Source organism: Mesorhizobium sp. M0815, from assembly GCF_040319995.1.
Classification (GTDB): domain Bacteria; phylum Pseudomonadota; class Alphaproteobacteria; order Rhizobiales; family Rhizobiaceae; genus Mesorhizobium.
On the sequence record NZ_JAMYOU010000022.1, the window covers coordinates 55,034 to 100,200 of the forward strand.

The 45,167-nt window shown below is 61.2% G+C and carries 34 protein-coding genes and 2 pseudogenes; 20 read left to right on the plus strand and 16 right to left on the minus strand.

The window, feature by feature from the left end:
• Window positions 1–204: 204 nt before the first annotated feature.
• The 3 genes from NKI01_RS22515 (at window position 205) to NKI01_RS22525 (ending at window position 3,221) form a co-directional block, all read left to right on the plus strand.
• The gene (locus NKI01_RS22515; RefSeq protein WP_352482324.1) at window positions 205–1,029 is read left to right on the plus strand and encodes a hypothetical protein; all 825 of its coding nucleotides are present in this window, start codon (window positions 205–207) and stop codon (window positions 1,027–1,029) included.
• Between the two features lie 74 nt (window positions 1,030–1,103).
• Window positions 1,104–1,628 carry a GNAT family N-acetyltransferase gene (locus tag NKI01_RS22520; RefSeq protein WP_023716519.1) on the plus strand — a complete coding sequence of 175 codons (525 nt, stop codon included), beginning with the start codon at window positions 1,104–1,106 and terminating at the stop codon, window positions 1,626–1,628.
• A 207-nt stretch (window positions 1,629–1,835) separates the two neighbouring features.
• Window positions 1,836–3,221, plus strand: a complete 1,386-nt coding sequence (locus NKI01_RS22525) for a hypothetical protein (protein ID WP_352482325.1) — start codon at window positions 1,836–1,838, stop codon at window positions 3,219–3,221.
• Window positions 3,222–3,770: 549 nt separating this feature from the next.
• Here NKI01_RS22525 and NKI01_RS22530 read toward each other — a convergent pair.
• Window positions 3,771–6,242 (minus strand): adenylate/guanylate cyclase domain-containing protein, encoded by a 2,472-nt coding sequence (locus NKI01_RS22530; RefSeq protein ID WP_352964632.1) that lies wholly within the window; start codon window positions 6,240–6,242, stop codon window positions 3,771–3,773.
• 80 nt (window positions 6,243–6,322) lie between these two features.
• Window positions 6,323–7,417, minus strand: a complete 1,095-nt coding sequence (locus NKI01_RS22535; protein ID WP_352964633.1) for a branched-chain amino acid ABC transporter substrate-binding protein — start codon at window positions 7,415–7,417, stop codon at window positions 6,323–6,325.
• A gap of 279 nt (window positions 7,418–7,696) precedes the next feature.
• Here NKI01_RS22535 and NKI01_RS22540 point away from each other — a divergent pair, with 279 nt between their 5' ends.
• Complete coding sequence (locus tag NKI01_RS22540) at window positions 7,697–10,996, plus strand: ATP-binding protein (protein WP_352590481.1); 3,300 nt, start codon at window positions 7,697–7,699, stop codon at window positions 10,994–10,996.
• A gap of 19 nt (window positions 10,997–11,015) precedes the next feature.
• Window positions 11,016–11,696 (plus strand): redoxin domain-containing protein, encoded by a 681-nt coding sequence (locus tag NKI01_RS22545; RefSeq protein WP_023716514.1) that lies wholly within the window; start codon window positions 11,016–11,018, stop codon window positions 11,694–11,696.
• A gap of 304 nt (window positions 11,697–12,000) precedes the next feature.
• Here NKI01_RS22545 and NKI01_RS22550 read toward each other — a convergent pair whose 3' ends face one another.
• Together NKI01_RS22550 and NKI01_RS22555 are read right to left on the minus strand one after the other, a co-directional pair.
• The gene (locus NKI01_RS22550; protein WP_352964634.1) at window positions 12,001–14,973 is read right to left on the minus strand and encodes a trifunctional glycosyltransferase/class I SAM-dependent methyltransferase/polysaccharide deacetylase; all 2,973 of its coding nucleotides are present in this window, start codon (window positions 14,971–14,973) and stop codon (window positions 12,001–12,003) included.
• Window positions 14,974–15,054: 81 nt separating this feature from the next.
• Entirely contained in the window at window positions 15,055–15,186 is a 132-nt protein-coding gene (locus tag NKI01_RS22555) for a glycosyltransferase (RefSeq protein WP_084642351.1), read from the minus strand.
• Between the two features lie 409 nt (window positions 15,187–15,595).
• On the opposite strand from NKI01_RS22555, the gene NKI01_RS22560 reads away from it, so the two are divergent.
• From NKI01_RS22560 to NKI01_RS22580, 5 genes are all read left to right on the plus strand, one after another.
• On the plus strand, window positions 15,596–16,261 hold the full coding sequence (locus NKI01_RS22560) for a DUF3450 domain-containing protein (protein WP_031193285.1): 666 nt from the start codon (window positions 15,596–15,598) through the stop codon (window positions 16,259–16,261).
• A 7-nt stretch (window positions 16,262–16,268) separates the two neighbouring features.
• Window positions 16,269–18,926 carry an OmpA family protein gene (locus tag NKI01_RS22565; protein WP_352964635.1) on the plus strand — a complete coding sequence of 886 codons (2,658 nt, stop codon included), beginning with the start codon at window positions 16,269–16,271 and terminating at the stop codon, window positions 18,924–18,926.
• 16 nt (window positions 18,927–18,942) lie between these two features.
• The gene (locus tag NKI01_RS22570) at window positions 18,943–19,434 is read left to right on the plus strand and encodes a Rab family GTPase (protein WP_023716509.1); all 492 of its coding nucleotides are present in this window, start codon (window positions 18,943–18,945) and stop codon (window positions 19,432–19,434) included.
• A gap of 3 nt (window positions 19,435–19,437) precedes the next feature.
• On the plus strand, window positions 19,438–20,520 hold the full coding sequence (locus NKI01_RS22575; RefSeq protein WP_352964637.1) for an adenylate/guanylate cyclase domain-containing protein: 1,083 nt from the start codon (window positions 19,438–19,440) through the stop codon (window positions 20,518–20,520).
• A 422-nt stretch (window positions 20,521–20,942) separates the two neighbouring features.
• Window positions 20,943–23,168 (plus strand): mechanosensitive ion channel family protein, encoded by a 2,226-nt coding sequence (locus NKI01_RS22580; protein WP_352810415.1) that lies wholly within the window; start codon window positions 20,943–20,945, stop codon window positions 23,166–23,168.
• A gap of 202 nt (window positions 23,169–23,370) precedes the next feature.
• On the opposite strand, the gene NKI01_RS22585 is transcribed toward NKI01_RS22580, so the two are convergent.
• Window positions 23,371–24,267 (minus strand): LysR family transcriptional regulator, encoded by an 897-nt coding sequence (locus NKI01_RS22585; protein ID WP_023716506.1) that lies wholly within the window; start codon window positions 24,265–24,267, stop codon window positions 23,371–23,373.
• Window positions 24,268–24,535: 268 nt separating this feature from the next.
• On the opposite strand from NKI01_RS22585, the gene NKI01_RS22590 reads away from it, so the two are divergent.
• The 4 genes from NKI01_RS22590 to NKI01_RS22605 all read left to right on the plus strand — a co-directional run bounded on the left by NKI01_RS22590 (window position 24,536) and on the right by NKI01_RS22605 (window position 27,512).
• A complete protein-coding gene (locus NKI01_RS22590) occupies window positions 24,536–25,270 on the plus strand; it encodes an SDR family NAD(P)-dependent oxidoreductase (protein WP_292208972.1) in 735 nt (244 codons plus the stop codon).
• 158 nt (window positions 25,271–25,428) lie between these two features.
• The gene (locus NKI01_RS22595; RefSeq protein ID WP_502895877.1) at window positions 25,429–26,028 is read left to right on the plus strand and encodes an NADPH-dependent F420 reductase; all 600 of its coding nucleotides are present in this window, start codon (window positions 25,429–25,431) and stop codon (window positions 26,026–26,028) included.
• Window positions 26,029–26,031: 3 nt separating this feature from the next.
• Complete coding sequence (locus NKI01_RS22600; RefSeq protein ID WP_352547369.1) at window positions 26,032–26,535, plus strand: SRPBCC domain-containing protein; 504 nt, start codon at window positions 26,032–26,034, stop codon at window positions 26,533–26,535.
• Between the two features lie 164 nt (window positions 26,536–26,699).
• The gene (locus NKI01_RS22605) at window positions 26,700–27,512 is read left to right on the plus strand and encodes an SDR family NAD(P)-dependent oxidoreductase (protein ID WP_023716502.1); all 813 of its coding nucleotides are present in this window, start codon (window positions 26,700–26,702) and stop codon (window positions 27,510–27,512) included.
• A gap of 106 nt (window positions 27,513–27,618) precedes the next feature.
• Here NKI01_RS22605 and NKI01_RS22610 read toward each other — a convergent pair.
• The 3 genes and pseudogenes from NKI01_RS22610 to NKI01_RS22620 all read right to left on the minus strand — a co-directional run.
• Window positions 27,619–27,744: pseudogene (locus NKI01_RS22610) on the minus strand (LysR family transcriptional regulator); the annotation flags it as partial.
• 1,143 nt (window positions 27,745–28,887) lie between these two features.
• On the minus strand, window positions 28,888–29,400 hold the full coding sequence (locus tag NKI01_RS22615) for an OmpA family protein (protein WP_352482338.1): 513 nt from the start codon (window positions 29,398–29,400) through the stop codon (window positions 28,888–28,890).
• A 10-nt stretch (window positions 29,401–29,410) separates the two neighbouring features.
• Window positions 29,411–30,067 carry a L,D-transpeptidase gene (locus NKI01_RS22620; protein ID WP_352964639.1) on the minus strand — a complete coding sequence of 219 codons (657 nt, stop codon included), beginning with the start codon at window positions 30,065–30,067 and terminating at the stop codon, window positions 29,411–29,413.
• Window positions 30,068–30,331: 264 nt separating this feature from the next.
• Between NKI01_RS22620 and NKI01_RS22625 the strand changes: the two genes are divergently transcribed.
• A complete protein-coding gene (locus NKI01_RS22625) occupies window positions 30,332–31,462 on the plus strand; it encodes an aminopeptidase (protein ID WP_352855335.1) in 1,131 nt (376 codons plus the stop codon).
• 158 nt (window positions 31,463–31,620) lie between these two features.
• Here the strand turns inward: NKI01_RS22625 and NKI01_RS22630 are convergent, their stop codons facing one another.
• Window positions 31,621–31,854 carry a hypothetical protein gene (locus NKI01_RS22630; protein WP_352964641.1) on the minus strand — a complete coding sequence of 78 codons (234 nt, stop codon included), beginning with the start codon at window positions 31,852–31,854 and terminating at the stop codon, window positions 31,621–31,623.
• 407 nt (window positions 31,855–32,261) lie between these two features.
• On the opposite strand from NKI01_RS22630, the gene NKI01_RS22635 reads away from it, so the two are divergent.
• Window positions 32,262–32,861: an NADPH-dependent F420 reductase gene (locus NKI01_RS22635; RefSeq protein WP_352964643.1), complete on the plus strand. Its 600-nt coding sequence runs from the start codon at window positions 32,262–32,264 to the stop codon at window positions 32,859–32,861.
• A 262-nt stretch (window positions 32,862–33,123) separates the two neighbouring features.
• Here the strand turns inward: NKI01_RS22635 and guaA are convergent, their stop codons facing one another.
• From guaA to NKI01_RS22655, 4 genes are all read right to left on the minus strand, one after another.
• Entirely contained in the window at window positions 33,124–34,686 is a 1,563-nt protein-coding gene (guaA, locus tag NKI01_RS22640; RefSeq protein WP_352482341.1) for a glutamine-hydrolyzing GMP synthase, read from the minus strand.
• An 86-nt stretch (window positions 34,687–34,772) separates the two neighbouring features.
• The gene (locus NKI01_RS22645; protein WP_352895493.1) at window positions 34,773–35,423 is read right to left on the minus strand and encodes a 5'-methylthioadenosine/S-adenosylhomocysteine nucleosidase; all 651 of its coding nucleotides are present in this window, start codon (window positions 35,421–35,423) and stop codon (window positions 34,773–34,775) included.
• Window positions 35,424–35,450: 27 nt separating this feature from the next.
• Window positions 35,451–35,909: a PaaI family thioesterase gene (locus NKI01_RS22650; RefSeq protein ID WP_023716493.1), complete on the minus strand. Its 459-nt coding sequence runs from the start codon at window positions 35,907–35,909 to the stop codon at window positions 35,451–35,453.
• A gap of 145 nt (window positions 35,910–36,054) precedes the next feature.
• Window positions 36,055–37,344: an RsmB/NOP family class I SAM-dependent RNA methyltransferase gene (locus NKI01_RS22655; RefSeq protein ID WP_352493859.1), complete on the minus strand. Its 1,290-nt coding sequence runs from the start codon at window positions 37,342–37,344 to the stop codon at window positions 36,055–36,057.
• A 348-nt stretch (window positions 37,345–37,692) separates the two neighbouring features.
• Here NKI01_RS22655 and NKI01_RS22660 point away from each other — a divergent pair, with 348 nt between their 5' ends.
• Window positions 37,693–38,370, plus strand: a complete 678-nt coding sequence (locus NKI01_RS22660; RefSeq protein ID WP_023677138.1) for an MIP/aquaporin family protein — start codon at window positions 37,693–37,695, stop codon at window positions 38,368–38,370.
• Window positions 38,371–38,447: 77 nt separating this feature from the next.
• Here NKI01_RS22660 and katG read toward each other — a convergent pair whose 3' ends face one another.
• Window positions 38,448–40,646: a catalase/peroxidase HPI gene (gene katG / locus NKI01_RS22665; RefSeq protein ID WP_352964646.1), complete on the minus strand. Its 2,199-nt coding sequence runs from the start codon at window positions 40,644–40,646 to the stop codon at window positions 38,448–38,450.
• A gap of 148 nt (window positions 40,647–40,794) precedes the next feature.
• On the opposite strand from katG, the gene NKI01_RS22670 reads away from it, so the two are divergent.
• The 3 genes from NKI01_RS22670 (at window position 40,795) to NKI01_RS22680 (ending at window position 43,987) form a co-directional block, all read left to right on the plus strand.
• Window positions 40,795–41,703, plus strand: a complete 909-nt coding sequence (locus NKI01_RS22670; protein ID WP_352964649.1) for a hydrogen peroxide-inducible genes activator — start codon at window positions 40,795–40,797, stop codon at window positions 41,701–41,703.
• A 288-nt stretch (window positions 41,704–41,991) separates the two neighbouring features.
• Window positions 41,992–43,248: a coiled-coil domain-containing protein gene (locus tag NKI01_RS22675; protein ID WP_352964652.1), complete on the plus strand. Its 1,257-nt coding sequence runs from the start codon at window positions 41,992–41,994 to the stop codon at window positions 43,246–43,248.
• A gap of 34 nt (window positions 43,249–43,282) precedes the next feature.
• Window positions 43,283–43,987 carry a hypothetical protein gene (locus tag NKI01_RS22680; RefSeq protein WP_352493856.1) on the plus strand — a complete coding sequence of 235 codons (705 nt, stop codon included), beginning with the start codon at window positions 43,283–43,285 and terminating at the stop codon, window positions 43,985–43,987.
• Between the two features lie 159 nt (window positions 43,988–44,146).
• Here the strand turns inward: NKI01_RS22680 and NKI01_RS22685 are convergent, their stop codons facing one another.
• Window positions 44,147–44,749, minus strand: coding sequence for a cupin domain-containing protein (locus NKI01_RS22685; RefSeq protein WP_352482348.1), 603 nt, complete (start codon window positions 44,747–44,749; stop codon window positions 44,147–44,149).
• 321 nt (window positions 44,750–45,070) lie between these two features.
• A pseudogene (locus NKI01_RS22690) lies at window positions 45,071–45,167 on the minus strand (TetR/AcrR family transcriptional regulator); the annotation flags it as partial.

The window sequence follows — 45,167 nt, forward strand, 5'->3', positions numbered from 1 at the left end:
CGTGCAGGTTCCGGAAAATGCGCCCCGAGGCGTGTTGACCGGACCGGTCTTTGGTCCGAGTGCTCCATCTTACTTCGAAACAGATCGTACGGCCATTCGAATGGATAAGCCTGGTGACCGTCCAATTTCCATTCGGCGGATTTTCACCGGCCGCAAGCAGCACTATGATGGTCCATGGAGCATTCATCTTTGGGATTTTCTCCCATGCCGACATCCAACAACCCGCCATTTCCCGCGGCCCTGCGCCTTTTCTCTGCGGTGGTCATCATCGTCCTGATCGTAGGCGCCGGCCTGTTTTTCGTGCCTGTTCTGGTCAAACCGGGCTGGCCTTGGGCCGTCACGCCGTTCAATGCGCGCTTCCTCGGTGGCTTCTACACCGCCGAAATGGTCGTGATGGCGGCGCTGCTGGTCTGGAATCGCTGGTCGCCCGGCAGGCTCGTGCTCGTCATGGCCTTCATCTTCACCGTCATCGTGTCGGTGGCTTCGTTCATCAATCTCGGTTATTTCAACTTCGAGCGCAAAGCGCCCTGGCTGTGGTTTTTGGTCTATCTTGCTTCGGTCGCGGTATCCGGGCTGTTCCTGTGGCGGGCCAGGGCCCGTCCTTCTGCAAAAGGCGTGACCTTAAATCCCGCATGGCGCGGCTACATGCCGGCGGAATCCGCGATCCTTGGGCTCTATGGCGTCGGCCTGTTGCTGTTTCCCCTGACATTCAGTGGCATCTGGCCATGGCCGATCGATGCCTTCCACGCTCAGGTCTACAGCGCCATCTTCCTCGCCGGTGCGGGCGGTATATATCTGGTCTGGAGAAGCGCGCCGCGCGAGGAACTGCTGGTACTCGGCTTGGCGCAGTTTCTGGTTGGCCTGCTTGCCATCCTCGGCGTCGCCATCACCGACGCTGCGGTACACCGGATCGACTGGACGGCGACCGGGACATTGTGCTGGCTCGTCCTTTTCGGCTGGATCGGCATCAGCGGCGTCTTCAAACTCTACGCCGCCTCCCGGTATTTTAGCTCGCAATCGGCATCATAGGTTGCAGAGACGGCTGGATTTTCAGGTAACGTCCGGTGCATCGTACCGGGCCGATTGCCTTCGCCGGGAACGCCATGACCAGCACGACCTCGCCACCCTCCGAGAAAATCCAGCCGCAGCTCCGGTCCGTACGGCCAAGCGATGCGGAGGCGCTTTGCGCTATCTTCAACATGCCGGGCTTCCGCTGGGGCACGCTCAGGATGCCTTTCGAGATGGTGGAGCAGGTGGCGCGGCGTATCGCCAAGTCCGGCCAGGAAACCACCTGGATCGTTGCCGAGCTGGACGGCAAGGTCGTCGGCCATGGCAGCCTGGTCGTGCAGGGTTCGCCGCGCCGTTCGCATATCGGCGAGATCAATATCGGCCTTGACGATGCCTTTGTCGGCAAAGGTATCGGCTCCGCCATACTTGGCGCGCTGCTTGACGTAGCCGACAACTGGCGCGCCCTGAAGCGGGTCGAATTGACCGTCTATGCCGACAACGAACCCGCCCTCCGTCTCTACAAAAGCCACGGCTTTGAGGTCGAAGGCCGGCATGTGAAGGCCGGCTTTACCGACGGGCAGTACCACGACCTCCTGAGCATGGCCCGCCTGCGGTTTTAAGATCCGCTGGTTTGGCCTTAACTGTTTAGCAACCTAACAATTCGTGCCGAGTCGGCGAACAGGCGGTTGCTTATGGAGAACTCCGTAGGAGACGGTCATTTCGGCTCACACCATCTTGATCGAGTTGACGATCTATGTGTGGGCCGGCCGCATCCAGCAAGTCTGGTCTCCCTTGGCGTTTGCACCGCAAGCGGCTAGACGGGACCAATGACCGCCGTCCTTGACCCAACGCCTACGCCTCCGGCGGAAATTCTGGCTGTGCTGTCGCTGCTCTGCCCGGAGGTCGTGCGCGACATCGAGCAGAACTGGAATGCACCGGTTTCCGATTACGCCCGCCATCTGTGGCGGCCGGTGGCAAGGCCTGCATCGGCCCCGGCGATCGCTGCCCGATCGATCCTGCGCGAAGTCTTGCATCAGCGCCTTGGTGTGATGATGCAGCCTGACGAGATCGGCAAGACCCTCGACGAGTTCGAGTACAGACCGGTGATTCAGTCCGGCCTGCACTGCCTGCTTCTGATGGACCGGATCACCTTCGATGCCCTCCTGCTTGCCTGGCTCGGCGCGGTCGAAAACGGGCTGTCGGCCTTCTTCGGCTTCATGGGAACGACGATGACCATGGAGACAATTGGCCGGGAGGGGCCGGGATGGCTCGATGTCGGCGACGACAAGGTCAACCTGTTTGGCATCGGGCGCCACAAACTGTGCCGCAAAAGCGCCTGCGTGGCCGGTCCCGTTTCCCTCAACAAGCGCGCGCTTGAGGCGGTGGGCGATGAAACGGATGCCAGCCGCTGGCTGGGCACACTGCTTGCCAGCCAGGACAAGGTGTTTGGAACCGCCGCCGATGCGCTGACAGCCCTCAACGAGGATCTGGTCGCCAATTGGGATCGTGCCGGCATGGCCCTGCCGGTTTTCATCGATGATCGGCTCGCCGCGGCTGCCATGGCACGGCATCTAGAACATGACGGCAGCCTTCTTTCCAGGCTGCTCATTGAACCCGCAAGACGCCAGCGTCTCGAACATGCCTTGCAAGAGGCCGCATCGAGCCCGTTTGGCAGATTCCTGCCCAATGCCACGGACTATTTCTGGGGCATCCGCGAGGAGCGCGTGCGCAAGCTCGTCCTCGAGAACGGGCACCTGATCGAGCCTGACAGGCCGCATGGTCTTTTAATCCCGTTCGAGCGGCTGCATCTCAAGCAGGGGCTGCTGGACGGCGTGCTGCTGCCGAACTTGTTCCTGACGTTCCTCGTCCTTGCCATATTGCCGCGCGTGCGGGTCGTGGGCGGCCTGAGACAGATTGGCTATGTAGCGCTTTTCCACTCGATCCTTCTGGCCGTGCTAGACGAAAACGCGCCGGAAGAGCGCGATCTGGCCGCTGAGCTGCAGGTTCGGGAAAATGCCTGGGGCATGCGGGTCATCGATGAAAAGATCTCGGTCCGGGAGCAGCTTGCCGGCCTGCCGGAAGGGGCGCTCTTCCCGGACCTGCTCCGACAATACCGTTTGCGGACATTTGCCGAGACGACCGACGACCTGAAACTGGTTCGCGAAAACGCCCGATGGCGCAAGATCGGCCGGGCAGAGATCAAGCCGACCTGAGCCTCACTTCAAGCCTTATTTCAGGTTGATTTTCTGGTGAGCAACCGCAAGCGACGGCGACTATCGGTGAGCCTCTGGCGTCTGGTCCGGCCGCTTTCCTTGACGCTGATGCGTTTTGGGATTTCGACGACGGCTTCCGCCTCGACAGTCATATGGCTTGCCTGAGAGCCGTCTGCAGTTCAAGGCCTGACCTGACATGGCCTCACCTGTCATTGCACGACACCGGCCTTGCGGAACCCGTCCACAGCGAGTTCGAAATCGGCAATGACTGCTCTATCATGCTTTCGGACGTTCGACACTGTCACGCCGAGCGGCCGCTCTGGGTCAAACTTTGCCGTTTAAGGCGGCGCCCCGGAACGGGCAACTTGCGCCATATCCGGACCTTGCCAGTGATGCCGTGAATGTTAAGTCTCGGCTCCGATGCGGACGTTCCGCCCGAGTTCAAAGACTGACCGCGACCGTTCTGTGGCCTTCGCATCGACAGCGCCAATAAGCTGCGTCCCACATCCTACTCCTTGCGTCCATGGGAGGGTCGTTGTGAACCAAGCCCTACTGCCCGGGCTTGTGGGAAAGCCGATCCAGCGCGTCTCGAAGCGCAGTGGCGGCATCGTCACGCTCGTCAGCGGACATCAGCTCCAGTTCAAGTTCCAGCCTGAAGTGCGGCAGCTCGGTTCGAACGGCGCGACAAGCGCCGGCTAGATTGGCCTTCAGATCGATGACGCGGTAGGTGGCGACGGGATAGGCGATCCCCTTGACCTGGACATGCCCCATCTCCTCACAGTCGATCGTGTTCTTCACTTGCGCAAACGTCTCGTAGGAAATGAGGACGGTCCCCGGTGGCGCCTCCTGTTCCAGGCGCGAGGCGAGATTCACGGCGCCGCCGATTATCGTGTAATCCATCCGGTCCTCGCTGCCGAAGTTACCGACAGTGCAGTAGTCGGTATGGATGCCGATGCGGCAGCGCAGCGGTGTCTCAATTCCAATGTCACGCCAGATTTCGGCAAGTTCGCTCATCCGCTTTTGCATGGTGAGAGCCATCTGCACACACGCCAGCGCGTCCTCCTTGACGCCGCGCGTCTCAGGGTCGCCGAAAAACATCAGGATCGCGTCGCCGACATATTTGTCGATCGTCGCGCCGTGATCCGAAGCAATTTTCGACATTTCCGTCAGATAGTGATTGAGGAGCTGGGTGAGATCCTCGGATTCCATTTTGTCAGTGGTCTCGGTAAAGCCGGCGATATCGGAGAAGCATATTGTCAGTTTCTTCCGCTGGCTGGCGATTCTAACGTCTTGGCGGCCGGCGAATATCGAGCTGTACACTTGCGGCGCCAGGTATTTGGCCAGCTTGTTGGAAAGCGCCTCGAGAGCCGTGGATTTCTCTGCGAGGTTCTCCTCTCGTTGCTTCAGCTCAGTGATGTCCGAATAGACCGCGACCGTGCCGCCGGCGGTGATCCGCCGCTCGCTTATCATGATCCATCGCCCGTCGCCTCGCCGCTGCACCCACGGTTCGCCTGGGTTGCGGTGCCGGGAGAGCCGCTCGGCGACCCATTCCTCGAGCCGCCCCTCGGCATCCTTGATGTAGCCGCGCTCAGCGGATCGGCGAATAATGTGCTCGAATGTCGTGCCGGGCATCAGTTCGATCGCAAGGTCGCTGTAGAGCAGTTCGCGGTAGCGGCTATTGCTGAGGACAAGCCGGTCCTCCCCGTCGTACAGCGCGAATCCCTCGGAGATACTCTCGATCGCATCGATGAGCCGTTGGCGCGCCTCAGCGACATCGCGCAGGTTCTTTTCCTCGACCTCGACTGCGGTGTCCCGGAAGAGCCTAAGCGCTTCGGCCATCCGGCCGATCTCGTCGCGGCCCGCGGCAGGCAGCGGCGCACGAAGATCGCCGCCGGCGATTGCGAACATGCTTTGGCTCACCTCTCCCAGACGGGCGAGAAGGCTACGGTCGACATAGAGCCAGACAACCAGAACGGAACTCAAGAGGGTGAGAAAGGCGGAGCCAAGGACAACTCCGGTACCGTAGCGCTGGACCGTCGCGGCTTCGAGACCGGACGCGGTGATCTCGCGGTCTGCCGCGGCGACCAGGCGATCGACGGCAGCGGTGAGACTGCGCGACAGCCGATTGTTTTCGGCCAGAAGCTTTTCGCCCTCTGCGAGCACTGCTAGCTCGTCCTTGCGCGCCTTCGGGATGCTGTTCCCGCCGTCGATCAATGCCTTGAACTCGCCGACCCGCTGTTGGAAACGGGTTCGCAGCCTCTCGTCGATCTCGGTGGAAACCGTGTCGAGAACGGCGAGCGACCGGCGCAGCGGAAACAGGATCAACGTCAGATCGTCTGGCGTTGGCGCGTCCGTCGTCTTGACCAGCACGTCATTGACCGCCGATATCTCCTGCTGCGCTTTCTGCTGCGGAATGTAGGCCGCAATTGCCTGGACCAGGTCGGCCGCCGCCGCCGCACCGCGATCCGGCGCGAGCGACGTGTCGGCTGTAACCGCCTGCCATTGCTGGAGCTTGGAATTCATCACGAGGATACCGGGCGCCACAAGACGCTGGCTTGCATTTGTCGTAGCCGACAAGCGGCGTAACAGTTCTTCTTTGCGCGCCACCACTGTGAGGCGGGCGACAACAAGGTCGTCGAGGGCGTTGAGGTTGCGCCGCAGACCAAGAACTGCAGCCTCGATCTCAGCCACCACCGCCGTGCTAAGCGTGGCACCTTTGAGTGCGGCAAGCAGTTCCTCGAGGCGCGTCATCTCGACCCCGACCGCGGCGGAAACCTCGCCGTGCTGAGCTTTGCTGGTCGAAGTAAGTACGGCGGGCGCAGAGGCGGCTACCCGCTCTGCCTGGCGCGACAGCTGGAGAGACGCGAGCGCCAACGGTACCCGATCCTTGGTGATGCGGTCGACGACCTCTCCTACCTGGAGGAAGGCATAGAGAGCGGCCGCTGTCGCGAGTACGGCGAAGGTGCTGATGCCGAAAAAAGCGAGCAACAGACGGCCACGTATGCCGAAGCGTTCAAGCATAACGGCGACACATAGCTCTGAACGGTCCAGCTAACTCGATCTCCATCAGCTGTCTCAAGCGGCGACGGCATCGGCGGTCCTTATTCGACCGGCACGTACTCTCCACCTCGCCAGACGTACCATACCCAGTTTTGGCTCGTGAGATCGCCCTTGTTGTCAAAGTCGATACGGCCCAACACAGTATCAAATCGATTGCCGCGCAGCGCCGCTATCACGGCTTGGAGCTCTAGTGAGCCGGCCTTGTCCACTGCCTGCGACCAGGCCTGGACGGCGGCGTAACTGAGCAGCGTGTAGCCTGCGGGCTCGAAGTTTTCAGCCCGGAACCGCTCGACGACCGAGGCGGCTTCGGGATTTCGGCGAGCGTCCGCGGGGAACGTGAAGAGGGTACCCTCAGCCGCGGGGCCGGCGATCAAAGCAAATTCCTCGGTCGCCATGCCATCGCCTGAGACTAGCTGAACCGTGTAGCCGCGGTCGCGCGCAGCGCGAACCATGAGTGCGACCTCGGCATGATATCCGCCGACATATGCCACGGCGATGTTCGCAGCCTCTAGCGCAGCGATCTCGGCCGAATAGTCGTTCTTCGCGGGTGTGTATTCCTCGTAGATCGCTTCGACTACGCCGCGCTTGTTCAGCTGTTTTCGAGTCTCGTCAGCAAGACCCTTTCCATAAGTGGTGCCGTCATGAAGGATCGCAATCTTGCTGTTGCTCCAATGCTCGGCCAGGTAGTTGCCGGCCACGATCCCCTGCGTGTCGTCGCGACCAATGACTCGAAAAACGTTGGCGCGGCCTTGTTCAGTCAACAGCGGATTGGTTGATCCTGGTGAAATCTGCAAAACGCCCCCCGCCTCGTACACCTTCGATGCTGGGATCGAGGCTCCAGAGCAGTAGTGCCCGACGACGAGCACCACACCATCACCCACCAGTTTCTGGGCTGCGGCGACCGCTTGCTCGGGATCACAGAAGTCGTCGGCCGTGATGAGCCTCATCTGCTGGCCGAGTACGCCACCCGTCGCATTGATGTCGGCCACGGCCATCTCGGCGCCACGCTGCGCCTGCTCGCCGAACCAGGCGAGCCGTCCCGTCATCGCAGATGAAACCCCAATCAGCACCTCCGCCCGCGCGGAGCTGAACGCGGCCGCGAGAACTAAGATCGCCATGGCGATGATGCGGTGCATGTGTGCACCCCCTTAACTGTAGCTTACGCCAATCCCGTCAGAGCCGACAGCCCCTTCGGCAAGCGCGGCTGTCTCGGCGGCGTTCGCGGATCCGACAACTATTGCGCCTTCAACAATGCCTGCCCGCAGCGCCCTGCCACCGGACCCACACTGATCGCTCGATGCCCATTTGCGCTCCCGCTTGCCGGTCGACGACTATCGGTGCATCCTTGCGAATAGCCTGGCCGTGAAGTGCGTGGCGAGGTCACGCCGGGACGGCCTCTAGTGAGGTCTTGTTCGATGGACTGCTCGGGCTGCGGTTTCGAGGTTGAGGGCGGTTACGCCTTCTGTCCGAGGTGTGGCAGGCGCCAGCCCGTGCCATGCGCCAGTTGCGGCTACCCCTGCGCACCTGATTTCGAGTTCTGTCCGAAATGTGGGGCAAACGTCGGTGCGCCCGCAAAAGTCGTCGAACGGCCTGCTCCGACACCAAGCCGGACCATTGTGCCGCCTTCTCGAACTCCATCGATGCTTCCGGACATCGAAAGCGAAGAAGGGCTGCATCCCTTCTCTGACGCCGATCGCCGGACGGTAACGGTCCTGTTCGCCGACCTTTGCGGCTTCACGACGCTCAGCGAGCAGCTCGACCCCGAGGTCATGCAAGCGCTGCAGAACAAACTGTTCAAGGAATTGACGGCGGCCGTGCGAAACTTTGGTGGTTTCGTCGACAAATTCATCGGCGATGCACTGCTCGCGTTGTTCGGTGCGCCGGTCGCGCATGAGGACGATCCCGAACGTGCGCTTCGCGCCGCTCTCGACATGATCGCCCGGACGGCGCGGCTCGGCGAAAGCACCCCCCACTCCGGCTCGCCTCTGTTGCTCCACATCGGCATAAACACTGGTCCGGTCGTTACTGGCGGATTGGGCATCGGCACCGCCAAATCCTATTCGGTGACCGGCGACACAGTGAATACGGCGCAACGCCTGCAATCGCTGGCCGCACCGGGTGAGGTGCTGGTAGGCGAGCTCACTCACAGACTGACCCGGCATGCCTTCTCTTACGAGTCGCTGGGTGATGTCGTGTTTCGCGGCAAGGCTGGCAGTGTGCTCGTCCATCGACTGGATGCACCGCTTGCGACGCCGCGTGCAGCGCGTGGGCTCGAGGCGCTCGGCCTCAGTGCGCCGATAATAGGTCGTGGTGCGGAGCTCAGTAGAATGATGGCGAGCCTTGACCAGGCGTGCAGCGGCTCGGCCCAACTCGTCCGCCTCGTCGGAGAAGCCGGTATCGGGAAATCGCGGCTGGTGAAGGAGTTCGTCGCCCGCGTCGGCGACGAGGATCGTTTTCGCAACGTCGCCGTGCGGCTGGCCACGTGCTCACCGCTGGGCGAACAATCATTTGGCGCCTTGGGCGCAGTGGTGCGCAGCGCTGCCGGGATGATGCAAAACGACAATGGGGACGAAATGCGGGGGAAGCTCGCAGGCTTGCTTACCGATCTCGGCCTGCAGGGCGAGGAGGCGAAGCGGCTGATGCCTTTGCTCTACCATGTGCTCGGCCTTGGCGACCCCGATGCCACCTTGCAGCATGTCGAACCCGAGCAGCTGCGGCGGCAAATTCTCTACGCAGTCCGCACAATCATCGAACGGCGGCTTGCGTTGTCGCCGCTGTTGATTGTCGTCGAAGACCTGCACTGGGCCGACGCCGTGTCGCTTGAGGCACTACGTTTCGTGATGGACAGGTTGGAGCGCACGCGGTTGATGTTGCTGGTCACGCATCGTCCGGCGCCGGATAACGACCAGCTCGACTCAAGTCGGGTCAGTCACACAGCGCTCAGGCTTCCGCCGCTCAGCAGTGATGACGGACGCAGCCTGCTGGCGGCGCTTTTCGGCGAGAGCTGGGTAAACTCCGCAGGAGGGCTTCTCGACCAGATTCTCGAGCGCGCGGGCGGCAACCCCCTTTTTTTAGAGGAGATCGTTCGCGGCCTTATCGATCGCGGTGTACTGATGCGAGAGGGCCAGCGATGGCGGACTGTGGCAGGCGAAGTCGCAACCGGCATCCCCGCCACTATCCAGGCAATGTTGCTTGCCCGCGTCGACCGGCTGCCCCAAGAGGTGCGCCGGTTGGCCCAGGAGGCCGCGGTAATCGGCCCGCGCTTCGATGCCACACTTCTGAAAACTGTGACAACCGACCCCGGCCGGCTCGAAGCCGGCTGCGAACTGCTTTGCGATGCGGAAATCATCGAGGAAGTTGCCGGATCAGGCTCGGTCTCGTCGCAAAGCTACCGCTTTACGCAAACATTGCTGCAGGACGTGATCTACCAGAATCTACTCCTGCAACGGCGGACCGACATCCACGGGCGGGTCGGAGCTGCCTTGGAGCAACTGTGCGGCGACAAGCCGGAGCGGCTCGAGGATTTGACCGTGCTCGGTCATCATTTCGCACAGAGCGCCGAGCGGGAGAAGGGCGCGCATTACCTGCAGGCGGCGGGCGATCGCGCTCGCATGATATACGCCAACGACGACGCCCTTCGTTTCTACGAGCGAGCACTGACTGCGTTGGGCGCGATCGGGCAAACACCGCTCAAACTGGCAATTGCAGAGCGCATTGCCGATTTGAGCGGCCCGGCAGGCCGCCGCGAGATCGCGCACCACCATTACGAAACGGTGTTGCAGGTATACCGCGAGTCGGCCAATCGCGTCGCGTCGGCGCGAGTTTTACGCAAGATCGGTCGGCTGCTCTGGGACGTCGGCAAGCGGGACGACGCAGAATCCCGCTATGCTGAAGCGGCAGCGCTCCTCGATGGAGCGGATGCCCCGATCGAGCAGGCGCATCTCTGGCAAGAACGTGGCCGACAGGCGTTCCGTAGCGGAGATCACGCTCTCGCGGCAAAATGGGCAGACGCGGCGCTGGATTGCGTACGCACTCTGACAACGGAGCATGTCTCCGAGGTAGGGCGTGATGCCACCCTTGTGACCGCCGAGGCACTCAATACCAAGGCTGTTGCGCTGGCTCGCCTTGGGCGAAACCGTGAGGCCGTGCGTCAGGTTGAGCATAGCATTGAATTGGCCGAAGCCGCCGGTCTACTGGGCGCGGCCTGCCGCGGCTACACCAATCTCGGCGTGCTTTACACGACCATCGATCCGGCGCACGCGATGGAGGTCTGTCGGCGCGGTCTTGAAGTGGCGCGCCATATTGGTGATTTGGGTTTCCAGGCGCGCCTCCTCGCCAATCTGGCGGTCGCTTGTTGTACTTTCACGGATCGCTGTCCAACGGAGGGCGTACCTGCTGCCGAGAAGGCCATCGAGATCGACCGGGCGCTCGACCAGCGCGAGCACCTGCCGGTGCCGTTGATCGTGCTTGGGCAGATCCACCAGTGCAACGGGCGTCCGGAGCTGGCGGTTGGCTTGTTCCACGAAGCACTGGACGTAGCCCGCGAAACGGGCGAACCCCAACTGCTGTTTCCGTGCTATGATGGTCTTGCAACGCTTAATCTCGACCTCGACAATCTGGCCGAGGCCGAACGCTACTTTTCCCTGGCGCAGGGTATATGCGCCCAGCACGGGCTCGACCCGGAAGCGCTTGTGGTGCTGCCTTTTCTCGACTAGCCGGGGTTGGAGGTGGAAAATGTCCGCGCGTAGTGACTTGGTACCGCTTCAACCGGGCGACCGTGCGCCGAACTTGATACTCGACGCCATTACCCAGGAAGGCAAGATCGCGCTTGACGACTTTCGCGGCCAAAAGCCGGTGCTGGTCGGCCTGTTTCGAGGTCTGCATTGTGCGTTTTGCCGGCGCCATATCGCCGCCCAGGCGCGGCTTGATCCGGAGCTGCGCGAAAAGGGCGTGGAGAGCCTGACGGTGGTCAACACGCCAATCGAACGGGCGCGTCTCTATTTTCGCTACCATCCGATGCCGAATCTGCTTGCGGCCTCCGACCCTGAACGCGCTTCACATCGTGCTTTTGGACTGCCCAATCTCGAATTCACCCAAAACGAGACGAACTGGCCGTACAAGGTCTCGATGGCAGCGGCAAAGGATATGCGGGTCGATATACCAGGCGAGTTGCCCGGTCCTATGGACCCCATTGCGGCCAGCGAAATCCTTAATAAGAGGGACCATTACGAACTGACCGAAGCCGACGAGCAGATGATGGCAACGGGACACGGACAACTGGTCGGTCAGTTCCTACTGGATCGGCAGGGGATCGTCCGCTGGAGCTTCACGGAGGTTCCAGAGGGCGGGCGATACATGTTTGGGGCGCCAAGCCCGCAGGAGCTGATGTCAGCCGTGTCCCAAGTGGCCCAATAGACTTGCGAACGAGGTAAACGGGCGCGGCACTGAACAAAAGCGGAACCAATTTGTTACAAATCTAACATTGGCCTCGACGAGCCAGAATGTACGGTCCTGGCAATGCTTTCTGTCGCCTCTGGACTAGCGATGTCCTCTGTGGATGGCTCCTGTATCGTGGGGTGGCTGCGACAGCACCCCTTCCAACCGTCAGAACGCTGTCGTCAACAACAACAATCTCGAAAGAGCGCGCAGCTGCGGAGCGTCTCGTCGATTGTATCTTGCGCATTGTGAGCGGGAATGATGACACTGACAAGCTCACCGTTCATTCGAGCACGGCCTCGATACGGGCAACAAAGTAATCGAGCGAGCGATCCCCGCGAATCTCGATCCGCGGAAGGTCGATGGGATCGCAATCGAGGTCCGCCGGCCCGTGTCTGCCGCCGAAGCCGATCCGATAGCCGCACTCCTTGGCCAGCCTGCCAAGCCGTCGGTCGGTGACCGAGAAGGGTGCCGCGAACGCCGTGGTTGGCCGACCGGTCCACCGTTCGATGAACATACGAGAGCGCAGGAGTTCGGCGGCCAAGTCAGAGCTCGACAGACCATCGATCGCGCGATGCGTCGCCAGATGGCTTCCGAAGAACGCACCTTCGCCGGCGAGGCGTCGCACTGTCCTGGCGTCCATAAGCTGCGTCGGCGGGCCACTGTAGGCGTCCCACTGTGCACTTTCACCCACCAGGTCCGTCACCAGGAACACTTCCGCGGTCAGGTCGTTCGCGCGCAAGGTCGGCCAGGCATGGTCGGCAAAGTTCTGGAAGCCGTCATCGAAGGTGATGAGCACTGGGCGGCCAACGAAAGGCTGACGGTTGGCGATGAACCATTCCAGCTGCTCGGACCTAATCGCGTGAAAGCCATTGGCGCGCAGCCATGCCATCTGGCTGGCGAATGCGGCGGGCGTGAGCCGAAAACGGGCGAGCGCGGCTGGACCTTCATCGGAGACGCTGTGATACATGAGGACAGGGATACGCTGTCGCCGCTCGCTACGTGCGACGTCGCGGCGCAAGGCCCGCGCCCCGCCCCAGACGATTTTCCGCGCGACCCCGATTTCGACGGGCGCGCGGATTGGCACGTGATCAATCATCGGTTCCGTCGCCACGTCGCCTGGTGACAGGCGGCGGAAGCGGTCTATGCGGTAGAGCTCGGTCTGGATCGATTGCTCGAGGACGAGGCCGTCGGTCGCTGCCAGCGTCTCTGAGATCGCTTGTGCACCGAATGTGTTCCAGTCGAAGCCCGTCCTTTCGATATTGTCACGTAGCACGAACGCGTGTGCGCTGATGAAACTGCCGCCAGGCGCCAACGCCTCAACGAGTTTTTTGGCGATGCGCCGCAACTCGGCGAGATCATCCAGGTAGTAGAGCACTTCCGAACAGACGATCAGATCCATCTCACCCGGCAGCGTGTCGGCGGAGAAATCCAGTACGCCGAACTCAACGTTCGGCTGATCGCCGCATCGCGCGCGCGCCCGCCCGATGGCTACGGCGGAGATGTCAGTTGCGGTCAAATGGCCCACCCGCGGCGCCAGCTGACGCGTGAAGTGGCCCTCCGCGCAGCCCAGCTCAAGCGCCCGTCCGATGGGACCGACAGGCAAAATTTCGAGCTGCCGCTCATATTTTTCCTGCTCATAGGGCGAGCCGTAGTTCCAGGGATCCTCGGTCGCGAAATGGCGATTCCAGAAAGACGTGCGATCGTTGTCGTGCCCATCCGCGGCCCGTGCACGGCGCGGCGCTGCTAGAGGCTCTGTAGCTTCGGCGCTCGACCCAACCAGCGCCTGCGCTTCCACGGCCAATCCCGCGAGTTTGCCGAAATGGCTGTCCCGATCAGACCGGCGTCCCGCTATGGACAACAATGCCTCGGCTGCAAACACGTTTGACTTGTCGGTACCGGCGCCCTTTTGCGGTGCAGATAAAGGTGATCGCCTCGCAAGCGGCGCGGCACTGTGCATAAGCCGCTCAGGGGGCACGAAATTCAGGATCAACTCAGTCCAATGACGCCTTGTCACTTTCCCGAGTACGCCGAACTGTACGAAAGCCTCGATCTGGCCATCCATCATCAGATAAGCATAAATTTGATCGATTCCTTCTGGAAGCTCGATCGAGGTCGGATTTCGAGCGTCGACGCGAATGCCGAGTGTCCGCGCCAGTCTGCGCGGCGCGGCAAGATCGTCGAAGTCGAGAAGCATTTGCTCAAGGTGATACTGGACGCGGCGACCCGCTACGGGATCGTCCCAGACCTTGCCGAGTTCGATGATCAATTCGGTGAGGGAGCCGCCGAACCTGTCCCACTTGGCAGCCAATTGCGCTGGCACCGATAGGCTTCCTACCATAAGGCCATCGAAGACCACCTTGGCGATCTCACGCGCCCACTTACGTCCTGCCGGGAGCGCGCGCAGGGACTGCGGGTTGATCGAGCGCGAGCCGCAGCCGCAATCCGACGCGGCGTTCCACAACGCGAACCATGCGAGTGCGTCGGAAGCGGTGCGGCCGTTCGCCTCGATCGCTCCATTGGCGTGAGCCGATGCTGGGTGTTTGACCCTGGGATCAGCAGAAAAACCGCGGGCGATCACGATTTCCGCATCTGCCAGCATCTGCGTCGAATTGCGGCTGAGCGAGTTGGGGCTGACCCGATGGAAAGCGAGCGGCTCGTCGACCATCACCCAATTTTTGCCTAGACGTGCGAGGCGCTGCCACAGATCCCAGTCCTCGCAGGTGCGCAGCGACACATCGAAACCGGCCAACTCGACAATTGTCTCCCGGTCGACCAGCAGCGCGTGAATGGCGATGGCACACCGGCGGGCGAATGTCTCGAAGGGCTGGATCGCAACCTCCGTTGCGATGCTCGACGGGGTGAGTTCGCCATCGGGCATCACGCGCCGAGAACCGCAATAGGCGGCGACCGCATCGGGCGCTGCTTCAAGTGCGGCCAGCATTTTCGCAAGGAAGCTGGCATCCACCCAATCGTCCGCATCCAAAAACATGAGCCAGTGGCCGCGCGCTGTCGAAATCCCGCTATTGCGCGCGCCGGCGGCGCTGTACGCGCAAGAGCTTAACGTCCGAAATCGGGCATCGTGCTCCACATAACCGGCGATGATCGCGGGGGTGCGGTCCGTGGAGGCGTCGTCGACGATGATCGCCTCCCAGTCCATTATTTCCTGATCGAGAAGGCAATCGAGTGCGCGCGCCAGCGTTACCTCCGCGTTGTGCGCAGGAACCACGATTGAAACCAAGGGATTAGGCGCCACGCCGTCTTACTCGCGCCCGGTTCGAAGGTAGAACAAGATGCGTCGATCTTTCTCGGCATAGGCCGTCACAATCGACGCCGATCAGTCCATCGACCCATCGTCTACCACGACTATATCCAGTATCTGGTAGGTCTGCCGGCGGATGCCGGCAAGCGTTGCGCCGACGGTTTGCTCGGCATTGAGCATCGGTACCACACCGCCTTGCGGTAGCATTGTCCTGGATCATCGAGCTTTCGTTTTCTTCGGCAGGAGTCGGCGAATGTCAAAACCGGATGACGGCATCGGCTGGCAGCACTGCCCTGTCAAGATCGGGGCGAATTAGAGGCAGGCGAAAAAGACTTGAAGACAGGGCGAATGGCAAGCGCGCATGCCCGACGGCTTAGACTGAGGCCGATGCGCCGCGGCATTTCCTTTCGCGCATTTCATCTGCAAAAAGATGATCGCGGGCGAGACGCGAGCGTAAGCTGATCCGGATCGAGCCGCATGTCCAAATCTACCCGAATGGGGACGCACGAAACGACTTAAGCCGAGAAGATTCCGGCTTGCGGGTCGGCTATTTTGCTGACATGTTTATCAGTTGCTAAATTAGCGCTGTGACAATGTTCAAAAGAAGGGGCATGGGATGGCCAAGGAATCTTCGAGTACCGCTTCTTCGGCAAATAAAGCGGACGCAAATCTGATAAGTAATGCAGACGGAAACGGGCTGACCTTCGTGGCGGGCCAGGCTCGCGAGAGCGGGGCCCCCGGCGACGCTGTAGGTGTCGACAAGATACGTGATCTGCTGTTCGGCAACCAGATGCAGGACTATGACCGCCGCTTTTCCAAGCTTGAAGAACGGGTCTTGCAGCGCTTCAAGGATGTCGAATCCGAGGCCAAGCGCAATCTTGAAATGTACGAGTCAAATGCAAAGAAGCAGGTCGACTCGCTTGCCGCGCAATTGCGGAACGAAAAAGACGCGCGAGCCGACGCCGACAAGGAGATTGACCGGAATCTTCGCGAGCAAAATCAAGCGCTTGAAAAGCAGGTGCGCGCGTTGTCGGATCAGTTGAGCGAGCTTGAGCGCGAAGTTGCGGACCGGATAAATCGAAACGACCATTTGCTGCGTGAGGAAATCAAGCAAAAGAATGAAAGCATTCAGATGCTGATGGAGAAAATGTTTTCCGATCTCGGCAATGTCAAGACCGACCGAAATCTTTTGGCTGGCCTGTTTGTCGAGGTTGCAAAATGTCTAAATCAGGATCCCGTCGGCAGCAAGAGCAACTCGGAGCGTACCTGGAAAGTGAGTTGATCGGAACTTGACGTCGACCGTCGACCCAATCAGCCTTCCTCAAAGAGCAGCTTCGAACGATACAGAGATTGATCGCGAGGCTCTGGCTCGCCTTTTGATCGAAATTGCCCGGAACGTTGATCCGGACTATCGTGCGCGTCTCGACGGAATCCCAACCGCCGATCCTCGCATGGAAACGCTTCGCCAGTTGCTGGTCGGTCGCGAAATTTCGGAGCTTTCACGAGTTACGCACCTGCTCGACGAACCCGAGCAGCTTGCGGCTGCACTGGGGAGCGTTCTCCCCAGTGAGGCCGCACGTGCGCTTCATGCGCAACTCGGAGAGGCCCTTGCGCCGGCTGTCGAGAGGGCTGTGCAACGGTCCATCCAGAAAAGCCCGCGCACGCTGACGGATATATTATACCCGGTGTTTCTGCCGGCTATTCGCAAGTCGATCGGCGAAAAGATCGACCAAACCTTTCAGTCGCTGAATGAAACTTTAAGACATATATTTACTTGGCATGGGCTCAAGTGGAGATTTGAAGCTTGGAGAACGGGGGCAAGCTTCTCAGAAGTTGTTCTCAGGCATTCTCTTGTCTATCGCGTAGAACACGCCTTTCTCATTCACCGCAATTCCGGGCTTTTGATCAAGCATGTAACTGCCGAAAACGCAACCAGCGAAGATCCTCAACTGATCTCTTCGATGCTTAGTGCAATTCAGGATTTTGTAAAAGACTCATTTAACGAGAAAGAACAGAGCGGCCTGGACACTATTCGTTTCGGGGAGCTTCGTCTCTGGTCGGAAGTTGGACCGTTTGCGACCCTGGTTGCGGTGATCCGGGGAAATCCGCCGGAGGAATTACATGAAATAATTCGCGATGTATTGCTTCGCATCCATGATGAATACTCACAGGCTCTAGAGCAGTTTGACGGCGACAGTTCGCAGTTGGCCGGCGTAGAGACGCAGTTGCAGACCTGCGTTGAACTGAAGCAGGAGGAATCAAACCAGGGATTTCCGTGGCTGGTAGTGGCTGCAGTCCTGCTGGTTTTGATTCCCGCAGGCGGTTGGTTCTTTCTTTCCTGGCAATCCGGGCAACGCTGGCAGGCGTATGTGTCGCGCCTGGGGACCCAGCCGGGCATCATCGTTGCCGAACAAAAGGTGCGCGATGGCCAATTCTATATTGCCGGCCTGAGAGACCCGCTTGCCGCCGACCCGCAGTCGCTGTTGGCCGGAACGCAGGTCGATCCAACCCGCGTTCATTCACGCTGGCAATTCTATCAGAGTCTTGATCCGGAGTTCGTGTTGAAGCGGCTAACGGCGTCGCTGGTTCCGCCGGATTCAGTACGACTTTCGATCGTCGATCATCGCATCGTTGCCGAGGGTGAGGCTCCCGACACCTGGATAGATCGCGCACGCGCAGCGGCCCGACAGCTTTCGGCAGGCGGACCGGAATTCGACATCTCCAGAGTTCGTGATGTGAGCCCCGAAGCACGCGCGGCGGAGCACTGGCAGACTTATGTGTCGCGACTGGAGGCCCAACCGGGAATCATCGTCGTCCAACAAACGGCGAGGGGCGGACATTTCTATATTTCCGGCCTGAGAGACCCGCTTGCCGCCGACCCGCAGGCTCTGCTGTCCGGAACGGAGGTCGATCCCGCCCGCGTTCATTCGCAGTGGCAATTCTATCAGAGCCTTGATCCGAAGTTCGTCCTGAAGCGGCTGATGGTGTCGCTGACCCCGCCGAAATCAGTTCGGCTTTCGATCGTCGAGGACCGCATCGTTGCCGAGGGTGAGGCTCCCGACACCTGGATAGATCGGGCGCGCGCAGCGGCCCGACAGCTTTCGGCAGGCGGACCGGAATTCGACATCTCCAAGGTTCGTGATGTGAGCCCCGAAGCACGCGCGGCGGAGCACTGGCAGACTTATGTGTCGCGACTGGAGGCCCAAGCGGGAATCATCGTCGCCCAACAAACGGCGAGGGGCGGACATTTCTATATTTCCGGCCTGAGAGACCCGCAGGCCGCCAACCCGCAGGCTCTGCTGTCCGGAACAGGGGTCGATCCTGCTCGCGTTCATTCACAGTGGCAATTCTATCAAAGCCTTGATCCGAAGTTCGTGCTGAAGCGGCTGATGGCGTCGCTGGCTCCGCCGAAATCGGTTCGGCTTATGATCATCAAGGATCGCATTGTTGCCCAGGGTGAGGCTCCTGCCGCATGGATAGATCGGGCGCGGGTCGCCGCCCAACAGCTGTCCGCGGACGGACTCTCTCTAGAAATCTCCGAGCTGCGTGAGTTGACCCCTCCGCAACTCACTCATTCGAGGGAGGCTATTCAAGCGGTCAACATTTTCTTCGATTCTGGCAAGGCTGTACCGGGACCAGAGCAACTGCCGGTTCTCGACAATTTGGCGAATCAGTTGAAGCAATTGGCCAAGGACGCCCGCAACGCAGGCGTGACAGCACAGTTCATGTTGACCGGCCATTCGGACGAGACGGGCCGTGAAACGGCCAAATTGTCGATCAGCGCCGCGCGCGCGGAAACAGTTCGTGCGCTTCTCAAGAAGCGCGGCGTCGATCCGGAGTTGCTCTTGGTTCGCGGCGCGGGCACCTTTGAGCCAGCGGAGATTGAAAATAGCCGAACGGGGAACTCCGCCAACCGCAGAGTTTCGGTTACGGTAAACTTCCACTAGGGCGGAGCCCAGGAAATTGCAAAAGAAGATCTGCATGTTGGGCGGGTTCGCTGTCGGAAAGACGAGTCTGGTTCGCAGGTTTGTGCAAAGCATCTTTTCAGAAACCTACTTGACCACGGTGGGAGTGAAAATCGACAAGAAGAGTGTCGCATTCCCGGACAAAACCGTGGATCTGATTTTGTGGGATTTGGCCGGCGAAGACGATATCGGCTCATTCCGCGTCAGCTATGTGCGAGGTGCGAGCGGGCTCGTGCTTGTCGTCGATGGAACCCGCGCCGCCACTCTCGCCGTGGCGCTCACGTTGCGCGAGCGGGCCGAGGCTGAATTCGGCGCTATGCCGTTTGTATTGCTGCTCAACAAATCCGATCTGGCCGATCGGTGGGCAATATCGGATAGTGAAATTAACGAACTGAGGCAACTTGGATGGCAAATCTATCTAACAAGTGCGCTTTCTGGTGAACATGTTGATGATGCGTTTCGTCAGCTTGCTTCGATGGTCGCAAAATAGACCATGCATGGATTGCCAAGAGAAGTCAGAAGCTGGATTTACGATTTCTTCTACAACGAGCGCTCCGTCGCATATCTGAAAATCGACGCCCAGCTTTGCATAGCTGCGAAGGGCGGCAACGTTAAACATTACGGACTCTCATCAGTTCGCATAGGTAAGCCTGTTGCCGAGCAGCTTGAATTCATGGAAGGTTTGCTGCCCTGCCCGGAGCTTCCATATCATATGGCCATGGTCGAACTGCCCAGCGGGCGTGTCGCGGACCTCCATCTTTTTGCTGACAATGCCTGCGTGTGGCTGCTCTTTCTTGACGCCACTGCCGAACGCGACAATAGGCAGCGACTTCAACAGAAGGCTTATGAAATGACGCTCCTGCAAGAGAGGGAGCGTCAACTCAACGAGAAATTACAATCGATGAACGAGGCGTTGAGGGCGAGCCAAGAGGGATTGTCGCGTGAATACCAGCGCGCCGAAGCCCTGCTCCTCAACATTCTTCCGGCGTCTATCGCGGAGCGGCTAAAAGCGCACGAAGAAATTGCAGACAACTACGCAGAGGTGAGTGTGCTTTTTGCCGACATCGTCGGTTTTACGGAAAGGGCGCGGAACGTCGGAGCCGTGACGACGCTCGCTATTTTAAATTACTTCTTCAAGGCGGCGGATCTGCTCTCGGAGCGATACGGCTGCGAAAAGATCAAGACAATCGGCGATTGTGTGATGGTGGTCGCTGGCCTGCCCGCCGCGCGATCCGATCATGCGGAAGCCCTTACGCACTATGCACTTGAACTGCGGAAGGCGGTTAAGCTCGAACGCTTCGCAGGAGAACCGATAAGACTCAGAATTGGAATTCACTCAGGACCAATCGTGGCGGGCGTTATAGGCAAAAGGCGGTTTGCCTATGACCTATGGGGCGACACCGTTAATCTCGCCGCACGTATCCAAACGTCCGCGGAGCCCGATGAAATCCGTATTTCGGATGCAACTCATCAACTGCTTGGACCAAATTTTGCTTGCGACCCACTCGCGGAAACGGAATTGCGTGGTACAGGTCGTGTGCGAATGTGGCGGCTCCCGGGGGAAATCGGATCCTGATATCTGACGTCGCCATCGTTCTTCCCTGCACGGTCATGCGCCCAGTTTCCATCACATAGCCTCGGTCGGCGATGCCCACCGCGGCATACGCGTTCTGGCCTGGGGGATCCTGGTGCCGGGTCTTTTACGCCCAGCATCACGGATGCGCAGTTCATATAACGGCTGGAGGCTGGGCCTAGGTCGGAATGCCCTCCCCCGGCGGCTAAGTAGACACCGCGAAGTACCCGGCGTAACGGTCTGGGTCGAAACGATGACGTCTTGCACCGCAACATCGGTTTCTTCAAGGTAGGGCAACAACGGACATAGATGTCGTTGCTAGCCGATCTGACCGGAAGGTTAACAGCACGATGCCACGCATCACTCGACGATTGGGGGCCAGGAACCTGGCGCGCCTGGCACGGCGTCTCGGAGACCTGACTGCGATGTTTGCCCTGATTGCCAGGCCGCTCGTCTTTGGGATCGCCCTTTTGTTGACAGGTCAGGCACAGGCGCAGGCGCCGGCGACCGCCCCGCCTGAAAGGGTCAAACAGCTGCTCGAGCTTCTCGACGATCCATCAGTGAAGGCCTGGGTGGCCGAACAGCGAAATCAGGACGCCGGGTCAACGGGAGCGCCTGCCGAGACAGGAGCTTCGCCGACCGACGCATCGTCCGGCGCCGTGGCCGCACCCGGCCAGATGAATACGATGGCATCCTCGACGCTTGATGGGATCAGGCATCATATCGAAAGAATCGTGCGAACTTTGCCCTTGCTGCCAGGCCAGTTCGCGCGCGTTCGGGCAGAGACGATGGAGGACATGTCCAGCAAGGGGTCAGCCGCCGTATTTGTGCTGATTGCGATGTTCATCGCTGCCGGCCTGGCACTCACTTGGGCAACGTTCAAGTTCACCCGTCCATTTCGTCTTTGGATTATCGCGCAACCGAAGGATACGCCGATTGGGCGAGCCAAGAAGATTGGTGGTCGCATGCTTTATTCCAGCATGCTGATCGTCTCTTTCGCACTGGGCAGCGCCGGCGCGTTCATGTTGTTCGACTGGCCAATGCTTATCCGCGAGATTGTACTGACATTTCTGATGGCGGCAGTCGTTACATGGGGTGTGCGCATGTACGTCATGGCCATGCTCGTCCCTTCCTTCATGAACGTCGAGAACGCCGTCGAGGTTCGTGCTTTGCCGATCACCAACGAAGCGGCTGACCATTGGTCCTATTGGCTACCCCGGATCGTCGGCGTCTTCGCTTTCTTCGGCGCCGCGTTTATCCTCTTGCCAGGTCTCGGCATCGATCAGGACGGAATGATGGTCCTGTCACTGGGCGCCGACTTCGTGCTGCTGGTGCTCCTGCTGCTCGCGATTTGGCGTCGGCCAAGAACGCAGCGAGACGGTGCGCGCCACATCGGTCACACGGAAGCGACATGGCTATTGACTGCTTATTTCGTCGTCCTGTTCCTGCAGCGCATCGCCGGCCTTTATACATACTTCTGGTTTACCTTCGCCGCATTCTTCCTGCCTTTTGCAATCGTGATGACGCAGCGCGGGGTTAATTTCGTTCTGCGACCAGGTTCGGAAGATGTCGGCCGGCCTACGATCCCGGCGGTGACGATCGCTGTCATCGATCGCGCAATCCGAATGATTTTCATCTTGGCGGCGGCTTACTTTCTCGCACGTGTCTGGGGTCTGGACATGCAATCCATGCGGGACAGCGATACGACGACGACGTTCATATTGCGCGGCTTGGTCAATGTCGTGGTCATTGCCCTAGCAGCCGATTTCGGCTGGTCGATCATCAAAGCTTTGATCGAACGAAAGCTGGGCATCGAAACACCGCACCCTGTGATCAGCGACGAGGATGTCCCGGTCCTCGATCCGCAGCAGGCGCGGCTGCACACGCTCTTGCCGATCCTCCAGAACATTCTGCTCGCATCGATCATCGTGATGGCGGTGCTTATGATGCTCGCCTCGCTGGGTATCCAGATCGGCCCGCTGATCGCCGGCGCTGGCGTCGTCGGCGTCGCCGTGGGCTTTGGGGCACAAACCATCGTCAAGGACGTCATTTCAGGCGTGTTTTTCCTGCTCGATGATGCGTTCCGTGTCGGCGAATACATTTCATCGGGCAATTACAAGGGTACTGTGGAAAGCTTTTCGCTGCGCTCGGTGAAGCTGCGCCACCATCGTGGTCCGCTGTTCACGATACCTTTCGGTGAACTCGGGGCAGTCCAGAACCAGAGTCGTGACTGGGTTATCGACAAATTCAACATCACCGTTGGTTATGACACCGATATCGACTTCGCTCGCAAGCTGATCAAGCGGATCGGCCTCGAACTGGCGGAAGATCCCGAGTTCAAACACTGGGTGCTCGACCCGATCAAGATGCAGGGCGTACAGGAGTTCGGCGAATACGGCATCGTATTGAGGGTCAAGGCCACAACCAAACCGGGAGGCGCCTTCGGTATGAAACGCAAATTCTATGTACGCCTCCGCCAAGTCTTCAAAGAGCAGGGCATCGAACTCCCATTTCCGACCGTCCAGGTCCAGGGGCTACAGAACCCACATGGGGCAGAGAATGCGCCGTTGGAGATCACACCCGAGTTGAAAATGGCCGTTGCGCAGTCGCACACTATTCGGCGCAGAAAAAAAGCCAGCACACCGGAGTAGGAAAGCTGTGACACCTGCCGGTCACAGCGTCGCTTTCCGCGCATCGCCCGTGGCAGGGATACTCTTCTATCTTCAACCGTTAAGACGAAAAAGACGGTCACGAGGCAGTCTACAACCAGAGTCCGTCCCGAGATTTACATCGGGCTGCGTAAGTTGATACAGCGGTACGTTCGAGACAGCGCCATCGGCTACCTGCCGCGCGTCAGTCACGCGATAAGGACCGTCCCGCGAGAAGCGGCGCGTACGCGGCGAGCCTGCGGGATACGAACTCGGTGAAGAGCCGCACGCGCTTCGTCTTGCGTGTCTCCCCCTGTGTGAGAAGCCAGAGCGTTCCGTACATGTGCAGGTCGGTGCCCGGCACCCTCACCAGTAGGGGGTCGGCATCTCCGACGAAGCACGGCAGTGTCGTCATCCCGAGCCCTTGCCGTACTGCAACGATCTGCGCCTCGCCGTCCGTGGTCCTGAACGGAACCCCCGTGGTACGAACCTCACCCTCGCTGGCCCAATCCGGGATGCCATGAATGCTTATGACGATCCACCGGATGGGATCAGGCGCGCCCGCACGCCACGCGGCTAGTCGATCGCGAGACATGTAGACGCCGCCGAACAGCTCCGGTCCCTTCAGGCCGTGAAGATTGAGCGGCAGGGTTTTGCGGTCGTAGACGACGCGGATCGCGACGTCGGCCTCCCGGTTGGTCAGATTTGCCAGCTCGCCGGACGACAAGATTTCCATCTCGATGTCCGGATGCAGACGCGCGAAATCGGCGAAATCCGGCATGAGCAGGTGAGTCGCGAGGGGCGGTGCCAGCGTCACCCGCAGAAGCCCGCGCACGCTCTGGTCGCGCCCGAAGACGCGCGTCTCCAGCAGGTGCGACGACACTTCCATCTGGTCCGCGAACTCGAGGACCTCCTCGCCCGCAGCCGTCAGGCGGTAGCCCGAAGGCAGCTTTTCGAACATGTGCACCCCGAGGCGTTCCTCGAGCTGGGCGACGCGTCGCAGCACGGTCGAGTGGTTCACACCGAGGCGCTCGGCGGCAGCCCGCACGGAGCCTCCGCGCGAGACGGCAAGAAAGTAGCGAACGTCATCCCAGTCGATCATGGTGCAATCCGGCACCGCGCGGTGCGCCTTCCAAAGCCCGTATTTAACACATCGAACAGCAGTACGGGCGGTCATCATAGCCTATGTCGACGAGCGCGGCCCAATTTCGAACGGCGGACGCCGATCGTCGCGGCTGGCCTCAGTCGTCCAGCCGGATCGATTTCGCACCACCGATGTGCGCGCTTCCGCACTCAACACCTGACGCCGGCGGACCCATTTCGAGGTTCTCGGAGGCAGATGCTGTCCCGACACCACGAAAGGAGAAGTCATGGGAAAGCTTGAGGGTAAGGTTGCAGTCATCACGGGTGGATCGAGCGGCATGGCGCTGGCGAGCGCCAAGCGGTTCGTTGAAGAAGGCGCCTATGTTTTCATCACGGGCCGGAGACAGGAGGCGCTGGACGAGGCCGTCAAGCTGATCGGCCGGAACGTGACCGGCGTGCGCGGCGATGCGGCCAATCTCGATGACCTCGACCGCCTGTTCGATACAGTCAAGCGGGAAAAGGGCAAGATCGACGTCCTGTATGCGAGCGCCGGCACGGGCGAAGCCGTCCCACTGGGCGAGATTACCGAGCAGCATTTCGATGCGACCTTCGGCCTGAATACGCGCGGCACGCTGTTCACGGTGCAAAAGGCGTTGCCGCTGTTCAACGATGGCGGATCGATCTTCATGACCGGATCAGTTGCTTCGGTGAAAGGTTTTCCTGGTTACAGCGTGTATGCGGCGAGCAAGGCGGCGTTGCACGCATTCGCACGCGGGTGGCTCAACGAGCTGAAGGGAAGGAATATCCGGGTGAACGTGCTGCACCCGGGGCCGATCGCCACACCGATGCAGGACCAAGTTCTCGACGAGGAGGGGAAGCGGATGTTCGAATCCCTGATCCCGCGGGGAAAGATGGGGCGTCCTGAGGAAATTGCGACGGCCGCGCTGTTTCTTGCTTCAGACGATTCGAGCTTCGTGAATGGGCTGGAGTTGTCTGTCGACGGAGGCTTCTCGGCCATCTGAAATCGCGGCGGATCGCGGGAAGCGGCTGACCGGCGGGAACTAGCGTGTCCATGATGGAACGCCGGGACGTCTACGCAAAGGACGCCACACAGTAGAACGGATAACCCAGCGCCGTTGAGGGCCGGGGAATCAAGACCAATACGGATCGGAGAAGCACTATGAGCTACGCTATTGTAGGATTCGGTAAGATAGGCCAGGCCCTCGCCCACGCCTTCGCCCGTAAAAACATCGACGTGACCGTCGCGAGCCGCCGGCCGCCCGAGGCGCTGGCGCCGCAGGCTCGGGCGATTGGACCCACGGTCGTCGCCAAGTCGCTGCGGGATGCACTCGAGGCCGACACAATCATCTTGGCGGTCCCGTTCGGGGAGCATCGCGAGGTTGCGAAGGCCCTGCCGAGCTGGAAAGGCAAGACGGTCATCGACGCGATGAACGCGTTTCCAGTCCCTGAAGAGCTGGACGGTCTCCCGTCCTCCGCCTTCGTCGCGAAGGCGTTCACCGGCGCCAAATTCGTGAAAGGGTTCAATCACCTGATTGCGGCCACCCTGGCTGCCGATCCGATCGTCGAGGGCGTGCACCGGGTCGTCTTTCTGTCGAGCGACGACGAGGACGCGACCGCTCCGGTGGCGGCCTTGGCCAAACAACTCGGGTTCGCACCCGTCAAGCTGGGAAAGCTCAACGAGGGTGGCGCGCTGGTGCACGCACGCGGCCGCACTTGGGGCCAGCTCATCTTCCAGGATTTGTTCAAGAAGGAGCAGTAATCGATGTATGATCATGTGATTTGGCCCGAGCGATATGATCCGAAAACGTCGGCCATCTACGCACTCAACGACATTGACGTGAAGGCGCCGGCTGAAGTGGTCTGGAAGCTGCTCGTCGATGCCGAGAATTGGTCGAGCTACTTTCCCGCCGAAGATCAGGTCAAGATCTTGACCGGCAAGCCGGAACTGGCGCTTCAAACCAGATACAGCCGGGTGACGGTTGGCTTTCCGATGAGTCTGGTCGTGACGGAGTGTGAACCCTTCCGCAGGCTCGCGTGGGCGACGACGGTCGATGGCGACGAGACCGGCTCGAGCGCGTACCACGGCTGGGTCATCACTCCTACGGTCGATGGCTGCCATGTGCTGACCGAAGAAACGCAGCAGGGCCCTTGGTTCCTTGAGGAACTCGGGCGCAAGCATCCCGGTGCACTCTACCGCTATCACCAGGAATGGGTCGAAAGCCTCGCCCGCGCTGCGGAGGCGGAAGTGGCAAGCAGGGCAAGTTGAATGGGCTTGTCTTAAGGCCTGGCCGGTTGCTTGGGCCGCAACGCTTTCGACCGAACAGTACTGGGCCTGCCTTCGTCCCGAATATTGTCGGTACTCAACAGACGACGGGCGCTTCCAGCCTGGATCGGCGGATGATCACCCACCTACCATTGGAGATAAATGACATGAATATTGAACTCAGGGGCCGCAAGGCGATTGTCACCGGATCCACCGCCGGAATCGGCCGCGCGACGGCGGAGGGGTTTGCCCGTGCCGGTGCATCGGTCGTCGTCAACGGCCGTGGGAATACCCGGGTCGACGAGGCGGTGAGGCAGATGCGGCAGGCCTTTCCCGGAAGCGACATCTCGGGCATCGCCGCCGATCTTGCGACAGCGGAGGGTGCCCAGGCCTTGATCGCGCAGGCGCCGGACGCCGATATCCTTGTGAACAATGTTGGTACGGCTCACATCCGGAGCTACAGTGGCGTCGAGGACATCGCGAAGATCCCCGACGAGGACTGGCTTGGCCTCTTCCAGTTGAACGTAATGAGTGGCGTGCGCGTGACCCGTCATTATCTGCCGCGGATGGTGGCGAAAGGCTGGGGCCGCGTCGTGTTTGTAAGTAGCGAGTCCGCAGTCAACATCCCTAAGGAAATGCTCGACTACGGCATGACCAAGACCGCTCAACTCGCGGTGTCGCGCGGGCTCGCCGAGGCGGTCGCGGGCACGGGTGTCACAATCAACGCCGTCCTGCCGGGACCTACCCGCTCTGAGATCCTGGGCGACTTCATGGCGAAGCAGGCTGACGCAAACGGAATCACGCAGCAGGAGGCCGAACAGGGCTTCTTGAAGGCGATGCGTCCGACCACCCTCATCCAACGCTTCGCGACCACCGATGAGGTGGCCAACATGATCATCTACGCATGCTCGGAGCAGGCTTCGGCGACAACCGGCGCGGCTTTGCGGGTGGATGGCGGCGTGGTCCGCTTCGTCGCGTAGCTGCCGAGACGGTTATGGCGCTAATGGCGCCGACCAGCGGACGGTCGACACCTGCGGCTGAGTTTCCCCTGCCCGGTGTCTTCAGGCCAAATGCTGGCCGTGACCTTCACCTGTTTCTCGACACACCCTGCAACAGGTCGAGGAAGGCGCGCACAGCGGGATTGGCGCGCCGGCTTTCCGGCCAGACCGCCGTGATATTGTGCCGCTCGACCGCATGGTTGGAAAGCACCGGGTCCGAAGCATCGACCAGGATCAGCGGCAGATTATAGTGCTGGCGAAACATCTCCACGAACTGATCGCGCGCTAACTTCTTCGAGCAGCGCGCGACCGAAGATTTGAAGGCCACAAAGTCGCGAAGGTTGGGGTAGGCCCGACGGGGTATGGGCGCCGTTCGAAGAGCGGGGAGACGCCCGACAGAGCGGCAGATCTGTCGGTCGCCTAGAATCTATCGACTGCTATCGATGGCCTAGGGTTCGCTCGAGTGTCCTCTGCTATCCGATATTACTCCACAGCACTCCCCTCCGTTCGCGCAGCCAGAGTGGGCGTTTGTGTTCACTCCATCGCTTTCGTTCGCCGACATAGAGCTGCCCGCTTCCGCAGCGTCAGAGCCGATTCTCTACATGTAAAAGCTGTACCTTGGAGCGATCTCCTGCCCGTCTCCGAGGTACTTCAGCACCTGCCGCACCTGTCTTGCCGTCGCAATAGTAATCGGCATTCCGTTGTCGAACTGAGTGTTGTTCCAATTCATCTTGGTCAAAGCCAGGGTCTCGTACGCGATATGCTGCAGTGGTTGACCGAGGACCTGACATCGCAGCATCAGCGGCCGCGGCACATACATTCCGGGATATGTGCGGAAGAAGTCGACGCTGCCGCGCGTGTAAAGGTACGGAAATCGACGCCTCAGTTCGACTTTCTTCTGACCGCTTACAATCTTGGTAGCGTACTCTGGCTTGACGCTCAGAACGAAGTCGTGGCGGAAAGGTCAAGGTTGTTCATTCAGTGACGATCGCAAAATTTCCCACGATCGGGCATTATCCTACGCGAAACAAATTGTGAACCGCTGATTGATCCAAATCGGCGACGGAGGTCACCGAGCGATCGGCTTCCGATATTGCGGTTCGCAAGCCCGCAGGAAACGCCGAAGCAACAGGCGTCACACTCGCCTGTCTGTAACCCAAAGGCCGTAGTGTGGCAGAGCAATGGCTCTTGGGATCATCACAAAAGAAAGGACGCTTGGCTGCCGCTGTTGCAGTTGTGGGAACAACCGCTTTCAAGTCGAGGCAGAGTTTGGGTTAACGACTGAGATGAGGCGCAAAGCAGCCATGCCGCCGTCGCGTGTGAGACTCTGCTTCGGGTCACAAGCAAAACAGCAGCCCTATGGCTCGTCCCTCACATCGCGCAAATTAGACACAACCCGGCGGTTCTGCGACCTGCAGGCGTTGTCGGGGCACTCGCGGACGAGCCTGTCCTTGCCGTAGCCCTTGGCCCACATGCGGTTGCGGTCTATGCCGCCGGCGGCGAGGTAGTCCATCACCGCATCGGCGCGCTGCTGCGACAGCGCCGTTTCACTTGCGCCGGGATCGTCGGCGAAACCCTGCAGCTTGAGCAGCCAGCGCGGATGCTTTGCTAACCAGGCGATCTGGGTGTCGAGGGTGGCCTTGGCGACAGAATCGAGCGCGGCCGAACCTTGCGTGAAATAGGTGCGGCGGCCGACATTGAGGATAAAATCCTCCTCGCTGCCCGGCTGCACGTTCTGGAAGCCGGCAACCTCGGTGTTGGTGACGTCGGGCGTGGAAGGGGCCAGCGTGTTGCTGGTCGAGCAGGATGCGACCAGCACCAGCAGGCCGGCGGCGAGCAGCCGGCGCGTGTTTTCAATCGTGCGGTTCATGAGGCGCCAATCATTCGACAGTGGTGGAAGCGGGCGCCTGGTCGGCGATGTGCGGCAGGACCTGCACCGCGGTGCCGATCGGGCAGCGCTGGTAGAGGTCGATGATGTCTTCCGGGAACATACGGATGCAGCCGCTGGAAGCGTCGGTGCCGATGCTCCATGGCTCCAGCGTGCCATGCAGGCGGTAGCCGGTGTCGGCGCCGTCGCGGTGCAAATAGAGCGCGCGCGGCCCGAGCGGATTGTTGGACGCGCCGCCTGCGACCATGGGTGGTAGGTCCGGCTTGCGCTTACGCATTTCGGGGGGCGGGACCCATTGCGGCCACAGCGCGCGGCGGTGGATCGTCGCGCGGCCGTACCATTTGAAGCCGTCCTTGCCGACGCCGACGCCGTAGCGGATGGCGGTCTTGTTTTCCATGATGACGTAGAGGAAGTGGTGGCGGGTATCGACCACGACGGTGCCGACCGGCTCGCTGCTGAAATACTTGACGATCTGGCGATGCCATCTCTTGTCGATCTTGGCGAAGTTGGTCTTGCGATAGACAAAATTGTTGTCGCTGGCGGTACCGGCGAAAAAGGATTTTGCCGCGGCTTGAGCAATATTGCTGGTTGCACCCACCGCGACCAGCGCCAGGCCACCGAGCACGACACCCCTGCGTGATAAAACCATCGGCAATATTCCCCCATGCCTAAAGCCTGGCGGACCATAGTTGAGAATTATTTCGCCTCAAAGTGGAAAATGCTGCGTTGCTTAAGTCGGCCGTGTCCGGACATTCGGCAATTTGGCGGCGAGTGACCGAATTGTGACTATCTTGCCGAGGACGAACGTCTAACCTAAACCCCCTCCAGGACCTTACCAAATTGGCGCGACTGTTTGGGACCGGGCGTAGTTGCGACATTTGCCCTATCCGGAAGTGTGAGCGATGCCGTGGGCATGATGCATGCTTTTCGTTCGGTTGCTGCGATGATCGTGATGTCCGGCGTGGCAGGTTGCACCAGCATTTCCTACTACGCACAATCCTTGAAGGGTCACGTGGAGATCATGGCGGCGCGCCAGGATGTCGGAGAGCTGATCGACAATCCTTCGACCCCTGGGACATTGCGCGCTCGAATGGCATCGGCGAGCGCCATCCGACAGTTTGCGATAGATGAACTAGCGCTGCCGGACAACAACAGCTACCGCAGCTATGTTGACGTTGGTCGAGACGCGGTGACATGGGCCATCTTTGCAGCGCCGGAATTCTCGCTGACGCCACGAACATGGTGCTTTCCGGTGTTCGGATGCGTACCGTACCGAGGGTACTTCTCCAAAAGGTCTGCGATTGAAACCGCTGTCGAACTTCAGAGACAGGGCCTGGACATCTATGTGACGGGCATCACTGCATATTCCACGCTCGGCTGGTCAAGTGACCCGCTGCTAAGCACCATGCTCAGCCAAGATGAAACGTATCTTGCAGGGCTGGTATTCCACGAACTCGCTCACCAGCGCGTCTACGTGCATGACGATTCCTCGTTCAACGAAGCGTTCGCTGTCGCTGTCGAAACAACGGGTGTGAGAAAATGGCTGCGCGCGACCGGCGATACTGCCGGATTGCGCCGTTACGAAGCCGACCGGAGGCGCAGAGCTGAATTTCTTGTGCTGGTGTCGCAGACCCGGGACGAGCTAAGGCATGTCTATGACGACGATGTTACTTCTGAGCAGAAGTGGGCCGCGAAGAAGGCCGCGATCGAACGGCTGAGGACGCGATACCGACAGATGCGCGACAGGCGCTGGGGTGGATACCGTGGATATGACGCCTGGTTCGATGCTCCGATCAACAACGCAAAGCTCGCCGCGACTTCCGTCTACAGCGATCGGGTGACTGCGTTTCTCCGCTTATTCGATTTGTGTTCGGGCGACTATCCACGGTTCTTCGCGTCGGTTCGACGGATAGGAGCGTTAGACAAATCTGACCGCGCCGAAGCGCTCGAGGCGGCAGATACATGCAATTGGGCCGGTCAAATCCGAAGGCCAGAAGCGGCGAATCGGTCGCTGATGTACTCGGCAGCCAGCGCAGGTGATTGAATTGACCATTTGTCGGCCGATTTCCTAGGTACTTTGACGTCGGCGGGGCCAGAAGACGCATGTCGGCCACAGAAGCCAAAAGCGGACTTGCCTGAACTCCCCGAGGGGTCCTGGACCACAATGATTGCCGGCGGGCTGTGGCGCCTCAGTGTGCGCCCCTACGAGGCCGAAAACCTCACGCTCACGCCGCGCTGCCGAAAATAAGCCTGCATCAGCTTGCGGCCCGAACGGTTGTTCTGTGCCAGCCTTGCCGGATCGAACACCGCCTGTTCTATCCCCTCTCGCGTCAGCGCTGCTTTGAGCGCCGCGATATGTGCGTCGATGTCGGCATTGTTCGCCCGGAGCGATGCATAGATGCTGTCGGTCGTCTCGGCCACGGTCGGCTCGCTCACGGGTGTACTCCTTTGGCTATTCGGGCGGCGGCTTAGCACAGATCAGCGGCTTCGCCGATACCGATAAGACGGCTAGATGGGCGGCAACAGTGTTCCTTGGGGTCGGTTGTGAGTCATAGGTTCCGCCTGAGTCGGAGATCGCAAGCCATGTCGACATGAACGAGTGAGGAGGATTGGACGCACACGTTCGAGTATCCGGGCTTGCCTGCCGCGCGGCTGACCGTCCGGCCGCGCGGAAGTCGTTCACGGCAGGACGTCTACGCGTCAATTCAGGAATTCGAACCGATGACGCGCATCGCTTGGGGTGGCAGTCCGAAGATCTCGCGAAGGTCGCCATGCAGCGAAACGGATAACCCAGCGCCGTTGAGGGCCGGGGAATCAAGACCAACACGGATCGGAGAAGTATTATGAGCTATGCGATTGTAGGATTCGGTGCGGTAGGCCAGGCCCTCGCCCACGCCTTCGCCCGTAAAAACATCGACGTGACCGTCGCGAGCCGCCGGCCGCTCGAGGCGCTGGCGCCGCAGGCTCGGGCGATTGGACCCACGGTCGTCGCCAAGTCGCTGCGGGATGCACTCGAGGCCGACACAATCATCTTGGCGGTCCCGTTCGGGGAGCATCGCGAGGTTGCGAAGGTCCTGCCGAGTTGGAAAGGCAAGACGGTCATCGACGCGATGAACGCGTTTCCAGTCCCTGAAGAGCTGGACGGTCTCCCGTCCTCCGCCTTCGTCGCGAAGGCGTTCACCGGCGCCAAATTCGTGAAAGGGTTCAATCACCTGATTGCGGCCACCCTGGCTGCCGATCCGATCGTCGAGGGCGTGCACCGGGTCGTCTTTCTGTCGAGCGACGACGAGGACGCGACCGCTCCGGTGGCGGCCTTGGCCAAACAACTCGGGTTCGCACCCGTCAAGCTGGGAAAGCTCAACGAGGGTGGCGCGCTGGTTCACGCACGCGGCCGCACGTGGGGCCAGCTCATCTTCCAGGACCTGTTCAAGAAGGAGCAGTAATCGATCTACGACCGTGTGGTCGACGCCGAGAACTGGTCGCGCGCTAACTTCTTCGAGCAGCGCGCGACCGAATATTTGAAGGCCACAAAGTCGCGAAGGTTGGGGTGGGCCCGACGGGGTATGGGCGCCGTTCGAAGAGCGGGGAGACGCCCGACACAGCGGCAGATCTGCCGGTCGCCTAGAACCTATCGGCTGCTATCGATGGCCTAGGATTCGCTCGAGTGTCCTCTGCTATCCGATACTACTCCACCGCACTCCCTCCTCACTCCCACTCGATCGTGCCTGGCGGTTTGCTCGTCACGTCGTAGACGACGCGGTTAATGCCGCGCACCTCGTTGATGATGCGGGTGGCGGCGGCGCCCAGGAATGCCATGTCGTAGTGGTAGAAATCCGCAGTCATGCCATCTACCGAGGTGACGGCGCGCAGCGCGCAGACGAATTCGTAGGTGCGGCCGTCACCCATCACGCCGACGGTCTGCACCGGCAGCAGCACGGCGAAGGCCTGCCAGATGGCGTCGTAGAGGCCGGCCTTGCGGATCTCATCCAGATAGATGGCATCGGCCTCACGCAGGATCTCCAGCTTTTCGCGGGTGATGCCGCCCGGGCAGCGGATGGCGAGACCGGGGCCGGGGAACGGATGCCGGCCGATGAAGCTGTCGGGCAGGCCGAGCTCCTTGCCGAGCGCCCTCACCTCGTCCTTGAACAATTCGCGCAGCGGCTCGACCAGCTGCATGTTCATGCGCGCGGGTAGGCCTCCGACATTGTGGTGCGACTTGATCGTCACCGACGGTCCGCCGGTGAAAGAGACGCTTTCGATGACGTCGGGATAGAGCGTGCCTTGCGCCAGGAAATCGGCGCCGCCGAGCTTCTCGGCCTCCTCCTCGAACACTTCAATGAACAGCCGGCCGATGGTCTTGCGCTTCTTCTCCGGATCCGACTCGCCCTCGAGCGCGCCGATAAAACGGTCCGAAGCATCGACCAGGATCAGCGGCAGATTGTAGTGCTGGCGAAACATCTCCACCACGCCGGCCGCCTCGTCCTTGCGCATCAGCCCGTGGTCGACGAGGATGCAGGTCAGCTGATCGCCGACCGCCTCGTGGATCAGCAGGGCCGCGACCGAGGAATCGACGCCGCCCGAAAGCGCGCAGATCACCTTGCCCTTGCCAACCTGCTTGCGGATCGTCTCGACCGCGTGCTCACGGTAGGCCCGCATCGTCCAGTCGCCTTCGATGCCGGCGATGTTGTGGACGAAGTTTTGGAGCAGCCTGGCGCCGTCCGGCGTGTGCACCACTTCGGGGTGGAACATGAGGCCGTACATCTTGCGCTCGACATTGCCGAAGATGGCGAAGGGCGAGCCCTCCGATTTTCCGAGCACCTCGAATCCCTTCGGCAGGGAGATGACACGGTCGCCATGGCTCATCCACACCTGGTGGCGCTGGCCGGGCGCCCACAGGCCCTCGAACAACGGGCTGTCCTTGGCGATCTCGACGAAGGCGCGGCCGAACTCGCGATGGTCGGAGCTTTCGGCGACGCCGCCCATCTGCACGCACATCGCCATCTGGCCATAGCAGATGCCGAGCACCGGCACGCCGGCGTCGAAGACGATCTGTGGCGCGCGCGGACTGCCGATGTCGCTGGTCGAGGCCGGACCGCCGGACAGGATCACCGCCTTTGGATTGATGCGCTTGAACGCCGCCTCAGCCGACTGGAAGGGCACGATCTCGGAAAAGACGCCGGCCTCGCGAATGCGGCGGGCAATCAACTGAGTGAACTGGCTGCCGAAATCGACAATCAGGACGGTGTCGGGATGATTGGCTGTTTTCATGGCGAGCGTTTAAAGAAAGAAACGAGTCGGCGCAATGGGTTGCGGGGCGTCTCTCTCACTCCGAATCCGCATCTTAATGGGACAGGTCAAAACTGCAGCGTGTCAGACGCGATCGCCTGTTCCAGCAGTTGCACCGCCCCGGCCAGCTTCTCGTCGATGACATGCAGGTATTCCGTCCAGTCGCCGACGTGTCTCAGATCGGCCGCCCCGTCGGAAATGCCGCGCAGGCCGATAAGCGGCACGTCGAACAGCTGACAGGCGCGCAGGCAGGCGAAGGTCTCCATGTCGACCATATCAGCGGCGACCGCGTCGTAGGCGGCGCCGAAGACGATTGCCGCGCCGGTGGACAGCGTCGCCGGCCTGATGCCCGGTATCCTGAACGGTAGCGGCACACCGACAGGCAGGTCGAGAAACGGCGTGGCGCCCTTCTCGAAACCCAAGGGCGAAGCGTCCATGTCGCGGTAGGCGACCGAAACGGCCTGGTAGATTTCCGTCTGCTCCAGCATCCGGCTGCCCGCCGAACCGAGCGACACGACCAGATCCGGCAGCGCCTTCCCGGCGTGCAGCCGGGACAGTTCGGCGCTGAGCCCGACGCCGGCCTCGACCGGCCCGACGCCGGTCATCAGCGGCGTGAACAGCCGCTGCAAGTGTGGGCCGTATTCGGCTTCGGCCGCCATGACGAAGAGAACGGACTTGCCGGAAATCAGGGTGAGCTCACCAGGTGTCTTGCCGGCCATGATCGTCTGTCCTCCCCTGCCCGTTCCTCAGCCCTCGATATCGTCGCGGCCGAGCACCGTCATCATCGTTCCGGTCATCGTGGCGATCAACTTGGCCTCGCCGTCGGTGGCGAACGCATAGGCCTGGCCATCGGCGACGATAATGGTGCGACCGGGCTTGGTCACCGAGCCGCGGAACAGGAAGCGCTCGCCCCGGCCGGGCGCCAGCAGATTGACCTTGAACTCGATGGTCAGCACGCCGGAATTTTCCGGCATCAGCGAGAATGCCGCATAGCCACAGGCCGAATCGAGAGCCGTCGAAATGACGCCGGCATGAAGAAAGCCGTGCTGCTGGGTCAGTGCCGACGAATAGGGCATTTCGATCTCGATGATACCGGGCGTCACCAGCGTCAGCTCGGCGCCAATCGTCATCATCGCGTTCTGGCGCGCGAAGGACGTCCTGACGCGGTCCTCATAATCGGGAGCAGGAACGATCTTTGCTGCCATGGCCGTCGCCCTTCGTTTCTCGACAAATCTTATTGCAGAGGCATTTATCGCAGAGGGGTGGGCGGCAGGCAATCGCAAATGCTGCACTGCAGCAATTGGCTAAACCTGCTGATAAGAAGCGAGATCGGCGACATCCGGCAACCGTTCAGCCAGCCCGCCGCAGCGCGCAGAAATAAAAGCCGTCGGTGCCGCTCAGCAACGGCGACAGCGAAATGCCGCCCGCGGCGCCAATACGCACTGCCGCTTCGTGGCCCGCAAAACGGCTGTCCCAAAGCTGGCGGTGATCGACCGGGACAAAGCCGGGATGGCGGTCCCGGAAGGCCGAAACCTGGTCGCCATTCTCCTCGTCGAACACCGAACAGGTGATGTAGACCAGCAGGCCGCCGGGTTTGACGAAGTCCTTGGCGGCATCGAGTATCGTCTCCTGCTCGCCCTTGCGGGCGTCGAGCTGCCTTTGCGTCAGCCGCCATTTGGCATCCGGCCGGCGCCGCCACGTGCCGCTGCCGGTACAGGGCGCATCGATCAGGACGATATCCATGTGCTTGCCGAGCGGCGCAAGCTCGGCCGGCTTGGTGACGATCTGCACATTGCGGTTTTCCGAGCGGCGGATGCGGTCGAATATCGGCGCCAGCCTTGCCTTCTCGGCATCGTGGGCGAAGATCTGGCCGCGATTGTCCATCGCCGCGGACAGCGCCAGCGTCTTGCCGCCGGCGCCGGCACAAAAGTCGAGCACCTGCATGCCAGGCTCGGCGCCGGCCAGTTCGGCTGCAATCTGCGAACCTTCGTCCTGAACCTCGAACCAGCCTTTCTGGAAGGCCGGTTCGGCCTGCACGTTCGGGTGCCTGCCGTCGCCGTCGATCGGCGGGATGCGGATGCCGTGCGGCGCGATCCGCGCAGGCTTGGCGCCGGTCTCCGCCAATTCCGCCAGCACCTTGCCACGATCGGCCTTGAGCGTGTTGACCCTGAGGTCGAGCGGCGGGCGAGTGCCAAGCGCGGCACCCTCTTCCACCCAGGCCGTGCCGAACGCCCGCTCGAACAGCGGCATGCACCAGTCAGGGATGTCTGCCCTGACAGCCGGCGGCGCGTCGGTGAGCCGGCGAGCGGCGAGGGTTTTCAATTCGTCGGCGTTCAGCAGCGGCGGCGCGAACTTGTCGCCCTCGAGCGCCTCGTTCAGCGACTGCGCCGTCTGGCCCCACTCGAGCAGCAGCGCGCCGAAGCCGATGGCGCGCGGCGTGTCTTCGCCCAACAGCCAGCCGGCCGAGCGCTTGCGGCGCAGCGCGTCATAGACGATGTTGCCGATCGCGGCGCGGTCGCCGCCACCGGCGAAGCGGTGCGACAGGCCCCAGTCCTTCAGCGCATCGGCCACCGGCCGGTGGCGCCGGCCAATGTCGTCAAGCACTTCGATGGCTGCCGCCAGCCGCCCGCCCAGTCTCATTGTCGTCTTCCATTACTCAGCAAAATAAAATCCGGCCCTGCTCTTAGAGCTTTTCGTGTCCTGATTGAAACAGTTCTGTTTCCCCGACGGCGAGACAATCCATGCAAGGCGGGTGACGAATGTGGGTTCGTGCATCGCGAGCCGCCGCCACCAAGCGGGCGTCGGCATGCGGAACCAAATAATTCGATCAATATATTACAAGCTTCTAATGTTCTTGTCTGGCGGGCGCAAGCACGCCGGCTGGTGCAACTGCTCTGCTTTGCAACTTTTGCGGTTGCGAATACTCTTTGCGCGGTGATTCGCGTCGCAGAAAAAGGCGGAGCCGCGGGTCGATACGAGGAGAGGGCAATGAAAACTTATCTGGCGGAAGTTCTAGGCACGTTTCTATTGGTGTTCATCGGCACGGCTTCGGTGGTGACGGGCGGCTTCGGCGGCGCGCTGCCGCTTGGCCAGGAAGGTATCGGTCTGGCATTCGGCATCGGCCTGATTGCGGCGGCCTATGCGATCGGCCCGATTTCCGGCGCGCACCTCAATCCGGCGGTGACGCTCGGTGTGTTCCTCGCCGGGCGGATGCCGGCCAGGGACGTCATTCCCTACTGGATCGCGCAGGTCATCGGCGCCATCATCGCATCGCTGGCACTGTGGATCATCGTCTCCGGACAGGTCGGCGGCCACACCGGCGGCTTCGGCGCCAATGGCTGGGACGTGACGAAATGGGGCGTCAGCTCGGCCTTCCTGTGGGAGCTGATCGGAACCTTCACCTTCGTCACGGTGATCCTCGGCGTCACCAACGCCAAGCACACCACGGCCTTCGCCGGCCTCGTAATCGGCCTGACGCTGGCCGGCCTGCATTTCGCCATCATCCCGGTGACCGGCACATCGCTCAACCCGGCCCGTTCGATCGGACCGGCGCTGTTTTCGGGAACTGCGGCGATCGGCCAGCTGTGGCTGTTCATCGTCGCGCCGCTGATCGGCGGCGCCATTGCCGGCGTGGTTGCCAAGGCCGGCATTTTCGAGAAGGACTGACTTTTCGGAGGCCCAACGAAAAGGCGCGGGTCGAGGCCCGCGCCTTTTTTGTTGCGTCGAGAACTTCGTGTGCTGGATCAGGCCGCGAGGTCAAAACGGTCGGCGTTCATCACCTTGGTCCAGGCCGCGGCGAAATCCCTGACGAACTTCTGCCCGGCGTCGGCCGAGCCGTAAACCTCGGCAAGTGCACGCAACTGCGCGTGCGAGCCGAAGATCAGGTCGGCGCGGGTGCCGGTCCACTTGACCGCCTTGGTCTTGCGGTCGCGCGCTTGGTAGACTTCAACGGAGCCGGCGGCCGGATCCCAGACCGTATTCATGCTGAGCAGGTTGACGAAGAAATCGTTGGTCAACGTGCCCGGCCTGTCGGTGAACACCCCGTGCTTCGACTGGCTGGTGTTGGCGCCGAGCACCCGCAAGCCGCCGACGAGCACAGTCATCTCCGGCGCCGTCAAGGTCAGCAGCTGCGCCCGGTCGACCAGCATCGCTTCGACCGACATCGGCGGCTTGCCCCTGACGTAGTTGCGGAAGCCATCGACTTTCGGCTCGAGCGCGGCGAAGGACTGGACGTCGGTCTGTTCCTGCGAGGCGTCCATGCGGCCTGGCGTGAACGGCACCTTGACGTCATGGCCGCCGTCCTTGGCCGCCTTCTCGACCGCGGCGACGCCGCCGAGAACGATGAGGTCGGCAAGCGAGACTTTCTTGTCGCCGGACTGCCCGGCGTTAAACTCGCTCTGGATGCCTTCGAGCTTTTCGAGCACGTTGGCCAGCTGCGCCGGCTGGTTGACCTCCCAGTCCTTCTGCGGCGCCAGGCGGATGCGGGCGCCGTTGGCGCCTCCGCGCTTGTCGGAGCCGCGGAAAGTCGAGGCCGAGGCCCAGGCGGTCGAGACCAACTCGGACACGGACAGGCCGGAGGCCAGGATCTTCGCCTTCAGCGAGGCGATATCCTGTTCGCCGACCAGTTCGTGGTCGACTGCCGGTATCGGATCCTGCCAGATCAGCTCTTCCTTCGGCACGAGCGGGCCGAGATAGCGGACGACGGGACCCATGTCGCGATGGGTCAGCTTGAACCAGGCGCGCGCGAAGGCATCGGCGAACTGATCCGGATTCTGGTGGAACCGCCGCGAGATCTTCTCGTAGGCCGGGTCGACGCGTAGCGCGAGGTCGGTGGTCAGCATCGCCGGGGCGCGGCGCTTCGAGGCATCGTGCGCATCCGGCACGGTGCCTGCACCGGCGCCGCCCTTCGGTGTCCACTGATGGGCGCCGGCCGGGCTCTTGGTCAGTTCCCATTCGTAGTTGAACAGATTGTCGAAGAAGTTGTTGCTCCATTTGGTCGGCGTCGTGGTCCACGTCACCTCGAGGCCCGAGGTGATGGCATCGCCGGCAATGCCGGTGGCATGCTTGCTCGACCACCCGAGGCCCTGCGCTTCGATGCCTGCGCCTTCCGGCTCCGCCCCGACCAGCGACGCATCGCCGGCGCCGTGGGTCTTGCCGAAGGTGTGACCGCCGGCGATGAGCGCCACGGTTTCCTCATCGTTCATGGCCATGCGGGCGAAGGTTTCGCGGATGTCGCGTGCCGAGGCCAATGGATCGGGCGTGCCGTTCGGCCCTTCCGGGTTGACGTAGATCAGGCCCATCTGCACGGCGCCGAGATGGCCGTGAAGTTCGCGGTCGCCGGAATAGCGCTCGTCGTCGAGCCACTTGGTTTCCGACCCCCAGTCCACGTCCTGCTCGGGCTCCCAGACATCGGCGCGCCCGCCGGCAAAGCCGAAGGTCTTGAAGCCCATCGATTCCAGCGCGACGTTGCCGGTGAGGATCAACAGGTCGGCCCAGGAGATCTTCCTGCCGTATTTCTGCTTTATCGGCCACAGCAGCCGGCGCGCCTTGTCGAGATTGGCGTTGTCCGGCCAACTGTTGAGCGGCGCGAAACGCTGCTGGCCGGCGCCGGCGCCGCCACGTCCGTCGCCGATGCGATAGGTGCCGGCGCTGTGCCAGGCCATGCGGATGAAGAGCGGGCCGTAATGGCCGAAATCGGCCGGCCACCAATCCTGCGAATCGATCATCACCTGATGCAGATCCCTGATCACTGCATCGAGATCGAGGCTCTTGAATTCCGTGGCGTAGTCGAAGTCCTCGTCCATCGGGTCCGAGAGGCTGGACTGCTGGTGGAGGACGGCAAGGTCAAGCTGGTTCGGCCACCAGTCACGATTGCTCCTCCTGGCCGACCCATGTGGGACCGGGCATTTGCCGGCGCTGTTGTCGTCGGTTTTCGCGTCCATCTTTGCCTCCGATTTTGTTGATTTTCCGGGATTTTGTTGATTTTCCGGGCAGGGCCAGCGGCCACGCCATTCTGGAATGGTTCCAGATTAGCCTGCCCAGCCGATAAAGACAAATTGCCTTTGCTGTTTATTCTGATAGGTTTTCCTTATGATTGGCTTGACCGTCCGGCAGATGCATTATTTCGAAGCGCTGGCGCAAACGCTGCATTTCGGCCGCGCCGCCAAACTCGCCGGCGTCAGCCAGCCGGCGCTTTCTTCGCAGATCGCCGAGATGGAGCTGCGGCTCAATTGCCGGTTGTTCGAGCGCGGCGGCAAATCGGTGCGGATGACCGACGAGGCGCAGGCCCTGCTGCCGCGCATCGAGCGCATTCTTGCCGACGTCCGCGACGTCGAGGCGACGGCCCGGCGCGGCCGCCCGGCGCTGGAGGGCCGCTTTCGGCTCGGCATCATCCCGACGGTGGCGCCCTATCTCTTGCCGCATGTGCTGCCGGAACTGAAACGGCATTTTCCGGCCTTGCAGCTCGAATTGCGCGAGGCGGTGACCGCCTCTCTGGTCGAGGACACGGCTTCGGGAAAGCTCGACGCCTTCGTCGCGGCGTTGCCTCTCGATTACCCAGGCCTGGTCACCGAGGCGCTGTTCTCCGACCGGTTCTTCCTGGCCGTGCCGGCCGGCGACCCCGCCTTCGCCTCACCGCCGGTGGCGCCGGAAAGCCCGGCGCTGGAACGGCTGATGCTGCTGGAGGAAGGCCACTGCCTGCGCGAACAGGCGCTCGCCGTCTGCGGCAGCGTGCGGCCGGTGGCGATGGCAAGCTATGGCGCGACCAGCCTGACGACGCTGCTGCAGATGGTGGCGCACGGGCTCGGCGTCACGCTTATCCCGGAAATGGCGGCAGGGCCGGCCAGCACTATCCCCGATCTGAAGATCGTGCCGTTCCAGGACCCAATGCCGCAACGCACGATCTGCCTCGCCTGGCGGCGCAACAAGGTCCGCCACGACGAATGCGTCGAACTGGCCAAGATCATCCGCGGGCTGGATGCGGCGGTGCTGGCGGCGTGAGCGGCGGGGGGTGTCGGTCAATGGTCTGGTTTAGGCCGAAGCGGACCGCAAGCCCCTTCTAAAGGAACGACTTCAACCTTTTTAGTCTGGTGCTGACCCGAAGTCGACCTTCGCACCTGAATGGCTGCTTTGCGCCGCATCACAGCCGTTGGGTAGGGAAGATGGTCATCCCGAAAGCCGAAAGTCCCGTTTGTTCGAATGATGACAACTAAGGAAATAGGAAACAGCCTTTGCGCGCAATTCCGAGAATACAATAGCGGTGAGGGCCGCGATCGGTGAGGTTCAGTGATGAATCATGCGCAGAGTACCAGGTCAAAATGTCTCCGCTGTGACTTCACCTTTATTAAACGACGGCCCTTGATTTTACTTCACGAGATACGCGGCAGGGGGTGCAACGCCATACCATCCCTCATTCCGTTATGCCTCGTTCTGCTGTTGGGATCTCCGGCAAATGGTCAGTTGGCGCCCGAAGCGTCAGCGGTTGCCACAGCTAACGACAGCTCGTCGGTCGTGGTTTCCGAACACACCAAGGTCGGCAAAGAACCGGGCAAGCCACAACCGAGCGCGCTGGGATCCCGTATATCTAGAGAGCTGGTGCTCAGCGAAGCGCAGGCACTCAAAACACGGGCACTCAAGGAGGGCGCGCAAACGCCGCTCGGCGAGCATGAGGAGGCTTTACGCCGCGAATTGGCCGCAGCACGAGCGGAGCTGGACGCTATGCAGCGCGGCGCACGTGAGCTAAGCGCCCAGGCACACGTACTGGCAGACACGGTGGCTCAGCAAGCACAAGCCCTAAATGAGCAGCAGCGAACAGACGAAGCGCTCGCGCTCGATCTGGAGGCGGCGCAGCGCGTTATCGAAAGCTACAGGGCCGAAGCCAGTCTCTGGAATAGCGAGAAGGCTGCCGCGCTTGGAGCGCACCCCTCTATGGACGCATCCCAGCTTGCTGCGAAGCGAACGCTTGATGACGAGCGGCACAAGGTTGAGCTCTTGGAACAAGAACTTACCACGGCTCGCCAAACTATCGATGCTCTTAAGAAAGGCGCAAATCTTGCAGCCGTCGAGCAGGCCAACGCCATAAGGGACCGACAGGTGGCCGAGGCCGCTCTAAAGCAGGCTCGAGAAACACTCGAACGGGGACACGAACGAGCAGATTCAGCTGTACGTGACCTCGATATTGTTCGCCAGGAACGCGATGCTTTAAAGCAGAGCTCGGTAGATTTGAGTGCCGCGCTGGACCAAGAGCGTGAAAGGGCTATCGGTCTAGCCCGCAGCCTCAGTGCCGCGCGTGAGGCAATTGATATTGTCAAGGGTAAGCGTCGCACTGCGGCTGTGGAGCGCGCGCCGAAAGCACGTACCCCCGCGAGTGCACTTGCAAGCAGGTTATCGCATTCGGGCGCCCAACCAGCCCGTAAACCGGGCTTGCCGAAAAAACAGAAAGTGAAGGTCCAAAAGTCGCCACAAACTGCTCTGCTGGCAACCATACCTCTTCCCGCCGCATTGCTTCCAACACGGCCATCCAAAAGCGGCGAGCCGCGCCAGTGAAGACTAGGGAGCGAAAGCCGCAGGGGAGATGACAATGAACAAGTATGTCGCAGCCGCGTTGACGATCGGGATCACAATTGGGCCTGCCTCGGCTCTTGAAGCAGGTGTGGGCGGTAGGGCCGGCGGTGTCGGGGTCAGTGCTGGAGTGAGCGCCGGTTCGCAAGGCGTATCTGTGGGGGCGAGCACGAGCGTCGACGGCGTAGGCGGAGCAAATGTTGGAGCTTCGGTCGGTGCAGATGACGGATCAGTCGACGCAGGCGTTAGTGCCAGCGGCAACATTGGTGACACAAGCACAAGTGCCAGTGTGGGCGACGATCCGTCCGCCGAAAATGAAGCGGCTACCGCACCCGACAGTTCGACTGCAGTGACAGCCCCTTCCTCTGCCAAGACCGCCAGGCAATCCATCGTCCTGCCACCCGTCCTCAGGCCTTCCAAAGCCGGTGGGGGTGACTCCACCAAGGGGTATCCCTTTGGATCTCTGGGACCACTGACAGCGAAACCCGGTACGCCGGTTGCGGTGGTGCGAGCCTGCCGCGCGGCGATCATGGCCGCTGCGACGCCGCTTGGCGCCGTCCGTGTCCACGCGGTAAGCGCAGGCGCCTTGCGTCAACTTCGGGGTGCACTCACGGCGCCGATCGAGGTGCGAATAGACTACGCAAGAAAGGGTGGCATCGAAGTCCGACAGGCGCAAGTCAGTTGTCGCCTCGATGGGTCGGGCAGGGTCATTGCAATAATATAGTACCAAGCCTGATTGCCGGCGCTGCCGCACGCCGACAGCGGCACGATCCGCTTCGCCATCTACAAGGCGGCCTTCTTCGTCGGTGGCGCCGGAGGTGTTGGTCAAAGGTTCGGTTTGAGCCCCGAAGCGAACCCGCAAGCCCCTTCGAAAGGAACGACTTCAGTCGCTTTCCCAGGCTGCGAGCAACGGGCCTTTGCTTCCATAGACAGGGTCCTTGCGCGGCCGGCCAACCTTGGGGATCGTTACGACCGCCTTGGCATGGTAGGCGGCAGTCGTGCACAGGTCATAGGTGCCGGATTGAGGATAGGCGCCGACGACTAGAAAATCGTCGGATGCGGAAAGACGCTGGTGCCCGGTGCCGGCCGGAAGCACCGCGACGTCGCCGGCCTTCAGCGACAGCGTTCGTCCCATCTTGCCGCCAAAGCGAACCTTGGCCGTGCCGCGCGCGACGCCCAGCACCTCATGTATGCGCGAATGGTAGTGAACGTAGTTGTAGATGCCGTTGCGCCAGCTATCGCCCCAGCCATTGGCTTCAAAAAGCGCCTCCATGACAGCCGCCGGATCGAAGTCTTCGGGCAGCGTCACGGCGCCGCGATAGACGACCAGCGGCCAGAACGGATGGTTGGGCACCAGCCCGTCATCCCTGAACCGAAATGCATTCGCTTTGCGCGGCCTCAGGAGGTCGGCGACCTCTCGCCTGTCTGGCCTGGCGATGCCGGTGACCTGCTCGACGGCCTTCTTCGTGGTTTGCAGAATGCTCATGGGGTGGCCCTTGGGTGGTTTGGAGCTCCATGCCGGTTAATCGGCTGCGTGGCGGTTGGTTCCGCTAGGGTTAGAGTTCCGCGATCTGCACCATGGCGGCTCCGCAACAAGGTCCGGCAAATCCTGAATGGCTGCTTTGCGCCGCATTTTTGCCGTTCAGACCACCATTGCAGCTTCCCGAAAGCTGACGGTCTGCTAAGCCGGCACTAAGGCCTCGAATGGGGTGGTAGCGGTTACTCCGCCGGTCAGCCCGCTGCCCAACGATAATAGTCGCGTTGATGTCAATGCGAGCATCCCAAATATCATGCAAGTACTCCTAGGCTATCCGCCCGGGTGGTCGTTGCCACCGTGCGCGGCGATGAACATGGCGACGGCCGACCGGCAATAGGATTCGATTTCGTTGTCGTCCTCTGCTCTC

Bases quoted from the DNA above. Each gene is read 5' to 3' on its own strand.
- NKI01_RS22525 (WP_352482325.1), top strand. From the start codon at position 1,836: ATGACCGCCGTCCTTGACCCAACGCCTACGCCTCCGGCGGAAATTCTG.
- NKI01_RS22515 (WP_352482324.1), top strand. From the start codon at position 205: ATGCCGACATCCAACAACCCGCCATTTCCCGCGGCCCTGCGCCTTTTC.
- NKI01_RS22590 (WP_292208972.1), top strand. From the start codon at position 24,536: ATGGGAAAGCTTGAGGGTAAGGTTGCAGTCATCACGGGTGGATCGAGC.
- NKI01_RS22655 (WP_352493859.1), bottom strand. From the start codon at position 37,344: ATGAGACTGGGCGGGCGGCTGGCGGCAGCCATCGAAGTGCTTGACGAC.
- guaA (WP_352482341.1), bottom strand. From the start codon at position 34,686: ATGAAAACAGCCAATCATCCCGACACCGTCCTGATTGTCGATTTCGGC.
- NKI01_RS22675 (WP_352964652.1), top strand. From the start codon at position 41,992: ATGAATCATGCGCAGAGTACCAGGTCAAAATGTCTCCGCTGTGACTTC.
- NKI01_RS22585 (WP_023716506.1), bottom strand. From the start codon at position 24,267: ATGATCGACTGGGATGACGTTCGCTACTTTCTTGCCGTCTCGCGCGGA.
- NKI01_RS22645 (WP_352895493.1), bottom strand. From the start codon at position 35,423: ATGGCCGGCAAGACACCTGGTGAGCTCACCCTGATTTCCGGCAAGTCC.
- NKI01_RS22680 (WP_352493856.1), top strand. From the start codon at position 43,283: ATGAACAAGTATGTCGCAGCCGCGTTGACGATCGGGATCACAATTGGG.
- NKI01_RS22520 (WP_023716519.1), top strand. From the start codon at position 1,104: ATGACCAGCACGACCTCGCCACCCTCCGAGAAAATCCAGCCGCAGCTC.
- NKI01_RS22685 (WP_352482348.1), bottom strand. From the start codon at position 44,749: ATGAGCATTCTGCAAACCACGAAGAAGGCCGTCGAGCAGGTCACCGGC.
- NKI01_RS22620 (WP_352964639.1), bottom strand. From the start codon at position 30,067: ATGGTTTTATCACGCAGGGGTGTCGTGCTCGGTGGCCTGGCGCTGGTC.
- NKI01_RS22575 (WP_352964637.1), top strand. From the start codon at position 19,438: ATGCATGGATTGCCAAGAGAAGTCAGAAGCTGGATTTACGATTTCTTC.
- NKI01_RS22555 (WP_084642351.1), bottom strand. From the start codon at position 15,186: ATGCTACCGCAAGGCGGTGTGGTACCGATGCTCAATGCCGAGCAAACC.
- NKI01_RS22595 (WP_502895877.1), top strand. From the start codon at position 25,429: ATGAGCTACGCTATTGTAGGATTCGGTAAGATAGGCCAGGCCCTCGCC.
- NKI01_RS22560 (WP_031193285.1), top strand. From the start codon at position 15,596: ATGGCCAAGGAATCTTCGAGTACCGCTTCTTCGGCAAATAAAGCGGAC.
- katG (WP_352964646.1), bottom strand. From the start codon at position 40,646: ATGGACGCGAAAACCGACGACAACAGCGCCGGCAAATGCCCGGTCCCA.
- NKI01_RS22545 (WP_023716514.1), top strand. From the start codon at position 11,016: ATGTCCGCGCGTAGTGACTTGGTACCGCTTCAACCGGGCGACCGTGCG.
- NKI01_RS22535 (WP_352964633.1), bottom strand. From the start codon at position 7,417: ATGCACCGCATCATCGCCATGGCGATCTTAGTTCTCGCGGCCGCGTTC.
- NKI01_RS22530 (WP_352964632.1), bottom strand. From the start codon at position 6,242: ATGCTTGAACGCTTCGGCATACGTGGCCGTCTGTTGCTCGCTTTTTTC.
- NKI01_RS22650 (WP_023716493.1), bottom strand. From the start codon at position 35,909: ATGGCAGCAAAGATCGTTCCTGCTCCCGATTATGAGGACCGCGTCAGG.
- NKI01_RS22615 (WP_352482338.1), bottom strand. From the start codon at position 29,400: ATGAACCGCACGATTGAAAACACGCGCCGGCTGCTCGCCGCCGGCCTG.
- NKI01_RS22605 (WP_023716502.1), top strand. From the start codon at position 26,700: ATGAATATTGAACTCAGGGGCCGCAAGGCGATTGTCACCGGATCCACC.
- NKI01_RS22580 (WP_352810415.1), top strand. From the start codon at position 20,943: ATGTTTGCCCTGATTGCCAGGCCGCTCGTCTTTGGGATCGCCCTTTTG.
- NKI01_RS22660 (WP_023677138.1), top strand. From the start codon at position 37,693: ATGAAAACTTATCTGGCGGAAGTTCTAGGCACGTTTCTATTGGTGTTC.
- NKI01_RS22635 (WP_352964643.1), top strand. From the start codon at position 32,262: ATGAGCTATGCGATTGTAGGATTCGGTGCGGTAGGCCAGGCCCTCGCC.
- NKI01_RS22625 (WP_352855335.1), top strand. From the start codon at position 30,332: ATGATGCATGCTTTTCGTTCGGTTGCTGCGATGATCGTGATGTCCGGC.
- NKI01_RS22600 (WP_352547369.1), top strand. From the start codon at position 26,032: ATGTATGATCATGTGATTTGGCCCGAGCGATATGATCCGAAAACGTCG.
- NKI01_RS22540 (WP_352590481.1), top strand. From the start codon at position 7,697: ATGGACTGCTCGGGCTGCGGTTTCGAGGTTGAGGGCGGTTACGCCTTC.
- NKI01_RS22670 (WP_352964649.1), top strand. From the start codon at position 40,795: ATGATTGGCTTGACCGTCCGGCAGATGCATTATTTCGAAGCGCTGGCG.